The organism is Seohaeicola saemankumensis, from assembly GCF_021021435.1.
In the GTDB taxonomy this organism is placed as follows: domain Bacteria; phylum Pseudomonadota; class Alphaproteobacteria; order Rhodobacterales; family Rhodobacteraceae; genus Seohaeicola.
Window position 1 is genome coordinate 113,689 of record NZ_JAINWI010000005.1, and the last position, 56,643, is coordinate 170,331.

Annotated in this window: 55 protein-coding genes (2 of these 55 cut by a window edge); 36 read left to right on the plus strand and 19 right to left on the minus strand. The window is 60.8% G+C overall.

What is annotated here, in order from left to right:
• The 8 genes from K7H22_RS04110 to K7H22_RS04145 all read left to right on the plus strand — a co-directional run.
• On the plus strand, nt 1-279 hold the final stretch of the coding sequence (locus tag K7H22_RS04110) for an SDR family oxidoreductase (protein WP_230799472.1). Its footprint begins 465 nt before the window's first position; only the last 279 of its 744 coding nucleotides appear in the window; its start codon lies beyond the left edge, outside the window; it ends in the stop codon at nt 277-279.
• 212 nt (nt 280-491) lie between these two features.
• Entirely contained in the window at nt 492-1,613 is a 1,122-nt protein-coding gene (locus K7H22_RS04115) for a substrate-binding domain-containing protein (RefSeq protein WP_419248147.1), read from the plus strand.
• A 100-nt stretch (nt 1,614-1,713) separates the two neighbouring features.
• The gene (locus tag K7H22_RS04120; RefSeq protein WP_230799474.1) at nt 1,714-2,478 is read left to right on the plus strand and encodes an ABC transporter ATP-binding protein; all 765 of its coding nucleotides are present in this window, start codon (nt 1,714-1,716) and stop codon (nt 2,476-2,478) included.
• Nucleotides 2,471-3,196, plus strand: coding sequence for an ABC transporter ATP-binding protein (locus tag K7H22_RS04125; protein ID WP_230799475.1), 726 nt, complete (start codon nt 2,471-2,473; stop codon nt 3,194-3,196). Before K7H22_RS04120 ends, K7H22_RS04125 begins: the two co-directional genes overlap by 8 nt.
• A 25-nt stretch (nt 3,197-3,221) precedes the next feature.
• Nucleotides 3,222-4,253: a branched-chain amino acid ABC transporter permease gene (locus K7H22_RS04130; protein WP_230799476.1), complete on the plus strand. Its 1,032-nt coding sequence runs from the start codon at nt 3,222-3,224 to the stop codon at nt 4,251-4,253.
• A 1-nt stretch (nt 4,254) separates the two neighbouring features.
• On the plus strand, nt 4,255-5,310 hold the full coding sequence (locus K7H22_RS04135) for a branched-chain amino acid ABC transporter permease (RefSeq protein WP_230799477.1): 1,056 nt from the start codon (nt 4,255-4,257) through the stop codon (nt 5,308-5,310).
• A 94-nt stretch (nt 5,311-5,404) separates the two neighbouring features.
• Nucleotides 5,405-6,583, plus strand: coding sequence for an MFS transporter (locus K7H22_RS04140; protein WP_230799478.1), 1,179 nt, complete (start codon nt 5,405-5,407; stop codon nt 6,581-6,583).
• Nucleotides 6,584-6,665: 82 nt separating this feature from the next.
• Nucleotides 6,666-7,688: an aspartate-semialdehyde dehydrogenase gene (locus K7H22_RS04145; protein ID WP_230799479.1), complete on the plus strand. Its 1,023-nt coding sequence runs from the start codon at nt 6,666-6,668 to the stop codon at nt 7,686-7,688.
• A gap of 45 nt (nt 7,689-7,733) precedes the next feature.
• Here the strand turns inward: K7H22_RS04145 and K7H22_RS04150 are convergent, their stop codons facing one another.
• The 4 genes from K7H22_RS04150 to K7H22_RS04165 form a co-directional block, all read right to left on the minus strand.
• Nucleotides 7,734-8,180, minus strand: coding sequence for a relaxase/mobilization nuclease domain-containing protein (locus tag K7H22_RS04150; protein ID WP_230799480.1), 447 nt, complete (start codon nt 8,178-8,180; stop codon nt 7,734-7,736).
• Nucleotides 8,181-8,220: 40 nt separating this feature from the next.
• Nucleotides 8,221-8,529 (minus strand): P-II family nitrogen regulator, encoded by a 309-nt coding sequence (locus K7H22_RS04155; protein WP_230799481.1) that lies wholly within the window; start codon nt 8,527-8,529, stop codon nt 8,221-8,223.
• A 3-nt stretch (nt 8,530-8,532) separates the two neighbouring features.
• Nucleotides 8,533-9,510, minus strand: coding sequence for a sodium-dependent bicarbonate transport family permease (locus tag K7H22_RS04160; protein ID WP_230799482.1), 978 nt, complete (start codon nt 9,508-9,510; stop codon nt 8,533-8,535).
• Between the two features lie 96 nt (nt 9,511-9,606).
• Entirely contained in the window at nt 9,607-10,257 is a 651-nt protein-coding gene (locus K7H22_RS04165; protein ID WP_230799483.1) for a carbonic anhydrase, read from the minus strand.
• A gap of 181 nt (nt 10,258-10,438) precedes the next feature.
• Between K7H22_RS04165 and K7H22_RS04170 the strand changes: the two genes are divergently transcribed.
• From K7H22_RS04170 to K7H22_RS04180, 3 genes are all read left to right on the plus strand, one after another.
• Nucleotides 10,439-10,819, plus strand: a complete 381-nt coding sequence (locus tag K7H22_RS04170; RefSeq protein WP_230799484.1) for a hypothetical protein — start codon at nt 10,439-10,441, stop codon at nt 10,817-10,819.
• 113 nt (nt 10,820-10,932) lie between these two features.
• On the plus strand, nt 10,933-12,318 hold the full coding sequence (locus K7H22_RS04175; protein ID WP_230799485.1) for a leucyl aminopeptidase family protein: 1,386 nt from the start codon (nt 10,933-10,935) through the stop codon (nt 12,316-12,318).
• Nucleotides 12,315-13,154, plus strand: a complete 840-nt coding sequence (locus K7H22_RS04180) for a C40 family peptidase (protein WP_230799486.1) — start codon at nt 12,315-12,317, stop codon at nt 13,152-13,154. The genes K7H22_RS04175 and K7H22_RS04180 overlap by 4 nt, the downstream gene beginning before the upstream one ends.
• Before the next feature lie 27 nt (nt 13,155-13,181).
• Here K7H22_RS04180 and K7H22_RS04185 read toward each other — a convergent pair whose 3' ends face one another.
• The 3 genes from K7H22_RS04185 to paaZ all read right to left on the minus strand — a co-directional run bounded on the left by K7H22_RS04185 (nt 13,182) and on the right by paaZ (nt 16,501).
• On the minus strand, nt 13,182-13,526 hold the full coding sequence (locus K7H22_RS04185; protein ID WP_230799487.1) for a DUF2794 domain-containing protein: 345 nt from the start codon (nt 13,524-13,526) through the stop codon (nt 13,182-13,184).
• A 37-nt stretch (nt 13,527-13,563) separates the two neighbouring features.
• Nucleotides 13,564-14,373: a PaaX family transcriptional regulator C-terminal domain-containing protein gene (locus tag K7H22_RS04190; protein ID WP_230799488.1), complete on the minus strand. Its 810-nt coding sequence runs from the start codon at nt 14,371-14,373 to the stop codon at nt 13,564-13,566.
• Nucleotides 14,374-14,470: 97 nt separating this feature from the next.
• Nucleotides 14,471-16,501: a phenylacetic acid degradation bifunctional protein PaaZ gene (paaZ, locus tag K7H22_RS04195; protein ID WP_230799489.1), complete on the minus strand. Its 2,031-nt coding sequence runs from the start codon at nt 16,499-16,501 to the stop codon at nt 14,471-14,473.
• 129 nt (nt 16,502-16,630) lie between these two features.
• On the opposite strand from paaZ, the gene paaI reads away from it, so the two are divergent.
• Genes paaI through K7H22_RS04215 form a run of 4 tightly spaced genes read left to right on the plus strand, consistent with a single transcriptional unit; the run spans nt 16,631 to nt 20,136 of the window.
• Complete coding sequence (paaI, locus tag K7H22_RS04200) at nt 16,631-17,065, plus strand: hydroxyphenylacetyl-CoA thioesterase PaaI (RefSeq protein WP_230799490.1); 435 nt, start codon at nt 16,631-16,633, stop codon at nt 17,063-17,065.
• A complete protein-coding gene (pcaF, locus tag K7H22_RS04205) occupies nt 17,062-18,255 on the plus strand; it encodes a 3-oxoadipyl-CoA thiolase (RefSeq protein WP_230799491.1) in 1,194 nt (397 codons plus the stop codon). The genes paaI and pcaF overlap by 4 nt, the downstream gene beginning before the upstream one ends.
• Entirely contained in the window at nt 18,255-19,565 is a 1,311-nt protein-coding gene (paaK, locus tag K7H22_RS04210) for a phenylacetate--CoA ligase PaaK (protein WP_230799492.1), read from the plus strand. Before pcaF ends, paaK begins: the two co-directional genes overlap by 1 nt.
• 1 nt (nt 19,566) lies before the next feature.
• Nucleotides 19,567-20,136, plus strand: coding sequence for a TetR/AcrR family transcriptional regulator (locus K7H22_RS04215; RefSeq protein WP_230799493.1), 570 nt, complete (start codon nt 19,567-19,569; stop codon nt 20,134-20,136).
• A 100-nt stretch (nt 20,137-20,236) separates the two neighbouring features.
• Here the strand turns inward: K7H22_RS04215 and K7H22_RS04220 are convergent, their stop codons facing one another.
• Entirely contained in the window at nt 20,237-21,877 is a 1,641-nt protein-coding gene (locus tag K7H22_RS04220) for a Y-family DNA polymerase (RefSeq protein ID WP_230799494.1), read from the minus strand.
• A gap of 74 nt (nt 21,878-21,951) precedes the next feature.
• Nucleotides 21,952-22,221: an I78 family peptidase inhibitor gene (locus tag K7H22_RS04225; protein WP_230799495.1), complete on the minus strand. Its 270-nt coding sequence runs from the start codon at nt 22,219-22,221 to the stop codon at nt 21,952-21,954.
• Between the two features lie 127 nt (nt 22,222-22,348).
• Between K7H22_RS04225 and K7H22_RS04230 the strand changes: the two genes are divergently transcribed.
• From K7H22_RS04230 to K7H22_RS04240, 3 genes are all read left to right on the plus strand, one after another.
• A complete protein-coding gene (locus K7H22_RS04230) occupies nt 22,349-23,479 on the plus strand; it encodes an S-(hydroxymethyl)glutathione dehydrogenase/class III alcohol dehydrogenase (RefSeq protein WP_230799496.1) in 1,131 nt (376 codons plus the stop codon).
• Between the two features lie 85 nt (nt 23,480-23,564).
• Complete coding sequence (locus K7H22_RS04235; protein WP_230799497.1) at nt 23,565-24,083, plus strand: GNAT family N-acetyltransferase; 519 nt, start codon at nt 23,565-23,567, stop codon at nt 24,081-24,083.
• 16 nt (nt 24,084-24,099) lie between these two features.
• Nucleotides 24,100-24,822: an NYN domain-containing protein gene (locus K7H22_RS04240; RefSeq protein ID WP_230799498.1), complete on the plus strand. Its 723-nt coding sequence runs from the start codon at nt 24,100-24,102 to the stop codon at nt 24,820-24,822.
• Nucleotides 24,823-24,825: 3 nt separating this feature from the next.
• Here K7H22_RS04240 and K7H22_RS04245 read toward each other — a convergent pair whose 3' ends face one another.
• Nucleotides 24,826-25,455, minus strand: a complete 630-nt coding sequence (locus K7H22_RS04245; RefSeq protein WP_230799499.1) for a TetR/AcrR family transcriptional regulator — start codon at nt 25,453-25,455, stop codon at nt 24,826-24,828.
• A gap of 140 nt (nt 25,456-25,595) precedes the next feature.
• Between K7H22_RS04245 and mbfA the strand changes: the two genes are divergently transcribed.
• From mbfA to K7H22_RS04280, 7 genes are all read left to right on the plus strand, one after another.
• The gene (mbfA, locus tag K7H22_RS04250; RefSeq protein WP_230799500.1) at nt 25,596-26,570 is read left to right on the plus strand and encodes an iron exporter MbfA; all 975 of its coding nucleotides are present in this window, start codon (nt 25,596-25,598) and stop codon (nt 26,568-26,570) included.
• 68 nt (nt 26,571-26,638) lie between these two features.
• Nucleotides 26,639-27,568, plus strand: a complete 930-nt coding sequence (locus K7H22_RS04255) for an AEC family transporter (RefSeq protein ID WP_230799501.1) — start codon at nt 26,639-26,641, stop codon at nt 27,566-27,568.
• A 62-nt stretch (nt 27,569-27,630) separates the two neighbouring features.
• Entirely contained in the window at nt 27,631-28,461 is an 831-nt protein-coding gene (fghA, locus tag K7H22_RS04260) for an S-formylglutathione hydrolase (RefSeq protein WP_230799502.1), read from the plus strand.
• Nucleotides 28,458-28,913, plus strand: a complete 456-nt coding sequence (locus K7H22_RS04265; RefSeq protein WP_230799503.1) for a YaiI/YqxD family protein — start codon at nt 28,458-28,460, stop codon at nt 28,911-28,913. The genes fghA and K7H22_RS04265 overlap by 4 nt, the downstream gene beginning before the upstream one ends.
• Before the next feature lie 78 nt (nt 28,914-28,991).
• A complete protein-coding gene (locus tag K7H22_RS04270) occupies nt 28,992-29,612 on the plus strand; it encodes an HAD family hydrolase (protein ID WP_230799504.1) in 621 nt (206 codons plus the stop codon).
• Nucleotides 29,609-30,523: an ornithine cyclodeaminase family protein gene (locus tag K7H22_RS04275; protein WP_230799505.1), complete on the plus strand. Its 915-nt coding sequence runs from the start codon at nt 29,609-29,611 to the stop codon at nt 30,521-30,523. The genes K7H22_RS04270 and K7H22_RS04275 overlap by 4 nt, the downstream gene beginning before the upstream one ends.
• Nucleotides 30,520-31,455: an alpha/beta fold hydrolase gene (locus K7H22_RS04280; protein WP_230799506.1), complete on the plus strand. Its 936-nt coding sequence runs from the start codon at nt 30,520-30,522 to the stop codon at nt 31,453-31,455. Before K7H22_RS04275 ends, K7H22_RS04280 begins: the two co-directional genes overlap by 4 nt.
• Nucleotides 31,456-31,518: 63 nt before the next feature.
• On the opposite strand, the gene K7H22_RS04285 is transcribed toward K7H22_RS04280, so the two are convergent.
• Nucleotides 31,519-32,781 (minus strand): MFS transporter, encoded by a 1,263-nt coding sequence (locus K7H22_RS04285; RefSeq protein ID WP_230799507.1) that lies wholly within the window; start codon nt 32,779-32,781, stop codon nt 31,519-31,521.
• Nucleotides 32,782-32,918: 137 nt separating this feature from the next.
• On the opposite strand from K7H22_RS04285, the gene zapE reads away from it, so the two are divergent.
• Both zapE and K7H22_RS04295 read left to right on the plus strand, forming a co-directional pair.
• The gene (zapE, locus tag K7H22_RS04290) at nt 32,919-33,977 is read left to right on the plus strand and encodes a cell division protein ZapE (RefSeq protein ID WP_230799508.1); all 1,059 of its coding nucleotides are present in this window, start codon (nt 32,919-32,921) and stop codon (nt 33,975-33,977) included.
• A gap of 93 nt (nt 33,978-34,070) precedes the next feature.
• Complete coding sequence (locus K7H22_RS04295; RefSeq protein ID WP_230799509.1) at nt 34,071-34,550, plus strand: lytic transglycosylase domain-containing protein; 480 nt, start codon at nt 34,071-34,073, stop codon at nt 34,548-34,550.
• A 473-nt stretch (nt 34,551-35,023) separates the two neighbouring features.
• On the opposite strand, the gene K7H22_RS04300 is transcribed toward K7H22_RS04295, so the two are convergent.
• From K7H22_RS04300 to K7H22_RS04320, 5 genes are all read right to left on the minus strand, one after another.
• Nucleotides 35,024-36,298: a bifunctional folylpolyglutamate synthase/dihydrofolate synthase gene (locus K7H22_RS04300; RefSeq protein WP_230799510.1), complete on the minus strand. Its 1,275-nt coding sequence runs from the start codon at nt 36,296-36,298 to the stop codon at nt 35,024-35,026.
• A gap of 7 nt (nt 36,299-36,305) precedes the next feature.
• On the minus strand, nt 36,306-37,226 hold the full coding sequence (gene accD / locus K7H22_RS04305; RefSeq protein WP_230799511.1) for an acetyl-CoA carboxylase, carboxyltransferase subunit beta: 921 nt from the start codon (nt 37,224-37,226) through the stop codon (nt 36,306-36,308).
• 82 nt (nt 37,227-37,308) lie between these two features.
• Nucleotides 37,309-38,247, minus strand: a complete 939-nt coding sequence (locus tag K7H22_RS04310) for a CPBP family intramembrane glutamic endopeptidase (protein WP_230799512.1) — start codon at nt 38,245-38,247, stop codon at nt 37,309-37,311.
• Nucleotides 38,247-39,134, minus strand: a complete 888-nt coding sequence (locus tag K7H22_RS04315) for a CPBP family intramembrane glutamic endopeptidase (protein WP_230799513.1) — start codon at nt 39,132-39,134, stop codon at nt 38,247-38,249. The genes K7H22_RS04310 and K7H22_RS04315 overlap by 1 nt, the downstream gene beginning before the upstream one ends.
• Before the next feature lie 78 nt (nt 39,135-39,212).
• Nucleotides 39,213-40,193 carry a fatty acid desaturase family protein gene (locus K7H22_RS04320; protein ID WP_230799514.1) on the minus strand — a complete coding sequence of 327 codons (981 nt, stop codon included), beginning with the start codon at nt 40,191-40,193 and terminating at the stop codon, nt 39,213-39,215.
• Nucleotides 40,194-40,363: 170 nt separating this feature from the next.
• Here K7H22_RS04320 and ilvD point away from each other — a divergent pair, with 170 nt between their 5' ends.
• From ilvD to K7H22_RS04345, 5 genes are all read left to right on the plus strand, one after another.
• The gene (gene ilvD / locus K7H22_RS04325) at nt 40,364-42,100 is read left to right on the plus strand and encodes a dihydroxy-acid dehydratase (protein ID WP_230799515.1); all 1,737 of its coding nucleotides are present in this window, start codon (nt 40,364-40,366) and stop codon (nt 42,098-42,100) included.
• A gap of 55 nt (nt 42,101-42,155) precedes the next feature.
• Entirely contained in the window at nt 42,156-42,722 is a 567-nt protein-coding gene (locus K7H22_RS04330; protein WP_230799516.1) for a hypothetical protein, read from the plus strand.
• Nucleotides 42,723-42,838: 116 nt separating this feature from the next.
• Nucleotides 42,839-43,612, plus strand: coding sequence for a DUF6478 family protein (locus K7H22_RS04335; protein ID WP_230799517.1), 774 nt, complete (start codon nt 42,839-42,841; stop codon nt 43,610-43,612).
• Nucleotides 43,613-43,635: 23 nt separating this feature from the next.
• Entirely contained in the window at nt 43,636-44,010 is a 375-nt protein-coding gene (locus K7H22_RS04340) for a hypothetical protein (RefSeq protein WP_230799518.1), read from the plus strand.
• Between the two features lie 80 nt (nt 44,011-44,090).
• Nucleotides 44,091-46,118: an NADPH-dependent 2,4-dienoyl-CoA reductase gene (locus tag K7H22_RS04345; RefSeq protein ID WP_230799519.1), complete on the plus strand. Its 2,028-nt coding sequence runs from the start codon at nt 44,091-44,093 to the stop codon at nt 46,116-46,118.
• A gap of 66 nt (nt 46,119-46,184) precedes the next feature.
• On the opposite strand, the gene K7H22_RS04350 is transcribed toward K7H22_RS04345, so the two are convergent.
• Nucleotides 46,185-47,582 carry a glutamine synthetase family protein gene (locus K7H22_RS04350; RefSeq protein ID WP_230799520.1) on the minus strand — a complete coding sequence of 466 codons (1,398 nt, stop codon included), beginning with the start codon at nt 47,580-47,582 and terminating at the stop codon, nt 46,185-46,187.
• Between the two features lies 1 nt (nt 47,583).
• Nucleotides 47,584-48,984 (minus strand): aspartate aminotransferase family protein, encoded by a 1,401-nt coding sequence (locus K7H22_RS04355; protein WP_230799521.1) that lies wholly within the window; start codon nt 48,982-48,984, stop codon nt 47,584-47,586.
• A gap of 349 nt (nt 48,985-49,333) precedes the next feature.
• Between K7H22_RS04355 and K7H22_RS04360 the strand changes: the two genes are divergently transcribed.
• Nucleotides 49,334-50,239, plus strand: coding sequence for a LysR family transcriptional regulator (locus K7H22_RS04360; RefSeq protein ID WP_230799522.1), 906 nt, complete (start codon nt 49,334-49,336; stop codon nt 50,237-50,239).
• A gap of 54 nt (nt 50,240-50,293) precedes the next feature.
• Here the strand turns inward: K7H22_RS04360 and K7H22_RS04365 are convergent, their stop codons facing one another.
• Entirely contained in the window at nt 50,294-51,157 is an 864-nt protein-coding gene (locus K7H22_RS04365; protein ID WP_230799523.1) for a LysR family transcriptional regulator, read from the minus strand.
• A 109-nt stretch (nt 51,158-51,266) separates the two neighbouring features.
• On the opposite strand from K7H22_RS04365, the gene K7H22_RS04370 reads away from it, so the two are divergent.
• The 3 genes in view from K7H22_RS04370 to K7H22_RS04380 are tightly spaced (at most 2 nt apart) and all read left to right on the plus strand, a layout consistent with a single transcriptional unit that may run on beyond the window.
• Nucleotides 51,267-53,693, plus strand: a complete 2,427-nt coding sequence (locus K7H22_RS04370; protein WP_230799524.1) for a GcvT family protein — start codon at nt 51,267-51,269, stop codon at nt 53,691-53,693.
• Nucleotides 53,690-54,580, plus strand: a complete 891-nt coding sequence (locus tag K7H22_RS04375) for a homocysteine S-methyltransferase family protein (RefSeq protein WP_230799525.1) — start codon at nt 53,690-53,692, stop codon at nt 54,578-54,580. The genes K7H22_RS04370 and K7H22_RS04375 overlap by 4 nt, the downstream gene beginning before the upstream one ends.
• A gap of 2 nt (nt 54,581-54,582) precedes the next feature.
• Nucleotides 54,583-56,643 carry the 5' portion of a GcvT family protein gene (locus K7H22_RS04380; protein WP_230799526.1) on the plus strand. Its footprint extends 384 nt past the window's final position, so 2,061 of the gene's 2,445 nt are visible here — the first part of the coding sequence; it begins with the start codon at nt 54,583-54,585; the stop codon falls past the right edge of the window.

The following is a 56,643-nucleotide window of genomic DNA, read 5'->3' on the forward strand; positions in this document are numbered from 1 at the left end:
GGTTGGATGATCACAGCGACCAAAACGATGGCGGTTGAACTGGCCCCGTCCAAGCTGCGCGTGAATGCGATCTGCCCGGTGGCGGGCGAGACGCCGTTGCTGGCCTCGTTCATGGGCGAGGATACGCCCGAAATGCGCGCGAAATTCTTGTCGACGATCCCTCTGGGCCGTTTCTCGACGCCCGAAGATATGGGTAACGCCGCCTGTTTCCTGTGCTCCGACGAGGCGCGGATGATCACAGGCGTTGCGATGGAAGTCGATGGCGGGCGTTGCATCTGATCACGAAGACACGGCCCGTGGCTTTCTGCGGGCCGGTTCTTACGCTTGGTCAGCCCAATATCACGTTTCCGTTATTGACATGAAATTGCCCGCCTGCCCAAGATAACCCCATGCGCCGGTGAGCAGCGCCGGTGCCGCAAGGGGAGGAGTTGCTTTTGAAACGCTCATTAATTCTTGGGGTTGTGTCCAGTCTGGCGCTGACCTCGGCCGCGATGGCGGAAATCCGTATCGCCCATATCTACGGCAAGACCGGCGCGCTTGAGGCCTATGCCAAGCAGTCGCATGACGGGCTGATGCTGGGGCTGGAATATGCCACAGACGGCACAATGGAGATCAACGGCGAGAAAATCGTCGTGATCGAGAAAGACACCCAGCTCAAGCCCGAGATCGGCAAGGCGCTGCTCGAGGAGGCTTACGGCGACGACAATGCCGATATCGCGGTCGGGCCTGTCAGTTCAGGTGTCGCACTGGCGATGTTGCCGGTGGCCGAGGAATACGAAAAAATCCTGATCGTCGAACCTGCGGTGGCCGACAGTATTACCGGCGAGAACTATAACCGCTACATCTTCCGCACAGGGCGCAACAGCTCTCAGGATGCCGTATCCAACGCGATTGCGCTGGCAGGACCGGATGTGAAGATCGCGACGCTGGCGCAAGACTATGCCTTTGGTCGCGACGGGATTGCTGCCTTCCGCGAAGCCTTGGACGGGACCGGGGCCGAGATCGTTCACGAGGAATATGCCGCGACCGATGCCACCGATTTCACAGCGGCGGCCGAGCGGATCTTTAATGCGATGAAGGATGTCGAGGGCGACAAGAAGCTGTTTGTGATCTGGGCGGGTGGCAACAACCCGATGAGCAAGATCCAGGCCATGGACCCGTCCCGTTTCGGTATCCAGATGGCGACAGGTGGGAACATCCTTGCGGCGTTGTCGGCCTATAAGGAATTCCCCGGCATGGAGGGGGCGACCTATTACTATTACGAGAACCCAAAAAACGAAGTGAATGACTGGCTGGTCAAGACCCATCAGGAGCGTTTCGGCTCTCCACCCGATTTCTTCACGGCGGGTGGAATGTCGGCAGGGATCGCGGTGGTCGAGGCGATCCGCAAAGCGGGCAGCACCGATACCGAGGCGCTGATTGCCGCAATGGAAGGCATGGAATGGATGACGCCCAAGGGCAAGATGATGTTCCGCGCCGAGGACCATCAGGCGCTTCAGTCGATGTACCACTTCCGTATCAAGGTTGAAGACGGCGTCGAATGGGCGATCCCCGAACTGGTGCGGGAACTGACGATCGACGATCTGCCCATCCCGATCCGTAACGGCGGGTAAACCAAGCCCGCTGCAATGCCACGATACCTGATACCAGACAATCCCGTCCCCGGCTGCCAGCTTGGGGCGGGCCTGCCAACCCGCTGCGGAAGGAACAGAAATGAGCAGGGTGCTGCTTGAAACCCGCGATCTGACTGTACGGTTTGGTGGTCATGTCGCCGTCGACAGCGTGAGTTGTGCCTTTCGCAGTGGCGAATTGACGGCCATTGTCGGTCCGAACGGCGCAGGCAAGACAACCTATTTCAACCTGATCTCGGGCCAGATTCCCGCCGCATCCGGTCGCGTCGCGCTTGACGGGCGCGATATCACCCGCGCGTCGGTTTCGCAGCGCACGGCATTGGGCATCGGGCGCGCGTTCCAGTTAACCAATCTGTTCCCGAACCTCTCCGTGCTGGAAAACGTGCGTCTTGTGATGCAGGCACGCAGCAAAACCGGATTTCGCCTGCTGACAATGGCCGCATCCCTGCATGATCTGACCGAACAGGCCGAGGCGGTTCTGGCGCGCGTGCGTCTGCTGGACCGCGCCGGTCAGACCGTGTCGGCGCTCAGCCACGGGGATCAGCGCAAGCTGGAAGTGGCGCTACTGATCGCGCTTGATCCGCTGGTCTACATGTTTGACGAACCCACCGCAGGCATGAGCGTGGATGAAGCGCCCGTCGTGCTGGACCTGATTGCCGACCTCAAGGCGCAGACCGATCGCACGATCCTGCTGGTCGAGCACAAGATGGATGTGATCCGCAGTCTGGCTGACCGCATCATTGTATTGCATAACGGGGCGCTGGCCGCAGACGGTCCACCCGCCGAGGTGATGGCATCGGCCGTGGTGCAAGAGGCCTATATGGGCAAGGATCTGGCCGATGTCTGATCCGATTCTGACGCTGGCTGGCGTCCACACCAATATCGCGCAGTACCATATCCTGCAGGGTGTCGATCTGGTCGTGCCGCGCGCGCAGGTCACCATGCTTTTGGGGCGCAACGGGGTGGGCAAGACCACGACTTTGCGAACTGTCATGGGGCACTGGCGGGCCTCTGGCGGGACAATCACCTTGGACGGCATGGACATCACACAGTTGCCCACCTCGGCAATTGCACGGATGGGCGTGGGCTATGTGCCCGAGAATATGGGGATATTCTCGGATTTGACGGTGGAGGAGAACATGGTGCTCGCCGCTTGTAGAGGCAAGCCCGATCCGGCAAGGCTGGACTGGTTGTTTACCGTCTTTCCCCCACTCAAAACCTTTTGGAGAGGGCAGGCCGGAACGCTGTCGGGCGGGCAGAAACAGATGTTGAGCATCGCACGTGCCATGATCGAAGAGCGGCGTTTGTACCTGATCGACGAGCCGACAAAGGGCCTTGCCCCTGCGATCATCGCCACGATGGCGCGGGCTCTGCGAGAGTTGAAGGACCAAGGGTCCAGCCTTTTATTGGTCGAACAGAATTTCGCCGTGGCCCGCGCCTTGGGTGACGCCGCCGTGGTCATGGATGATGGCCGCGTGATCTGGGCTGGCGAGATGGCCGAACTGGCACGGGACGCCGGTTTGCAAGAGCGGTTGATGGGCCTGAACGTCCAAGCCGAGGGTTAAGAATGCCGGACTGGAAGGGAAACTGATGACACATGCCCCCGAACATGCACCGCGTATGGCGCAAGCCGCGCTGCGCGACAGGCTGGCCCCGCTGATCCCTTTCGCACTGGTTCCGCTTCTGGTCGTTGCGGGGCTGATCGCGATTCCGTCCACCTCAAGCTGGCTGACACTGACAGTCAGCGGGCTGGCGATGGGGATGATGATCTTTATCATGGCGTCCGGCATGACGCTGGTATTCGGTCTGATGGATGTCATCAATTTCGGGCATGGCGTCTTCATTTCGGTTGGTGCCTTTATCGGCATCACGGTGCTTTTGATGCTGGGTCACATGACGCAGGCCCCATCACTGCTGCTCAATCTGACCGCCATGCTCGTCGCTGTAATCGCCGCGATGCTGGCTACGGGCGCCTTGGGTTGGGCCTTCGAGCGGGTGATCGTCAAACCGGTCTACGGCGCGCATCTCAAGCAGATTCTGGTCACGATGGGCGGCCTGATCGTTGTCGAGCAACTGATTATCGTCCTTTGGGGACCGGAAGAGATTTTCCTGACACGTCCAGAGGCACTCAAAGGCGCTGTCACCTTCTGGGGGGCTGCGGTCGAGAAATACAGGCTTGTCGCGGTAGGACTGGGTTTAGTGCTGTTTCTGGCGATGCGGCATGTCCTGCGCCATACCAAAGTGGGTCTGATCGTGCGCGCGGGCGTCGAGAATGGCGAGATGGTCGAGGCGCTGGGCTATCGTCTGCGGCTGGTCTTTGTGGGCGTTTTCATTGCCGGATCGGCGCTTGCGGGTCTGGGTGGTGTGCTCTGGGGCCTCTATCAAGAGGTCATCACCGCCCATATGGGCCAGCAGATCATGGTGCTGATCTTTATCGTCGTCATCATAGGCGGGTTGGGCAGCGTCGAGGGATGTTTCATCGGTGCGCTGCTGGTGGGGCTGATGCAGAATTATGTGGCTTTTCTGGAACCCAAACTAGCGCTGATTTCGAATATCGGACTGATGGTCGCGATCCTGATGTGGCGCCCCCAAGGCATGATACCTGTTGTGAAGGCGAAATAGGATGATCGTGAAGCTGCTTTCCGGCGATCTGCCCCGTAGCACTGTTCTGGCGGTGATCCTCGGGCTGGTCTTTATCGCGCTGGCTTTTGCCCCGTTCCTGTTTCCAGGTGTCCGTTCTGTCGATACTGCGGCGCGGATTTGCGTCTTTATCGTGCTGGTCGCCTCATATGATCTGATGCTGGGCTATGGCGGGATCGTCAGTTTCGCTCATACGATGTTTTTCGGGATGGGCGCATATGGCGTGGCGCTGTCCAGCACAAATATGGGGCGCGGCTGGGATGCGATGCTGACCGGATCACTGACCGGCGCGCTTGCCGCAGCAGCCTTGGCGTTCCTCATCGGTCTGTTCAGCTTGCGGGTCCGCGCGATCTTTTTCGCGATGATCACCCTGGCAGTCGCCTCGGCTGTGGCTGTTCTGGTCAGCCAGTTGTCGTCGATCACAGGCGGAGAGGACGGTCTGACCTATCTGATCCCGCGCGAGTTGACCCCCGCCTTCCGTTTTGGCGACAGTTTTCTGGGCGCAAACCTGAACGGGCGCTTGCTGGCATACTATCTGGTTTTCAGTGGCGCGTTGCTGCTTTTCCTGATCCTTTTGCGGGTTGTGAACTCGCCTTTCGGACGCGTGTTGCAGGCGATCCGCGAGAATGATTTCCGCGCCGAGGCCGTGGGCTTTCGGGTTGTCGCCTACCGCACCGGAGCAACCTGCATTTCGGCTGCGGTGGCGGCCTTGGCCGGTTCGCTCTACGCGATCTGGCTGCGCTATGTCGGACCGGATACGGTACTAAGCTTTGATATCATGATTGATATTCTTCTGATGGTTGTGATTGGCGGCATGGGCACGATGTACGGCGCAGTGATCGGGGCCACGCTTCTGGTTCTGGCGCAGAACTATTTGCAAGGTATCATGGGCACGGCTTCCCGCGCGGTCGAAGGTCTGCCGATCCTGCCGGATCTGCTTGATCCGGATCGCTGGCTTCTATGGCTGGGGGTGCTTTTCGTGCTCAGCATCTATTTCTTTCCGACCGGCGTTGTCGGGCGTCTGCGGATGCAACGCTAAGGCCTTGCGCCAGAATATCTGCAGCACTTTTCACATCTTGCACATTTCTTGGGCACATGTCACGCAGGGCGGGTTTTCGGGAGAGGGAACTCACATGCGCCTCGGGTTGGTTCTGCTCTGTGCAGGCTATATTCTCAGTCAGTTTTTCAGGGCCTTTCTGGCGGTTCTGACACGGGTGCTGGAACGCGACATCGGGGCAGGCCCCGAGGATCTGGCTTTTGCCTCGGGCCTGTGGTTTTTGACTTTCGCTGCGGCGCAGATTCCGGTGGGTATTGCGCTGGACAGGGCCGGTCCGCGCCGCACTGCGGCTGTGCTACTGGCCATTGGTGGCGGTGGCGGGGCCGCCCTTTTCGCCATGGCAGCAACACCGTTGCACATATCCCTTGCGATGGCACTGATCGGGATTGGCTGCTCGCCTGTCCTGATGGCCTCCTATTTCATCTTCGCACGGATGTACCCGCCCGCGATGTTCGCCACTTTGGGCGCTGTGATGATCGGCGTCGGTTCTCTTGGCAACCTTGCAGGAACCGCGCCGTTGGCTTGGGCTGTCGTGAATCTGGGTTGGCGCGAGACGATTGGCGGGCTTGCGGTGCTGTCTGTCATCCTGTCCGCTGGCATCTGGCTGACGGTCCAGGACCCGCCCCGCATCGACGGAGCGCAAAAGGGATCGCTTCTGGATCTGCTCAAAATGCCCGCCCTTTGGCTGATCTTTCCGCTGTTGATGGTCAATTACGCCCCAGCCGCGGGATTGCGCGGTCTGTGGGTGGGACCCTACCTGGCGGATGTCCACGGCGCAACCGAGGCACTGATCGGAACCGCCACACTGGTCATGGGGCTGGCGATGGTGCTGGGAGCTTTTGCCTATGGCCCGCTGGACCGCATCCTTGGAACCCGAAAATGGGTGATTTTCGGTGGCAATGCGCTTTGTGCGCTCGCACTGGCGGGGCTGGCATTATGGCCGCAGTCGGGAATTGTCGCGGCGGTGGTCCTGTTCGCGGTGATCGGCTTCTTCGGCATGTCCTTTCCTCTGATCATGGCGCATGGCCGCAGTTTCGTGCCGCCGTATCTGGCGGGGCGCGGGATCACCTTCATGAACCTGGTCAGTATCGGCGGGGTTGGCGTAATGCAGGTGGCGACTGGTCCCCTATACCGGTCGGTCGTAGGCCCCGATGTGGCGGTGGCGCAACCCTATTCCCTGCTATTCGGTTTTTTTGCCCTGCTATTGCTGATCGGACTGGCGGTCTATGTCTTTTGCCGTGACAGGCTGGACTAGGCGGGTCACGCCGCGAATTCGCTTTAATCCAAGGCGAAGCTGCGATATGAGCGCGTCGTTCTGAATAAAGGAGTTGTCCCAGATGGGCTACAAGGTTGCCGTCGTTGGTGCCACGGGGAACGTGGGCCGTGAAATGCTGAACATACTGGACGAGCGCCAGTTTCCGGTGGATGAGATCGTGGCTCTGGCGAGCCGCAAATCGCTTGGCACCGAAATCAGCTTTGGCGACAAGACCCTCAAGACCAAGGACCTGGACGCTTTCGATTTCACGGGCTGGGATATCGCCCTGTTCGCTGTCGGCTCCGAGGCGACAAAGATCTATGCGCCCAAGGCTGCCGCCGCGGGATGCGTGGTGATCGATAACTCGTCGCTCTATCGCTACGACCCCGATGTGCCGCTGATCGTGCCGGAAGTGAACGCGGATGCGATCCACGGCTATTCCAAGAAGAACATCATCGCCAACCCCAACTGCTCGACCGCGCAGATGGTTGTGGCGCTCAAGCCCCTGCACGACCGCGCCCGTATCAAGCGGGTGGTTGTCAGCACCTATCAATCCGTGTCCGGTGCAGGCAAGGAAGGCATCGACGAGCTTTGGGACCAGACGAAAAGTATCTACAATCCCACAGACGACAAGCCAGCCAAGAAGTTCACCAAACAGATTGCCTTCAACGTGATTCCGCATATCGATGTGTTCCTCGAAGACGGGTCGACGAAAGAAGAATGGAAGATGGTCGCCGAGACTAAGAAAATCCTTGATGCCAAGATCAAGGTCACCGCAACCTGCGTACGCGTACCGGTTTTTGTGGGCCATGCCGAATCGATCAACATAGAGTTCGAAGATCATCTGGACGAGGCAGAGGCCCGCGATATCCTGCGGGAGTCGCCGGGGATCATGGTGATCGACAAGCGCGAGGATGGTGGTTATGTCACTCCGATCGAATGTGTCGGTGACTATGCGACCTTCATCAGCCGTATCCGTCAGGACAGCACGATCGACAATGGGATCAACCTGTGGTGTGTGTCCGACAACCTGCGCAAGGGTGCGGCATTGAACGCAGTGCAGATCGCCGAAGTGCTTGGTCAGAAAGTCCTCAAGAAAGGCTGATAGCCGACGGACGCAGCCTAAGAACAAAGACAGGCCCCCTTGCCGTCAAAGCGGCGAGGGGGCTTTTTGATGCAGCACGCGCTGTTCCAGCCATGTCTGCGGATGCCCCGGAAAAGGTTTGCCGAAACGACGCATCAGGCTTGCATAGGCATGGCCGAGTTCGGATGCCTTGCACAGCCGTGTGCCGTCAGGATGTGCGTACAGGGCGAGCCCCGCGCCAGCCTCGCGTAGCTGGAAGCCCTTTGTGGCGAGCCGTGATTGTAGTTCCGACCAGTTGCGCGCCTCGCCGAAATCGACAGCGAGCAGAGCCCGCAAGGGATCGACGAGCCGCTCATCCGCCCTGTTGGGCGTCTTCGACGGCAGATTGGCGCGCCTTATCTCGGCGCTGAGGGCCGCGCGGACAAGCATGCCAAGACTGATGTCGCGCGCCTTCGCCAGTTCTTCCGCTGCCCGTAGCAGCGGGTCGGGCAATCCGAATGTGACAGGTTGCATCTCCATCCCTGCAAATTGTCACAGCAAACTTGAGAAAGGGTTAAAACCGTTCCGCCCGCAACACGTCGCAATCCGTCACGCAGACCACACCGATATGCCGCTCGACCACCGTGAAAGCGGCGTCCAGCAAACTGTCCAGTCGCTCGGGCCGGATAATGCAGACGACCTGCACCATACCTGCACGGCCGACTTGCCCCTCTCGCGTCCAGTCACCCGAACGCCCCGATCCTCCCAGAACCGGCAGGATGGTATAGCCTGTCACGCCTGCTCCTTGCAGCGCATCGGTCAGCCGGTTTTGCATGACAGCCTCGATGGTGATCTCTACGCGTTTGGCTTGGTGCGTCTGCATGTCTCAGCCTCCGGTGAGGGCCTGGGCCGCCGCCATGTAAAGCGGGATGCCGAGGGTCAGATTGAAAGGAAAGGTCACGCCGAGCGACAGCGTCAGATAGATCGACGGGTTCGCTTCGGGCAGGGCCACACGCATCGCGGCAGGCACGGCGATATAGCTTGCCGAAGCGCTGAGAACCGCCAACAGGGTCACGCCACCCGTGGACAGGCCCAGCGCCAGCCCGACAACAAGGCCGATACCGGCACCGATGACAGGCATGATGACGCCAAAGGCCAACGCCCCCGCGCCCAGCACATGCCGCCCGCCACGCAGCCCGCGCCCTGCGACCAAGCCCATATCCAGCAGGAACAGGCACAACACGCCCTTGAACGGCGCAACGATGAAACTGTCGATCTGTGCAAGGCCCGCCGGTCCGGTGATCCACCCGATCAGAAACGATCCCAGAAGCAATACGATCGACCCGTTCAGCAAAATTTCGTGCCAGAGGCCGGCATCCATCTTCTTTCCGCCCGATCCGCGAGCCACAAGCCATAGAGCAGACAGGATCGCCGGTGCTTCCATCGCCGCGGCGACGGCGACCATATAACCCTCATAGGCGATACCGCGTCCTTCCAGCACCGATGATGCCGCGACGAAAGTGACGATCGAGATCGAGCCGTAATGCGCGGCAACGGCCGCTGCATCCGTTGCTGACAGGTTCGAGATCGCGCGCAGCAGCGCATAGGCGATCAGGGGCAGCATGGCAGACAGAATAACACCCGCCAGCAGCGACAGACCCAAGGTTGCGTCAATCCCGTGCGAGGCGACAGCGACACCGCCCTTGAAGCCGATAGCGAAGAGCAGGTAGATCGACATGCCCTTGGCCACGGCTTCCGGCACAGTCAGGTCTGATCTGGCGAGTGCCGCGAAAAGCCCCAAAGCGAAGCTGAGCACAATCGGTGAGATCAGGTTTGCACCTGCCAGAGTAAGAATGCCGTCCATACTGTCCCCTGTTGTTCTTTAGCGCCCATAGTTCCGGACGGCTCGTTCCTGCGCCGAAGTGGGAAGGATTTCTGCCGCTTCAACCCTGACGATGGATCATACGACGCAAAAACTGCCCTTGGCCGGATCGAAATATTCCAAAGAACCTTCACCGATATCTGTCCAAAGGCCATGCAGCGACATGCGCCCGTCTTTCACTTCGTCTGCCACGAAGGGAAAGGTCATCAGGTTGTTGAGCGAGACCAGAACAGATTCTTTTTCCAGTGCGCGTTGTTGGTCCGCTGGGTCGGCAATGTCTTTGATTCGTTCAAACCCTGGACGCAGGATATCCATCCAGCGACCGACAAAACTGCTTTTTTCCTCAAGTTGCGGGGCTTTGCCGCTGCACATGTCCAGACATCCCTGAACGCCACCGCAGGACGAATGCCCCAGCACGATCACATGTGCCACTTTCAGAACGGTGACGGCATATTCCACTGCCGCGGATGTGCCGTGCTGCGCGCCATCGGGATCATAGGTCGGTACAAGATTGGCGATGTTGCGATGAATGAAGAACTCGCCCTGATCCGCGCCAAAGATCGAGGTGACATGCACGCGGCTGTCACAGCAGGAAATCACCATCGCGCGCGGATGCTGTCCCATTTCCGCAAGACGCCGATACCAGCTCTGGTTTTCGGCGTAGGCGGTTGCCTTCCAGCCTTGGTAGCGTTGGATGAGATAGCTGGGCAGGGCTTTGGCATGGTCCATAATATATTCTCTGGTTTCGTCTCAGGTGCCGTTTGAGCAGGGCACAGCCCCGCTGGTCTGCCCTAGTAGTCCCTATTCGCATAGAATTCGAGCGAAAATCACGAAGAGCTTCAACCTTTTGGGAACGACTGCCACGGCATTGTCCTTGCTGCCGTGGGGGCGTGTTGATCGGGGTGAAGCAGTGGAAAAAGTAACAGTGTTGGTACAGAACGAGGTTGTGCGCCTTGATCCTGAGCGTTTGGGTACGCTTTATGCCCAACTGGACGAGGCCGGCGCCGAGGACATTCTTGGCAGGGCTATGGAAGAACTGGCTGTTCGGCTGACCTGTGGCGAGCGTTATTTTAGGCAGGGCAGGTTTGATGATCTGCGCAAAGTCGCGCGATCCGTTGCAGCGATTGCGGACCAGATCGGGATGCACATGCTGGCCCGCGTGGCCCGTGATGTTGCAATCTGCATCGAAAGGCTGGACGATAACGGATTGGCCGCCACATTCGCGCGTTTGCTGCGGATTGGCGAGCGGTCGCTGACAGCGGTCTGGGATATCAGGGACCTGTCGGTTTGAAGCCCGTCGCAAGACTGACGCCACTTGCAGCGGCAGACAGGATAGCTAGGCTGGCAGTTCAAAACTGCGGGCTTGCGCTGCCCTGCGGATACCAGTGACGAAAAGGTCTGCTCATGCCCATGACATTTGCCCCTGCCGGTGCCAGTTCGGTGCCCTTACATGTGATCGAAACCCAGATGCTGGACAGTTTTCTGGCGGATCAACCGGCAAGAGTGGGGCATTGGGTCAAGGCCAGCGGGTTTACCGGAAGTTTGGGCAAATACCTGATGATTCCGGACGAAAACGGCCACCCTGTCATGGTCTTGGCTGGATACGGAAACCCAGCACAGCGCGCGCGTGGCCGTTTCCATCTGGCGACGGTGGCCAGCAATCTGCCGCAAGGTATCTATCAATTAGCGTCCGGTTTGCCCGCGAATCGCGCCACGGAAGAGGCGCTTGGCTGGCTTCTGGCGGGATATACCTTCGAGCGGTATCGCGACGCGCAACGCGGCGCGGCGCAACTCGTGGCCCCTGAGGGTGTCGACGCGACAAGGATCGAGATCATAGCCGCTGGCGAGGAGTTGACGCGCAACCTGATCAATACGCCTGCAAATGACATGGGCCCCGACGCGCTGGAAGCTGCCTGTCTGGAACTGGCAGATCAACACGGTGCAAAGACGCAGGTGATCAAGGGAAAAGCGCTGCTTGAGCAGAATTTCCCTATGATCCATGCGGTCGGCCGAGCCGCGGCGCAAGAGCCGCGCCTGATCGACATGCGCTGGGGCGATAGTGGGCCGCTGCTGACATTGGTAGGCAAAGGCGTGTGCTTCGATACAGGCGGTCTGAACCTCAAGCCTGCCTCGGAGATGGGCCTGATGAAGAAAGACATGGGTGGTGCAGCTACCGTGCTGGGGCTTGCCCATATGATCATGGCTTTGGGTCTGAAGCTGCGATTGCGTGTCCTGATCCCTGCCGTGGAAAACGCGGTCAGTGCCTCGGCCATGCGGCCCGGTGATATCCTGACCTCGCGCAAGGGTCTGACGGTCGAGATCAACAATACCGACGCCGAGGGGCGTCTTGTTCTGGCCGACGCACTTGCCTTGGGCGCCGAGGAAGGCCCTGACCTGATGGTGTCGATGGCCACGCTGACCGGTGCGGCGCGGGTGGCTGTGGGGCCGGACCTGGCGCCTTTCTTTAGCGATGATCCGAAGGTTGCCACTGCATTGCAGGATGCGGCATCCCGTGTGGCCGATCCGGTCTGGCGTTTGCCGTTCTGGACGCCCTACGAGGCCGATATCGAACCGGGGATCGCTGATCTGGACAATGCACCGAAATCCGGCTTTGCGGGTGCGATCACAGCCGCATTGTTCCTGCGCCGCTTCGCGGGAGAAGGCCAGCGATACACCCATTTCGACATCTATGGCTGGCAACCCGCTGCCGCACCAGCGCGACCAAAAGGCGGTGTCGGCATGGGCGCGCGCGCCTTGTTGGACGCGCTGCCCGACATGCTGGACCTATGACAGCCGATCCGCGGATCACCCCCGCCAACGCGCGCGTGGCGGCATTGTCTCTTAAGGGGCAGGTCACGGCGGCGTCCTATGTCGCGGGCTGGACCCGCTTTGTTGCGGCTCCTCTCGCCTCTTTGTGCGAGCGGCCTGACGGCCCCCGCATGCGCGAGCTGTTGTGCGGCGCCGAGGTGACGGTGTTCGAGGACCATGAGGGATGGAGTTTTGTACAGGCCGCGCGTGACGGCTATGTCGGGTATATCCGGACGGATATGCTGCATGACGGGCCGGTGCCCGACAGTTTTGTCAACGTGCGCGCGACCCATGCCTATACTGCGGCGGATATGAAAACGCGCGAGGTACTGAGCCTTGGTTTTGGCAGCCGCGTCAAAGCCTTGCAGTCGGACGGCCGGTTTACCCGAACTGATGTGGGTTATATTCCAAGTTGTCATCTTGCACCACTTGGGACATTGGCAAAGGATCTCGTGACGGTGGCCACGCTGTTGCTGGGCACGCCCTACCTCTGGGGGGGGAACAGTGCCTTCGGCATAGATTGCTCCGGTCTGGTGCAGGCAGCTTGTCATGCCTGCGGTATTGACTGCCCCGGCGACAGTGACATGCAGGCGTCGGATCTGGGGCAGCGAGTGACCGATGGCAGCATCCCACGGCGGGGTGATCTGCTGTTTTGGAAGGGGCACGTGGCTCTTGTGTCAGGGCCTGACACCATCCTGCACGCCAATGCGCATCATATGGCTGTCGCCTATGAAGGTCTGGCCGCGGCGGTGCTGCGGATTGACGCGCAGGGGGGCGGGCCTGTCACGGTCCATCGGCGGCTGGATCTGAATAGTTAAGGCAAAAAGAAACGCCAAAACAGCGGATCAATCCACCGCGCGGATCAGCTTGCGTTCAAGCACCCGCAAGACGCTGCGCAGGTCATGGCCGCGTTTAAGAACCTGACCGTCCATACTGATTACCGCATAAAGCCCCTGCTTGTTGCGCAGTTTAGGACGTTTTTCGATCCGGTAGAGCGGGTTCTCTGCGGTCCGGCGGAAAATCGAGAATACCGCGACCTCGCGCAGATGCGATATCCCGTAGTCCCGCCATTCGCCCAAAGCGACCATGCGGCCATAGAGTGTCAGGATTTGTCCCAATTCGAGCCGGTCAAACGCGACCTGTTCGGGCGCATCATGCGGGGCCAGCGGAGTGGGTGGCGGTGTGGACATGCGCCAGAGTTGCGCTGTTATGCGCCGAAATCAAGCCCTATGCCGGAAGTTGCTGCCCGAAACGACGCCCGAGGCTGTCGTCCGGCGCGGGCATTGGCAACATCTCTCCATCGGCCATGTCCAGCCAGTCTTCGGCGGCAGGGGTCAGGTGACGGTAGACTTCGGCAACGCGGGATCGCGGGTCGCGCATTGCCAGACTTTCGGGCAAAAGGTTTTGTGGCAAGTCCGGAAAGCGCAGCACAATCCGCCGCCAGCGATGAACCAGTAGGATGCGCGCTGCGGCATGGCTGAGCGGGTCGGCAGTGATCAGGGCCAGTTTGTCCAGATCCGCATGCAGAAGCTGTAGCGCACTGGCATGATCGGGATGGATCAGGCTGGCCCTTAGTTCCGCTGAAAGATCGGTGATTTGCCCTTCGATACGGAATGCCGGTTTTGTGCCCACTACCATTTCCGATGGCGTCAGCCACAGGCCGCCCAAAGGCACCGCGCTTTGGATTGTGCCTTCGGTGGACAAGGCCCATGCGGTCACGGGGCGGTGACGCGGTGCGGCATAGATACGGCTGGTGGCTTCCGAGAATCGGGCAACGCCTTGCGGGCTAAGCCGGTAGTGGCTGAGCCGCCCCTTGCGCGCGCTTTCGACCCAGCCGTCGCGACCCAGTCGCGAGAGCGCTGTTCGCAGCGCTCCGGGTTCGACCCCGATGCGACCCAGAAGCCGTCCCAGCCGCGCGGTCGAAATGGCCCCGCCACGATGCTGGACGCAATCACCGAAAACGGTGATGACCAGCGACCAGACGCGCAGGCGGGATTCGGCATGCAGCGCCGTTATGACGGGATCTAGCGGGTCCATGCCTGTCTGTTACACGCAATCCCCGCGCAACTGAACCGTTTGTCTGCAGCGGCGAGGGACGCCGGATATGTGTGGCAAGAAGAAGCATGCCGCAGTCTCAGGCGCGCTCAAAGGCCACCATTGTCAGCAACTCGTATTGCGCAACCTGTTCGTCATCCTGATTGGTCAGGGTCGCGTTCCATGCCACCTCGCCATAGCTGTCGGTCCGGCGGGTCTTGCGTTTGCAGGTCAGCGCCACGCGGATACTGTCGCCCGGACTGACCGGTTTCTGGAAGCTGAGGGCATTGAGGCCGGTATTGGCCAGTACCGGACCGGGATCGGGTTGTACGAACAGACCTGCAGCAAAACTGAGCAGAAGATAGCCATGCGCGACGCGTCCCGGAAAGAACGGATTGGCGCGGGCGGCGTCCTCGTCCATATGGGCGTAGAACGTGTCGCCGGTGAAACGGGCAAAATGCTCGATGTCTTCCAGCGTGACTGTGCGGGCATCGGTGTGGATAGTCTCGCCGATCCGGATTTCAGTGAATGTGCGCTGGAACGGATGCGCGGGGCTTGTGCTTTGTGCGCTGCCATGCACCCATGTGTCGGTGATGGCGGACAGCATGTCAGGGCTGCCCTGAATGGCGCTGCGCTGCATGTAGTGCAGGACTGCGCGGACACCGCCCAATTCCTCGCCGCCTCCCGCACGGCCCGGCCCGCCGTGGATCATATGCGGCAAGGGAGAGCCATGGCCGGTCGATTCGCTCGCTGACACAGCGTTGTTGATATAGATGCGGCCATGCCATGCAGCGCTGTCCAGCACGATCTGGCGCGCGACGTCCGGATCGGCAGTGAACAGCGACGACACCAGCGAGCCACCGCCGCGATTGGCAAGCGCCGCGGCATGGGCCGTATCGCGATAGGGCATCAGGGTGGAAAGCGGGCCGAAAGCCTCGATCTCGTGCACGATGCGGGCGGCGTCGGGATCGTCACAGGCCAACAACATCGGCGGCAGAAAGGCCTGTTCAGGGTCTGCATCCACCAGGGTCATGGATGCGGGATCGCCAAAGATCAACCGCGCCTCGGTCCTGAGTTGCGTCAGCCTTGCCAGCACATCCGCCTTTTGCGCGTGCGAGGCCAGGGCCCCCATCCGCACGCCGTCGGCGGCAGGATTTCCGGTGGAGACAGCCGAGAGTTTGGCACCAAGCGCATCGCCGACAGCCTCCATCCATTCGGCCGGCACGATCAGGCGGCGGGTCGCGGTGCATTTCTGGCCAGCTTTAGTGGTGATCTCGGCTACGGCTTCCTTGATGAACAGGGCAAACTCCGCACTTTCCGGTCCCGCATCGGGACCAAGAATCGAGGCGTTCAGGCTGTCCTGTTCCGCCATAAACCGCGTGGAATGCCGCGTCAGAGATGGATTGCCGCGCAACATCAGGGCGGTTTCGGCAGAACCGGTGAAAGCCACCACATCCTGCGCGCCCAATCGGTCCAGAAGATCACCCGTTCGCCCGATCACCAGTTGCAGCGCCCCTTCTGGCAGGATGTCGCTGTCGATGATCATGCGCACGCAAGCCTCGGTCAGATAGCAGGTCTGCGTCGCGGGCTTCACGATCGAGGGCACACCCGCCAGCAGGGCCGGTGCCAGCTTTTCGAGCATGCCCCAGACCGGAAAGTTGAAAGCGTTGATCTGCACGGCCACACCCTGCAACGGCACCGCGATATGCTGACCAAGGAACGTGCCTTTGCGGCTGAGCATTTCCACATCGCCTTCGATATAGATCTGACCGTCGGGCATCTCGCGCCGTCCTTTGGACGCGAAGAGACCCATCGTGTTGATCCCGCCGTCGATATCGACCCAGCCATCTCGCCGCGTGGCCCCTGTCAGGGTGTTCAGCGCGTAAAGCTGTTCCTTGCGTTCGTCCAGATATCCGGCCAGCGCCTTGAGCATGCGGGCGCGGTCGTGAAAGCCCAATGCGCGCAGCGCAGGGCCGCCTGTACCTCTCGCATGATCCAGCATGGCCTGCATATCAAGGGCTGCACCTCCGGCCTTGGCGATCACTTGACCTGTAACCGGCCCCGTGATGTCCGTAGCGGTATCACCCGGTGCGATCCATCGCCCGCAGGCATAGCTATGGGGTCTGAGCATCGGATATCCCTCCCTTGAGATCACGGCGTCTGTTGTCCAGCATGGCGCAGGATTTGCGTGAAAGCAATACTCTTGACCGCACGGTCGGCTTTGTGCAGGCTGCCGCAACAGTCACGGGGAGGAGAAACCATGACGCTTCAAGAACGCGCCGAACGCTCGGCTGCTGCGATGTGGTCCACTGATGTGACCTCGCAATCACTGGAACTGGTGCTGGTCAGTATTGCCCCCGGACAGGCGAGGATGACAATGACGGTCCGCCCTGATCATCTGAACGGACACGGTATCTGCCATGGCGGGTATATTTTCACGCTGGCGGACACAGCCTTTGCCTATGCCTGCAACAGCCATAACAAGTTGGTTGTCGCGCAGGAAAATACTATCACATACCTGAGCCCCGGCAAAAAGGGCGAGGTCCTGACCGCCCTTGCACAAGAAGTGCATTTGGCGGGGCGCTCGGGTGTCTATGACGTGACTGTCACAGGCGAGGACGGGCGCAAAGTGGCGCTGTTCCGTGGTCTGTCGCGGCAGATTTCTGGCGAGCATTTCAAGGAGGACAACACATGAGAGAAGCGTTTTTATGCGAGGGGCTTCGCACCCCGATCGGGCGCTATGGCGGGGCACTGTCCGCGGTGCGACCCGATGATCTGCTAGCGGGTGTGATCCGTGCGGTTATGGCGCAATTCCCTGACATGACCGTGGATGAATGTATCATGGGTTGCGCCAATCAGGCAGGCGAGGACAACCGTAACGTTGCCCGAATGGCAGTGCTGCTGGCAGGTCTGGGCGAAGGCGTGCCGGGTGTTACGGTGAACCGGCTTTGCGGCTCGGGACTGGACGCCGTGGGGCAGGCGGCCCGCGCGGTGAAAACCGGCGAGGCCGAGGTTGTGCTGGCTGGCGGTGTCGAATCGATGTCGCGCGCGCCTTTGGTGATGCCCAAGGCTGACAGCGCCTTTTCCCGGCGTGCGGAAATCTATGACACGACCATTGGCTGGCGCTTTGTGAACCGCGCCATGCACAAGGCCTACGGCACAGACTCGATGCCTGAAACGGCCGAGAATGTCGCGGCGGACTTCGGAATCTCCCGCGCAGATCAGGATGCTTTCGCCCTGCGCTCGCAGACCCGTGCCATCGCCGCCATAGAAAACGGGCGACTGGCGCGCGAGATCGCGCCCGTCACGATCCCGCAGCGCAAGGGCGATGCCATTGTCGTGTCGCAGGATGAACATCCGCGCGCGACCACGCTTGAGAAACTGGCAGCCCTACCCGCGCCTTTCCGCGAGGGTGGATCTGTGACCGCGGGCAATGCCTCTGGCGTCAATGATGGTGCGGCGGCGCTGATCATCGCATCGGCCGATGCGGTCAAGAAATACGGTCTGACGCCGCGCGCGCGCATCGTGTCGATGGCAACCGTGGGTGTTGCCCCGCGCATCATGGGGATTGGACCTGCGCCCGCGACACAGGCCCTGCTTGACCGGCACGGGTTGAAAATAGACGACGTGGATTTTGTCGAACTGAACGAGGCTTTTGCCGCACAGGGTCTGGCCACGATGCGCCAGTTGGGTTTGCCGGATGATGCGGACCATGTGAACCCGCATGGCGGGGCCATCGCGCTGGGCCATCCTTTGGGCATGTCCGGCGCACGACTGGCGCTGACGGCGGCAATCAACCTGTCAGATGCGGGTGCCAAACGTGCGATCTGCACCATGTGCATCGGCGTGGGACAGGGTATCGCGCTGATGCTTGAGTCTGTCTGATGGAAGACCTCTCGCCCAAACCCGGTGATCTTGAACTGATCGAGACCGCCAGCCGGGACGAGTTGTCGGCGTTGCAGCTGACGCGCATGCAATGGTCCTTGCGTCATGCCTATGACAACGTGCCCCATTACCGCGCCAGCTTCGATACGGCGGGGGTGCATCCCGACGACCTCAGGTCCCTGTCCGATCTGGCGAAGTTTCCCTTTACGGCCAAGGCGGATTTGCGGGCGAATTACCCCTTCGGCATGTTCGCCGTGCCGCGCGCGCAGGTGGCGCGGGTGCATGCGTCATCGGGCACGACGGGTCAGCCGACGGTTGTTGGTTATACAAAGGCCGATCTTGCGGTCTGGGGTAGCGTCGTGGCGCGGTCCTTGCGGGCCGCGGGGCTGCGCGCTGGGGACATCCTGCATAACGCCTATGGCTACGGGCTGTTCACCGGCGGTCTGGGCATCCACCTTGGCGCGGATGCGCTGGGTTTGACCACGGTGCCGGTCTCGGGCGGGATGACCCCGCGACAGGTCCGCCTGATCGAGGATTTCCGCGCCGACGGGATCACGGTCACGCCCTCCTATGCGCTGTCGATCCTTGACGAATACGCCAAACAGGGGCTGGATCCGCGCAACTCGCCGCTCAAGGTCGGCATCTTCGGGGCCGAACCCTGGACCAACGCGATGCGCCGCGAGATCGAGGATGCTTTCGATATGCACGCCGTCGATATCTACGGCCTGTCCGAGGTGATGGGGCCAGGGGTTGCTAATGAATGTGTGGAAACCAAGGATGGCCTGCATATATGGGAGGATCATTTCTATCCCGAGGTGATCAATCCCGAAACCGGCGAGGTGCTGCCGGATGGTGAACTGGGCGAACTGGTCTTCACATCTCTGACCAAGGAAGCCTTTCCGATTGTTCGCTACCGCACGCGCGACCTGACGCGCCTGATGCCGGGCACTGCGCGCAGCATGCGCCGGATGGAAAAGATCACCGGACGCAGCGATGACATGATCATCCTGCGCGGCGTCAATGTCTTTCCAACCCAGATCGAGGAAGTGCTGATGCAAGTCCGCGATCTGGCGCCGCATTTCCAGATCGAATTGCACCGCAAGGGCCGGATGGATGCGATGCGCGTGCTTTGCGAGGCCTGCGAGGGTGTCGGCCCGTCAGGACGCGAAGCCGCTGCGCGCGATATGGGCCATCTTATCAAGCAGATGGTCGGCCTGTCGGTGGAAATCCACGTTTTCGATCCGGGCGGCGTTGCGCGCAGCGAGGGCAAGGCTGTCCGTATCATCGACAATCGCCCCAAGGTCAGTTGAGATGGCGCGCGGACTGGCTCGTGACCATGACGAGAAACGCGCTTCCCTGCGTAAGGGAGCGGCGGATTATTTCGCACGGCATGGCTATGACCGCGCTTCAATGACAGGTGCGGCGCAACATTGCGGCGTATCCAAGGCATTGATCTATCATTATTATTCCAGCAAGGAAGACTTGCTGTTCGACATTCTGGATGATCACCTTGGCGCTTTGGTCGATGTGGTCGAAGCGGCAAGGGGGGACGGCATTCGCGGCGTGATCCTCGCGGTGCTGTCAGCCTATGAAGACGCGGACGCCGAGCATAAACTGCAACTGGATGCGCTGGCAACTTTGCCACCCGAACGGCAAGCCCCATTGGTCGCCGCGCAACGCCGTCTGGTCGCCGTGATGGCCGAGGCGGTCGCGGTCGAACGTCCCGGTCTTGACGCGGACCGCTTGCGGGCGCTGACCATGTCGGTTTTTGGTATCCTGAACTGGTTCTATATGTGGCACCGCCCCGGCAAGGGCCTGAGCCGGTCTGCCTATGCCGATCTGGCCGCAGATTTCGTGATGGGCGGATTGCGCGCCGTCTGAGATGTGGCGCTGTCAGCACGGTCGTAGTCGGGTATTTCAAGCAAAATGAAGGCAGGGTCTGCGCGGCTTCATCTTGCCCGAAATACTCGGTTCAGGTCTGTCAGGCAAAGCTGCCATGGCAGAACCAGCCGCGCGACATGGCTGCACCATGCGCAAAGAACAGCCATAGCCTTGCGCCGCATGTGGTTGTGGCAATCCAGTAGTCGCGGGTACCGCTGCGCCAGTCAGGCTCGTCCAGCCACCATTCGGGCGCGATACGTTCCGGTCCCTGCGCACAACTCAGGGCCAGATCGCGGCGACGCCAGCGGAAGCGGGCGGGCGGTTGCGGTGTGTCAGGGGCGATCACAGCTTCGGGCCGCCACAGCAGCAGGGGACGTGGGGCGGCAGGTCTGGACCAGCAGGGGGCGGGCTCTGACCATGCGGCCGCCAGCTCCTGTGCGGCTTTCTCGGGGATATGGCTGTTGCCGGGGTGGTGGCGGGTGATCGCCTCCATCCCGATGCGCGCCCCGATCCGGCTGATCAGATCCTCCAGCGCAGTATCGCGCGTGATACGGCCTGCGGCGGCATGGGCCGCGTCCAGATGGCCGCTGCTTTGCTTGTCATGCAACGGCTCGGTCCGGAGCGCCTCGATCCGGAACATATCGATCCCGAAACCGGCGTCAATCCGGTCCAGTCGCATCGCCAGCAAGGGCCTGATGCGGGCCGCGTCATGGGTGGCCCGCGCGAGGGTCAGGGTGATCTCCTGCCGCTGGCCATCGCTGCGCCATGCTTCAAGCCGCAACATGCGGACGCCTTGCCTTTTCGCATGGAGCATCTCGCACAGGCGCGGTAGCAGCCGGTCGATGGCGGCCAGTATATCCGTCTCCAAACCGACAGGTTCTGGCAGGCTGATCCGTGTTGCAAAGGCGGTGTCGGGTTTTGCGGGGCTGATCGGTTCGGGGGCGCTGCCCAGCGCCTGATCCAGTCGCAAGACCAGACCCTTGCCAAAGCGCCGTGCCAGCGCCGCGCGCGGCTGGCCGGTCAGATCGCCGATATGGCGCAGGCCCAACCGCGTGAGTTCCGCCACGGTGGCAGGGTCCAGCCGCAAGGCCGCGACAGGCAGATGGGCCAGTGCCGAACGGGTCTGCCCTGCCTGGGCAATAGCGGGGACAAAGGTTGTGCCGGTTTGCGCCACACCCCTGATCTGCGGCCGTTTTGCCGCCCGCGAACGGGTGGCGCGCGCCTCTTGCTGGATGGCGTCACCGCTGCGGTCGGATCGCGCGTCGCGTCCGGCATGGCGCGCCAGCGCCCATGCCGCGCCCGGTGTGTCCGCCAGCCCCGCCTGCACCGACAGCCCCACGCGGGCCAGCGCCTCTCCGATCCGGTCGACCATCGCGGCCTCGCCGCCGAACAAATGGGCGCAGCCTGTGATATCAAGTGCCAGCGCATCGGGCGGTTGCTCGGCCACCAGCGGTGACCATTGTACCGCCCAGCGGCGCAGCCTTGTCAGAAAGGCCGCCCCGGCAGCCGGGTCATGGCGTCGGGTCACCAGTTCGGGGCAAAGTGCCAGTGCATCGCGCAGCGACTGGCCGGGATAGAGGCCTGCGCGCTGCGCCAGCACCGAGGCCGAGGCAAGGCGCTGCATCTGGCCGGCCTGTTCGATCACGGCAAAGGGGGCATCCGGCAGGCCGCGCATCGCGCGCAGCAGCCTTTCCGCGCCAAGGCGGGGAAACCAGAGCGATAGAATTCGTTTCGGGGCCATGGACAGCTTTACGGCAGAATGTTCACTTAATGTTCTTATTTAGAGCCGCCAGTACACAGAGTCGAGTCCCCGCCCTAGCCGCACCAGATACGTGTGATCCGGCCACGGCTGTCATAGGTCACGTTCAGCCGGTCAGCGCGGTAATCCATCGTCATAGCGCTGCCATTCGCCATGATACGCTGCACATCGCCGATGCCGGTGAAATCCTGCTGTGCCACCGGCTGCCCCACCAGACCCTGAAGGCCTACTGCACCGCAAGCATCCTCGGCGGGCAGCGAAACCGGAGATTCCTGTGGCATGCAAGCTGCGAGAAACAGGATGGCGGTAGGGGCAATGTAGCGCATGAATGTCGGCCTTTGCTGCTATTGATCCGCTTGTAGCCTAGACCGGAACGTTGCCGACCGGTAGGAGAAGCTTGAACACCGGCGCAGTTTCGCAAAAGGTAGCGCCGGACAATAGGAGGACGCGACAATGCGCACACGTGCCGCAGTGGCCCTAGAGGCCGGTAAACCGCTGGAAGTGATGGAAGTGAACCTTGAAGGCCCCAAGGCGGGCGAGGTTCTGATCGAGGTCAAGGCAACCGGCATCTGCCACACGGATGAATTCACCCGCTCCGGCGCGGACCCCGAGGGGTTGTTCCCCTGCATTCTGGGACATGAGGGCGCAGGCATCGTGATCGAAGTCGGCGAGGGCGTCACCACGCTGAAACCCGGCGATCACGTGATCCCGCTTTATACGCCGGAATGCCGGCAGTGCTATTCCTGCCTGTCGGGGAAGACCAACCTGTGCACCGCGATCCGGAACACCCAAGGTCAGGGGCTTATGCCCGATGGCACGACGCGCTTTTCCATGCTGGATGGCACCCCGATCTATCACTATATGGGTTGCTCGACCTTCGCCAACCACACGGTCATGCCCGAAATTGCACTAGCCAAAGTCCGTGACGACGCGCCTTTCGACAAGATATGCTATATCGGCTGTGGTGTGACCACGGGCATCGGCGCTGTGATCAATACGGCAGGTGTCGAAATCGGATCGACAGCGGCGGTTTTCGGTCTGGGCGGGATTGGCCTGAACGTCATTCAGGGCCTGCGGCTGGCGGGCGCGGATATGATCATCGGTGTCGATCTGAACGACGACAAGGAAGGGATGGCGCGCAAGTTCGGGATGACGCATTTCATCAACCCGTCCAAGATCGAAGGGTCGGTCGTGCAGGAGATCGTCAAGCTGACCCAGCGCGGAAATGATCATATTGGCGGCGTGGACTACTCGTTCGATGCGACCGGTAATGTCAAGGTGATGCGCGACGCGCTGGAATGCTCGCATCGCGGCTGGGGCGTATCGGTCATCATCGGCGTGGCACCTGCGGGGGCGGAAATCGGTACGCGACCCTTCCAGTTGGTCACTGGCCGCGTCTGGAAAGGCACAGCTTTCGGTGGCGCGAAGGGACGCACGGACGTGCCGAAATTCGTGGACTGGTACATGGATGGCAAGATCGAGATCGACCCGATGATCACCCACACCCTGAGCCTTGACGAGATCAACCACGGTTTCGATCTGATGCATGAAGGTAAGTCGATCCGCGCGGTCGTGACCTATTGATCCTGTCCTGACGGGAGGCGTCCGGCCGCAAGGCCGGATGCGCTTCGCGCGAGAGTATTCACAACAAGATGAAGCGGGTTGCGCGATGAGTGACATGACGATGCGCGCAGCGACAGCAGCGGACCAAGGGGCGGTCTGGGATATCCTGCATCCGGTTTTTCGTGCGGGTGAGACCTATGCCATTGACCCCGCGATTTCCCAAGCTGACGCACTGGCCTATTGGTTCGGGCCCGGGCGCGAGGTGCGGGTGGCCGTCGATGGCGGACAAGTGCTGGGCAGCTACTATATACGTCCCAATGCCGAAGGCGGCGGCGCGCATGTATGCAATTGCGGTTTCGTTACAGCCGCAGCGGCGCAGGGGCGCGGGGTGGCGCGCGCCATGCTGGCCGAGGCGCTGGACCGTGCCGCGCAATCGGGCTACCGTGCGATGCAGTTCAATTTCGTGATCAGCACCAATACCCGCGCTGTCGATCTATGGAAGACCGCCGGATTCGAGATTGCAGGCCGCCTGCCCGGTGCCTATCTGCATCCTGTCCAAGGCTATGTGGACGCTTTGGTGATGTATCGCAGCCTGGTGGCAGACAAGGCTACAGAATTACTCTGACAAACTGGACCGACCGATGGACAATCCCAACCGCCCGCCGTTACTGGCCGTCCTGATCGACGCCGACAATACATCGCCCAGATGGACTCGCGCCATTTTCGAAGAGATCGCGGGTATGGGCGAGGCGAGTGTGCGGCGCGTCTACGGTGATTTCTCGAGCCCGCAAATGAATGGCTGGAACAAGGTGCAGGCGGAATTCGGTCTGGTCCCGCATCACCAGCCAGCCAACACGGTGGGCAAGAATGCCTCGGACATCGCTTTGGTAATCGACGCGATGGACCTGATGCATTCAGGCCGTTTCGACGGTTTCGTGCTGATCTCCTCCGACAGCGATTTCACGCGGCTGGCCAGCCGTATCCGCGAACAGGGGCTGGATGTCTTCGGCATCGGCGCTCAAAAAACGCCCGAGGCGTTCCGCAAAGCCTGCAAGCGCTTTATCTTTCTGGAAAACCTTGAAGGGGCAGACCCGACGGACAAGCCTACCGCAAAGGTCACATCGCTTTCGTCAAGCAACCTGCTTGAAGCGCGGGATCTGATCCTGAAAGCGATGGACAGCATTGATCAGGAAGACGATTGGTATGCGCTGGGCCCCTTGGGTCAGTTCATCACAGCAGCCAATCCCGATTTCGACACCCGCAGTTATGGTAAGAAGAAGCTGAGCGATCTGGTCGCCGATCTGAAGATATTCGAGACCAAGCGCGGGTCGGGCAACCAGCTTCTGGTGCGGCGCATCGACTGATCCCTAGGGTGCGCAGGCATAGCGCGCCAAGAAGGTCGAGACTGCACCATCCACAACGCGGTCGATATCCTTGTCGGTGAAACGGGCCTGAATGCCAAAGACGGCACGAGTCCACAGATCGGCCTTGCACAATTCGGCAAACTGGTCGGCGGCCAGTTCGAAATCGGTGATATCGACCTCGCCGCGCGCGTGGGCCTGCCGCAAATAGTCCATGATCCTTGCGCGGCCCAATGCCGGCCCGCTTTCGTAAAAGGCACGACCCAGTTCGGGAAAGCGGTCGGCCTCGGCCACGCAGACGCGGAAAATGCGTTGCGAGAAGTCGGAGAGCAGAACTTGCATCAGTCGTTGCGCGGCCAGCCTGAGAACCTGCGCGGGCGGGGCGGTCATGTCGATGACCTGCAGCGCTGCCGCTGCCTGACGGGAACACTCCCGCTCGGCCATTTCCATGAACATGAACCGCTTGTCCGGAAAGTAACTGTAGAGCGTTGCCTTGGACACGCCAGCCGCGCGCGCGATATCGTCAACCGAGGCGCCTTCAAATCCGGCCATCAGGAAGACTGTACGTGCACCATCCAGAACCTGATCGTATTTCCGCCCCTTATGCGGTCTTGCGCGGTCCTGAACGGCGCTCATGCCCATAATGCTATCCCCTGTTCCCCAGATCAGCTTAAACTGATTGGTTCAGTTTCAGCAAGCTGTCTGCTGCCCTCTTGCCCTGACAGGGCGACAGGATTAGATTAGAATTATTCTAAAATAATCGAGGTAACCCGCACATGAGGTTTATGTTTTCACGTCGCCGTTTCCGCGATCTGTCCGAGCGCGAGGTGCTCGCGCTGGCCATCTCGTCCGAAGAGGATGATGCAAGGATCTATCGCAGTTATGCCGAGCGGTTGCGCACCGATTATCCCGACACTGCCGCTGTTTTTGACGGAATGGCCGCCGAGGAGGATAGCCACCGTCATCGGCTGATTGATCTGCATGCGGCAAGGTTCGGCCCCGTGATCCCCCTGATCCGGCGCGAACATGTCGCGGGTTACTATGCGCGCCGTCCGGTCTGGCTGGTCGAGAACCTTGGCATTGACCGCATCCGTGCCGAGGCCGAGGCGATGGAGCGCGAGGCCGAAGCGTTCTACCTCAAAGCCGCGCAAAACAGCACCGACACTGCGACCCGCAAATTGCTGGGTGATCTGGCCGCCGCCGAGGCGGGGCACATGGCCTTGGCTGATGAACTTCAATCCAGCCACCTTCCCGATGATGCTCGAGAGGCTGAGGGGCGCAAGGCGCATCGGCAATTCGTGCTGACATGGGTGCAACCCGGTCTTGCTGGATTGATGGACGGCTCTGTCTCGACACTCGCGCCGATCTTTGCCACGGCTTTCGCCACGCAGGACACATGGACAACCTTTCAGGTCGGCTTGGCCGCATCTATCGGGGCAGGCATCTCGATGGGTTTTACCGAGGCCGCATCTGATGACGGTGAACTGTCGGGGCGCGGATCGCCTGTCAAACGCGGTTTTGCATCGGGGATCATGACTACAGTGGGCGGTCTGGGGCATGCGCTGCCCTATCTGATCACCGATTTCTGGACCGCGACCACCATCGCCATCATCGTCGTTTTTGTCGAGCTTTGGGCCATAGCGTGGATTCAGAACAAATACATGGAAACGCCTTTTTTCCGCGCAGCCTTGCAGGTTGTTCTTGGGGGTGCATTGGTGCTGGCGGCTGGCGTGTTGATCGGAAGCGGCTGACCAACAGCAAGGCGGCAGCACGCGCCATCGGTGATTGACGCGGCCAACTGCCATGCTACCAACAGCGGATGTTCGAGATATTCTTGAAGACCTTGCCTTTCTTCATGGTGATCGGCGTCGGTTACGGCGCAGGCCGCACCGGCTTTTTTACCGAAGCGGCGACGGCGTGGCTGACCAAATTCGTCTTCTACTTCGCATTGTCCGCCATGTTGTTCCGTTTTTCGGCCAACCTGTCGCTGGCCGATGTCTTTGATCTAACCTTTGTCAAAGCCTATCTGTCCGCCACCATCGTCGTTTATGTGCTGGCAACAGCGGTGGCTTTCATGCGGCGTATTCCAATGCAGGAAGCCGCGATCGAGGCGCAATGCGCCACGATCGGCAATGTCGGGTTTCTGGGGATTCCGATGCTCGCCCTGTTGCTGGGAGAGCCTGCAATCGCCCCTGTCATGCTGGTGCTGGCCGTTGATCTGATTGTCTTTGGTAGCCTTATCGTGATCCTGATCACCGGCGCGCGCGACGGGCGGGTTTCCTTGGGGATTTTCCGCAGTATCGGGCTGGGGCTGATCAAGAACCCGATGATTGTGTCGATCGTGTTGGGGCTGGCATGGTCAGGGCTGGAAATTCCTATTCCCGGACCCCTCAACGAATTTGTGATCCTGCTGGGCAATGCCGCGACACCCGGTGCCCTGTTCGCAATCGGCGCTTCGCTGGCGTCAAAATCGGCGGAACGCGTGTCTGTTGCGGGCTGGCTATCGTTCTGCAAACTTGTCCTGCATCCCGCCGCCGTGGCGGTAGCCGCCTTAATCATCTTTCCGGTCGAGCCCTATGCCGCAGGTGTGATGATCGCGGCCGCAGCCCTGCCGGTGGCGGGCAATGTCTATATGCTGGCGCAGCATTACGGCGTGGCGCCGCATCGGGTATCCTCGTCGATCCTGATCTCGACCGCGTTCAGTATCGTGACAGTGTCACTGGTGATCGGCTGGATCTCGATGCTGTAACCTTGTGGCTAGGGCCCATGTAGTCTAGCCATGCGTCCAACCCCGTGAATGGAGGAGCGATCATGAAAACCGTTTCAGAGAATGCCTGCTTCGGCGGCGTGCAAGCTGTCTATGTTCATGCATCCAAGGCCACAGGCACTGATATGACCTTTGGTCTGTTCCTGCCCGCCGAGGCAAAAGACGGCCCAGTGCCTGTGCTGTGGTATCTGTCAGGCCTGACCTGCACACACGAGAATGCGATGGTCAAGGCGGGCGCACAGGGCTGGGCGGCCGAGCAGGGGATCGCGCTTGTGTTCCCCGATACCAGCCCGCGCGGCGAGGCTGTAGCCGATGACGCCGCCTATGATCTGGGGCAAGGCGCAGGGTTCTATGTGAACGCGACGCAAGACCCTTGGGTGCCGCATTTCCGGATGTGGGATTACATCGCCGAGGATCTGCCGGATCTGCTGTTCTCGGAATTCGCGCTGGATCCCGAGAGGCAGGCAATCACGGGTCATTCTATGGGCGGGCATGGCGCGCTGACGCTGGCCATGGGTCTGTCGGGGCGGTTCCGGTCGGTGTCGGCTTTTGCGCCAATCTGCAACCCCACCGGTGCGGATTGGGGTCGCAAGCAATTGACGGCCTATCTGGGGACGAATGAAGCCGACTGGTCGCGCCATGACGCAAGCCTGGTGATGCGCGAGGTGGGTCTGGATATCCCACTGCTCTGCGACACCGGCACCAAGGACCAGTTTCTGGACAATCTGCGCCCCGAAACACTGGCCGAGGCGGTGATGGCAAGGCGCGCGCAAGCGGTGCTGCGCCTGCAACCGGGCTATGATCACAGCTATTTCTTTGTCTCGACATTCATGGAGGATCACGTCGCCTTCCATGCCGAGGCGCTTTACGCATGACAGTGATCTATGTCGATGCGGATGCCTGCCCCGTCAAAGACGAGGCGGAACGCGTGGCAACCCGTCACGCTTTGCGGCTCTGTATCGTCAGCAACGGGGGGCTGCGCCCTTCGGCCAATCCGCTGGTCGAGACTGTCATCGTCGATGCCGGTCCCGATGTGGCGGATATGTGGATCGCCGATCGTGCGGGAACCGGTGATATCGTTATCACCGGAGATATCCCGCTGGCTGCGAAATGCGTGGCAAACGGCGCGCGGGTGCTCAAGCATAATGGCGAGGCGCTGACGCAGGCCAATATCGGCAATGTCCTTGCGACCCGCGATCTGATGGCCGACCTGCGGGCGGCTGATCCATTCCGGCAAGGTGGCGGCAAAGGCTTTACAAAGACGGATCGGTCGCGCTTTCTGGAAGCATTGGACCGCGAGATCCGCGCGGCACAGAAAAACAGGTGACCGGCCAAAGCTCTGACAGCACGAATTGTCAGGACTTGGGGGCAACAGCCCTTGGCGACACCAGCGGCGGAGAGTGCGATGGGTATCAAAGCGGTGATCTTTGACATCGGCAACGTGCTGATCGAATGGCAGCCCGAACGGTTCTATGATGCGACCATCGGCCCCGACCGTCGCCGTGCGATGTTCTCGGACGTTGATCTTCATGCCATGAATGACCGCGTTGACAGTGGCGGTGTTTTTGCAGTCGAGATCGAGCGCACAGCGCAGGATTGGCCGGACCACGCGGATGCGATCCGCCTCTGGCACAGCCACTGGATTGAAATGGCCCGCCCCGAAATTCCCCGTTCCGTGCGATTGCTGCGGGCCTTGCGCGCGCGGGGTGTCCCTGTCTTTGCCTTGTCGAATTTCGGGCTCGAACCTTTCGCACTGGCGCGCGGCATTTATCCCTTTCTGGACGAGTTCGACCGGCTGTTCCTGTCCGGCGAGATGGGTGTCACGAAACCCGCCCCGCGTATCTACGAGATGCTGGAAGACAGAAGCGGCCTGCCCCCGGCCTCCTTGCTATTCACCGACGACCGCGCCGAGAACATCGCCGCCGCCGCTGCGCGCGGTTGGCAAACCCACCTTTTCGACGGACCCGACGAATGGGCGCAGCGCCTTGTCGCCGAGGGTCTATTGCAGCAAAGCGAGGCAATATGAGCATTCCGATCATCCCCTTTGAGGCCGAGAAACATCTGGATTGGCGTGCGCTGACCCATGCGTTGACGCATGGCCATACCCTGCGACGCGCTGAAATCGCCGATACATTCCTCTACCGCAGTCCCGACACCTTGCTGAACCGCGCCGCATGGATCGACGGCTTGGGGCTGGCGGTCAAATCGGCCACGATCTTTCCGGGCAATGCACAGGCGGACAAGCCTGTCGTGAATGGCGGTGTTACGCTTTATTCTGATCGTGACGGGATGCTGGAGGCGATTGTCGATTTCCATCTGGTGACAAAGTGGAAGACAGCGGGCGACAGCCTTTGCGCTGCGCTGCGACTGGCGCGCCCTGACAGCCGGCGCATCCTGATTGTCGGGGCTGGCACGGTCGGACGCTCGCTGCGCGAGGCTTATGGCGCCGGTTACCCCGACGCGGCATTCACCATTTGGAACCGCAGCAGGGCAGGGGCCGAAGCGATGGCCGCCGACTGGCCCGGCATGCAAATGGCCGATGATCTGGCGCAAGCCGTGTCAGAGGCCGATATCATCACCTGCGCCACGATGAGCACCGAGCCGGTGATCAAAGGGGAATGGCTGCGCGCCGGTCACCATCTGGACCTGATTGGCGCATACCGCCCTGACATGCGCGAAGCCGATGATACGGCGCTGCAACGGGCGCGGATCTTTGTGGATAGTTTCGACACAACCATCGGGCATATCGGAGAGATCAAAGACCCGCTGTCGCGTGGCGTGATCGCGCGGTCGGATGTGCTGGCGGATTACTATGATCCGGAAGCCTTTGTCCGAGGCTCTGACGATGATATCACCCTGTTCAAGAACGGCGGCGGCGCGCATCTGGACCTGATGACCAGCCGCTATATTCTGGACGCCTGGAGAGAAGCACAATGAACTGGCAAACCGCACTGGTTCTTTTGGCTATTCTGGTGATTATCGCCGTTTGGCCCTTTGTGCGCGAAGCGATGCGCGCGCCGATGAACACTTCAGCGCGTGGCGACGCTCCCGGCGCGTTTGTGGAACTGTCGCAGGGGATCACACATTACCGCTGGATCGGTCCGACACGCGGACCGATTGCCGTGTGTATCCACGGGCTGACGACGCCCTCGATGGTATGGGATGCGATCGCGCAGGGTCTGGCGCGGATGGGGTTTCGAGTTCTGGTCTATGACCTGTACGGACGCGGCTATTCCGACCGAGCGCCCGGGCTGCAGGATCAGGATTTCTTTGTCAGGCAGTTGGATGATCTACTGGCCTCGCAGGGGGTGCGTGACGATATCACCTTGCTGGGCTATTCGATGGGCGGTGCAATCGCGACCGTTTTCACGGCGCGCAATCCGGGTCGGGTGCGGCGGATGATTCTTCTGGCTCCGGCTGGGATGGGGCATGATCTAGGGCGACTGGCAGCCTTTACCCGCGACACGCCTGTTCTGGGGGATTGGCTGATGCTGCTGCGCTATCCGCGCGCGCATATGCAGGCAACCGAGGCAGAGCGGAGCCTTCATTCCGAGGTCGAGGGGATTGTTGATTACCAGCAATCCGAACTTGGCAAGCGCGGCTTTGTTCCGGCTGTCTTGTCCTCGCTGCGCGGGATATTACCCCGCCCGCTGGAAGAGGCGCATCGCGCTATAGGTCGCGCCGATATTCCGGTTCTGGCGATCTGGGGGCATGATGACACGATCATCCCGCTACGTGCGATGGGCCAGCTGGCGCAGTGGAACCTGACAGCCCGCCACGAGGTGATCGAGGGCGCAGGCCACGGACTGACCTACACCCATGCAAGCGCCGTTCTTGAGGCTTTACAGACGGATGTTGCCGCAGATTGATCCTTTCGTCAGCGCATGAACGGTGGCGACTTCCCCTTTCAGCGGTGCAAAAGCTGATATTTCTCAGGCCGCTTTGGCAGCCAACCCCATTGGCTTTTCCCGCACCGGCAGATGCACGATTGCGCTGAATGCGCCCACTCCGATACCGATCCACCAGACCAGCGTGTAATCGCCGGTCAGATCATACATCTTGCCGCCCAACCAGACGCCCATGAAGCTACCCAACTGGTGGCTGAAGAATACGATCCCATAAAGCGTACCCATATAGCGCAGCCCGTAGATATGCGCGATCAGACCCGATGTCAGCGGCACGGTCGCCAGCCACAGCGCACCCATGCCGGCCGAGAACAGCAGCACGGTCGCGGGGGTGATGGGCGTCAGGATAAAGGCTGCAGCGATCAGCGTCCGCCCTGTATAGATACCCGCCAGCAGATATTTCTTGGCATAGCGCTTGCCCGCCCAGCCTGCCGCCAGCGTGCCGGCGATATTGGCCAGACCGATCAGCGAAATCGCGACCGCCCCCAGCGCCGAGGTTGTGGTGATCCCGATGTTATGCAGGATATCGCCCGGCATGATCGGCCCGCACATTTCCGTCACGAAGGCTGGAAAATGCGCGGTGATGAAGCCCAACTGATAGCCACAGCTAAAGAAGCCGAGGAAGATCAGCGTATATGACGGATCGCGGAACGCCTTGGTCAGGATCGCGCCCATGCTCTCTTCCAACTGTGCGCGGCTGGCAGGGGGCGTGGGGGCGCGCATCAACGGCAGAAAGGCCAGCATCCCGAGAATGGCAGCGGCAAAGACCAGAAACACGCTTTGCCAACTCATCATCGTCAGCAGCCATTCCGCCAGCGGTGCGCCGAAGACCTGCCCCGCCGATCCCGCAGCGGTGGCGATCGCAAGGCTCATCGAACGGTTGTCATCCGAGGAGGCGCGCCCGACAATCGCAAGGATCACGCCAAAGCCGGTGCCCGCCACGCCGAAACCTACCAAGATCTCATATATCTGATGCTCGGTCGGCGTTACGGCAAATGAGGACAGCACGAGCCCCGCAGCATAGACCAACGCGCCAAGGATGATTGCCTTGCGACTGCCCAGCTTGTCCGCCATCGCGCCGAAGACCGGCTGCCCGATGCCCCATGCAAGGTTTTGGATCGCAATGGCAAGGCTGAATTCCGCGCGCAGCCAGCCGAATTCCTCTGCGATGGGGATCTGGAAGACACCAAAACTTGCTCGCACGGCGAAGGACACCATAATGATGATGCACCCCACGACCAGAACGGACGTAAAGATCGACGCGGGTGGTAGCGGAGATGCGCGGTCCATGATGGGCTCCGATGAGATTGACGCAAACCCTAATCGCTTCGGGGTCGGCGTCAATTGACGAAATGTGTTGATCATCCGCATATTTGATGATGGCGAGCTGTCTTTTCACAACGCCTGCAGCGGGGTAAGGAGAAGCGATGAAAACACTGCCCCAGATATATGATGCGCGCGTGCAGCAAGGCAGCCTGACGGCTGACGATGCCCAATTGGAAGCCCTGCCCGAGTTGGAGCGCATTCGCGCAGCTGTGGCCGAGCCGCCCAAGCGCGGCCTGTTCCGCAAGGCACCGCCGCCGCCCAAGGGGTTGTATCTCTGGGGCGGGGTCGGGCGCGGCAAGTCGATGCTGATGGACCTTTTTGTCGACAGTCTGGACGTGCCGGTGCGCCGCGTGCATTTCCACGCTTTCATGCAGGAAATTCACGCAGGCATGCACAAGGCCCGTCAGCGCGGAGTCGAGGATGCAATCGCACCTGTCGCCGAGGCTGTCGCAGCCGAGGTCAAGGTGCTGGCCTTCGACGAGATGCAGATTACCGATATTACCGATGCGATGATTGTCGGTCGCCTTTTCGAATTTCTATTCAAGGCAGGGGTCGTGATCGTGACCACCTCGAATCGGGTGCCAGACGATCTCTACAAGCACGGGCTGAACCGGCAGTTGTTTCTGCCTTTCATTGCCCTGCTCAAGGATCAGATGGTCGTGCATGAACTGGTCAGCCATCGTGACTATCGCCAAGACCGGCTGGAAGGCTCGCCTGTCTATTTCACGCCCGTGAATGATGCGGCACGGCGGGCCATTTCCGCCGTCTGGCAGGATCTGACCGGCGGCGATTCAACCCCTTTGACCCTGCATGTCAAAGGCCGCGAGGTCGCGATACCGGCCTTCCGCAACGGCGTTGCGCGCGCCTCATTCTATGACCTGTGCGGCAAGCCCTTGGGTGCTGCCGACTATCTGGCTTTGGCCGAAGCCGCCCGCGTGCTGGTGCTCGAAAATATCCCGACCCTTGGACGGACCAATTTCAACGAGGCCAAGCGCTTCGTGACGCTGGTCGACGCGCTTTATGAGGCAAAGGTCCGTCTGATCTGTTCTGCCGCTGCCGAACCCGAATATCTTTACATGGAAGGCGAGGGCACCTTTGAGTTCGAACGCACGGCCAGTCGACTGCGCGAGATGCAATCAGCCGACTGGGCGCGGGAATAGGCGTCCCGTTGCCGATGTGAACGATCCCTCTTTCTGCGGGTCGCGTGAACAGGCTATCAAAAGTCTTCTGCAAATAGAGGACGGGCTTCGGTGATGGTGACTGGTTCAAGACGGCATTTTCTGATTATTTCGGCCGCATTGGCGCTGTCTGCCTGTGGACAGGCCAGCAGGGCGCCCGAGGAGACTGTCTCAAGCTCGACGCTGCTCTATCCCAATGAAACGCCCGAGTTGCGCCGCCTGATCGAGGCTGCGGCCCGCGAGAACGATGTGCCCGTTGATCTTGTGCAGCGCGTGGTGATCCGTGAAAGCAATCATCGCCCCGGTGCGCGTAATGGCCCCTATTACGGTCTGATGCAGATATTGCCTGCAACCGCGCGCACGATGGGGTTCCGCGGGCAGCCATCCGACCTGCTGGATGCGGAAACCAACCTGCGCTACGCCGTGCGCTATCTGCGCGGGGCGTGGCTCTTGTCGGATGGAAGCCATGACCGCGCGGTCATGTGGTATGCGCGTGGCTACTACTACGAGGCCAAGCGTCGCGGGATGCTGCAGGAAACCGGCTTGCGCTCGTAGCAGCGGAACGGAACACCGGATATGCCCGGAAAATGAAAGGGGGCCGTTGGTTCGGCCCCTCTTTCGTCTCCTGCCTGCCTTGACTCGTCACATCGTCTGGATCACCGGCCATTGCTTGTTATGCAGATGGTCCGGCTTGGCGGAAGGCATATGTGCCAAAACCGCTTTTGCTAGTCTCAATTTGTCCGGCCATCAGGGTGGCGCTGTACGACGTGGTCGGCGTTGTCGCGACCTCCTGCGTGATCCCTGCGGGAACAGGCAGAGCGACGGAAACAGAGGAAACAATACCAAGGCCCACGCGGCACAACATCTCGAAAATCCCCCTCAGGATCGGCAGACCTATAGCAACCTGTAGGTGGTCTTGCCCGGACGCTTTGGGAAGGTATAGGCGAATCGGTTCGAATCAGTCAACACAAAGTGATTCGCAAAGGTGATGATTCGTAGCGCCGCGTAAAATTCGCCCGAATCGTGGCCTATCCGTTGTCCTGCAGGATTGTTCCGGCCAGGTAAAGCGATCCGCAGATCAATACGCGGGCTTGCGGGTCTTTGTCTGCGATCTGGGCGAGCGCCTCTGATACGGATTCTGCGATGACCGAATCTATTCCGGCCCTCTGCGCGGCCTGTGCCGTGTCTTCTGCTGGCAAGGTCGCCAAAGTATCGGGAATGCTGACCGCATGCAGGCTGGAGACCTGACCGGACAGGGGGCGCAGATAGCCGTCGATATCCTTCGTGTTCAGCATCCCGCAGATCAGATGCGTGGGACGCGCCGGCAAGGTCGCCAGATGCGCGCCGATGGCCTGACCGGCGGCAGGGTTGTGCCCGCCATCCAGCCACAGCTCGATTCCGGGGGCTTGATCCACCAGCGGGCCGTGGCGCAAGCGTTGCATCCGTGCAGGCCAGTAGGCGCGCGTCACTGCGGCCTCATGGGTGGTATCTGGTTGCTGCAAATGGCGCAGGGCCGCCAAGGCCGCGCCTGCGTTCTGGATCTGATGCGCGCCGGGCAGGTTGGGCAAGGGCAGATCCAGCAGGCCGTTTTCATCCTGGAATATCAGCCGGTCCCGTTCCCGCGTCACATGCCAGTGCTGGCCGTGGATCAGCAAAGGTGCACCAATTCGCGCAGCCGCCTGTTCGATCGCATCCAGCCCTTCATCGGATTGCGGACCGACGACACAAGGCACGCCGCGCTTGAGGATACCAGCTTTCTCGCCTGCAATCTTGGCGACCGTGTCGCCCAGATATTGCTCATGATCCAAGGAAACTGGCGTGATGATGCATAATTCAGGCTTTGCGATCACATTTGTTGCGTCCAACCGCCCGCCAAGGCCGACCTCCAGCAAGGTAAAATCGGCAGGAGTTCTGGCAAAGGCAAGCAGGGCCGCGCAGGTCGTGATCTCGAAATAGGTGATATTCTCACCCTGATTGGCGTCATAGCATTCAGCCAACATATCGGTCAGATGCTGCTCCGAGATCAACGCGCCCGCCAGCCTGATCCTTTCGTGAAATCGCGCCAGATGCGGCGAGGTATAGGCATGTACAGAATGACCGGCCGCTTCCAGCCCCGCACGGATCATCGCTTGCGTGCTGCCCTTGCCATTGGTGCCTGCAATATGGATCACGGGCGGCAATTTGTCCTGCGGGTTGTCCAACGCCGCCAGCAATCGCCAGACACGATCCAGCGTCAGGTCGATAATCTTCGGGTGAAGCGCCATCATCCTCTCGAGGATGAGGTCCGAGCCGCGCGCTGTCATGGACGGATCAGGTCTTGGTGTCGGGGGTGGTGGTTGCGGCTTCCGCGACAGGGGCGGGCAGATCGCCACGCACAGCGGGACTTTGGCGCATCAACATCCGGATGATGGTAATCAACTCCTCGCGCAGCTTGGTACGCGGGGTAACGCGGTCCAGCATGCCGTGATCAAGCAAATACTCGGCCCGCTGGAATCCTTCGGGGAGTTTCTCGCGGATGGTCTGTTCGATCACGCGCGGACCGGCAAAGCAGATCAGCGCGCCGGGTTCGGCGATTTGGACGTCCCCCAGCATTGCATAGGACGCGGTCACGCCGCCCGTGGTCGGATGGGTCAGCACCACGATATAGGGCAGCCCTGCCTCTTTCAGCATCTGGATCGCCACGGTCGAGCGGGGCATCTGCATCAGTGACAGGATACCCTCCTGCATGCGCGCACCGCCAGCCGCCGAAAACAGGACCAACGGCCGCTTCAGTTTCACGGCTTCCTCGGCAGCAGCGATGATCGCGTTGCCGACATACATGCCCATGGAGCCGCCCATAAAGCTGAAATCCTGTGCGGCAGCGACGATGGGCGTGCGCCCGATCTCGCCAGAGGCCACAAGCATCGCATCGCGTTCGCCTGTGGCCTTCTGCGCGGCTTTCATGCGTTCGGGATATTTTTTCTGGTCGCGGAATTGCAGCGGATCGGGCAAGGTTTCCGGAACGGCGATCTCGGCAAAAATGCCGCCGTCGAACAGAGCCGCAAAGCGGGCGCGCGGTGTGATCGACATATGATGACCACAGGATGTGCAGACATTCTGGTTGTCGCTGAGTTCACGGTGAAACAGCATCGTCCCGCAGGCTTCGCATTTCGTCCAGAGGTTTTCAGGCACCTCACGGCGCGAGAAGATCGAGTTGATCCGCGGGCGGACGTAATTGGTGATCCAGTTCATGGGCTGCGGGCCTTTTCCGGGGTCGTGTGTCTGTCAGGACAATTTCTGAAGTCGAGTTAAGCCTTCGGGCGGCAAATTGCAATCAGCGGCGCATGGCGATCCGTGCCCCGACCCAAAGAATGCCTATACCGACCAGTTCCAGCAGGAAAGAGCTGTGAATCAGATCGCCGGGATAGAAACTGTCCGGCTCTGACAGGTAGTCGGGCGGCAATAGATGATCCAATGTCTGATCTGTGGGAAACAGGAACAGCGACAGGCCCGAATCCAGACCGCCTGCATCTCCGTAAAGCAGAAACGCCAAGGCGTTATTCACCAGATGAAAGGCAATTGCGGGGCCTAGTGTTCCGCTGCGCGCTGTCAGATCGGCTGCGGCCAATCCGAACAGAAAGGACCAGATCACATATTGCGCTGCCTCGGTCGGCGGGCTGGATGGTGAATAATGGGCCAGAGCGAACAGCAGGCTGGGCACCACCATCCACACCCATGTCTGGTTGAACCGCGCGGCGAGTTGTTGCTGGATATAGCCGCGATAGAACAGCTCTTCCGCGCCGGTCTGGATCAGCAACGCCCCCAGCGCCAAGGGCAAAAGGGCAAGCCATTGCGACCATGGCCGCATATCGGCTTGTTCGAGCATCTCCAGATCGGGGGGTAGAAACTCAATCACCAGAACCAGTGCGCCAAGAAGCAGGCTAACGCGCAGTAATTGGCGCAGGGTCAGGTCTGGTGGGCCGATCAGGCTGGCAAAACCGCGCCCGTGCAAGCGGCGGCTGACTATCACGACCGCAAGACCCAGAATGGCGAAACTGCTCAATTGGATCAGCAGCCCGCGCGGCGTTGTTCCGCCAAGTACCTCATCAGGGGGGGCAAGCGGGACCAGCATCAGGAACGGCTCCATCAGATGGACCGAGGCCTGAAAGACAGCTTCGATCACCAATGTGCCGATCAGCAGCAGCCGCAGATCCGACACCGCGCGGGCCGGTTCGACAAAGCGCGCATGTGCGGCATAGGCTGGGCGCGCCATCAGCGTCGGATCGCAAGACGGGCTGCAAGCCAGCCGACAAAAATGACCATCGCATCAATCAGCAAATAGGGGCGCATCGCTTGCGGGTCGGCCATATCCACTTGCAGACGAAAAAGCGCAAGCCCGGACAGGCTGCCATCTGCCGACAGGATCAGCAGCGCGCTTGTGTTGGACATGAAATGCAGCGCAATCGCGGGGCCAAGCGTACCCGCCCGCGCCGTGAGGTCAGCAGCGATCAGGGCAAACCCTCCGGCCCAGAGCATGATAAGAACGCCATTCGCACCCGTTTCGGGGCGATAGTGCAACAGCCCGAAAAGGACCGATGGCGCAATCAACCAGATCAGCGGGCTGCGAAAACGTGCGGCGAGTTGTTGCTGGATATAGCCGCGAAACAGAATTTCCTCGGCAGATGTTTGCACCAGCACCGCCCCCAGAGAGATCGGCAGCAGCAAAATCCATGTCAGCGGCGCGACGCCGCCCACGACAGGATCTGTATATCCCCAAGGGGGCAGGATGATGATTGCGGCACCGAGTGCTATCAGCACAGCTAGTGTCGCACCGAACTGGCGCAACAACTCAGGGATCGGGCCCAGCAGGGTTAACGGGCTGCGCTTGTGTAATTGCGCGGTGACCATCGCCACCGCCAGTATAATGATCCCAAAACTGTAGAGTAGCACAAGAACGCCGGCCTGTGTGCTGCCCGCGCCCTCCAGCCGCGTGATGTCACGATGGACGGCATTTCCTGCCAGCGACACGACAGCAGACCGCAGCAACGCGGTCAGACCAAGGATGATCACGCCAATCAGGACAAGCCCCGCCAGCAATCGCCAGACCTGCGCGGTGGCGCGGGCCGGTGCGATAAACGCGGCATGGGCGTCATAGGGCATAGAGCGGACCTGCATCACGGGATACGTGCAGGAACCTAGCGCGCGTCATGCCGGTAGAACAGGGGCAATGCAGCGGTCTCAGGCTGGACGGGACGAGGCGATCCGCAAAACATCCAGATAATTCCGCCCGATCTGCATCTTCTGCGTATGCCCGCGGTCGACCAAAAGCGCATGCAGCTTGGGCAGGTTGCGGGCTGGAACATGCATCACCAGATGATGTTCGAGGTGGTAATTCACCCAATAGGGGGCCACCAGAAGGCGCATCAGTGGCCCTGCATAGGTGGTGCGGGTGTTGCGCAACGGATCATCCACCGCTTCGACAGCGCCGTGTTCCGCGATGTTGCGGATACGCAGCACAAGCTGGAACCATGTCAGCAAGGGCAACACCCAGAAGGCCAGCCACCACCACCACGCACCCACCGCCCACATCAGCGCGAAAAGCACAGCGTTGGCAATCAGCGCGCGGCCGATAACGGGGCCGGAAAACGCCTGCGCCAGTTCCTGCGCCCCAGGTTGCCCCTCAACCTCGCCCGCCATCTTGAGGGCGAACATGATCTGTTGACTGCGCTGTTTGATCCCCGTGCGTCCTGTGACGTCGCGCCACAGCTTTCGCCGCAAGGAGGCGCGGGTGGTGGGAAAGGGTTTGGACAGGACCAGATCAGGGTCCTCATCGGTCTGCGTGTGGCGGTGGTGTTTCAGATGATAGCGGCGGTATTCGGCCAGATCGGCCAGAATGGGCCGCCCGCACAGCCATTCGCCCGCAAACTCGTTCAACCTGCGCGATTTGAACAAAGCGTTATGTGCCGCCTCATGCATCAGGATCGCCAGACCCAACTGGCGCGACCCGATAATGACAACCGCCAGCACAAAGGTCAGGGGATTGGGCCAGAGCGCGAACAGCACCAATGCCAGCGCAATCGTGCCCCAGCAATGTGCGACCAGCCACCAGCCCCAAAGATCGGAGCGTTCGGCCAAGGCACGGATTTCTGCAGTGCTGAAAAACGCCCGCCCCAGCGCCTGATGGCTCTGGTTGGCATCCGTCATGGTAGTGTCGGTCATCATCTCGTCCTCCCCTCCGCGATGCTTTGCCTAATTGTTCGTCCGCATGACCTTCCTGTCAACGCTGGCAACAGGCGCAAGCCTTGGTGACGCTGCGTGCTTCAATCGCACTTGTGCCGTGGCAGAGGCTTCTTTATTCCGAACCGGACAAAGTTACCGGGGAGGCCGCCATGTCCAACACACCGCGCATCGACAAATCCAAACTGCCCAGCCGCTATGTGACCGAGGGGCCAGCGCGCGCGCCGCACCGCTCGTATCTGTATGCGATGGGTCTGAACGAAGAAGAAATCCATCAGCCGCTGGTCGGCGTGGCGACCTGCTGGAACGAGGCTGCACCTTGCAACATCGCGCTGAACCGTCAGGCACAGGCCGTGAAGATGGGCGTCAAGCAAGCCTTCGGCACCCCGCGCGAATTTACCACGATCACCGTGACCGACGGCATCGCTATGGGGCATGAGGGCATGCGCTCGTCGCTGGCCAGCCGCGAGGCGATTGCTGATACCGTCGAACTGACCATGCGCGGCCATTGCTATGACGCGATCGTGGGGCTTGCCGGTTGCGACAAATCCCTTCCCGGCATGATGATGGCAATGGTGCGTCTGAACACGCCGTCCGTTTTCATCTATGGTGGGTCGATCCTGCCGGGCCGGTTGAACGGCAAGGACGTCACGGTGCAGGATGTGTTCGAAGCTGTGGGTCAGCATCAGGCCGGCAACATGTCGGATGCGGAGCTTGAGATATTGGAGCGCGTTGCTTGCCCCACATCAGGGGCCTGCGGCGGCCAGTTCACCGCCAATACCATGGCCTGTGTGTCGGAAGCCATCGGTCTGGCGCTGATGAACTCATCGGGCATGCCCGCGCCTTACGAAAGCCGCGACCAGTATGGCGAGGCGTCGGGCCGCGCTGTCATGAACCTGATCGAGAAAAACATCCGGGCCCGCGATGTTGTCACGCTAAAATCGCTGGAAAACGCGGCCCGCGTTGTGGCCTGTACGGGTGGTTCCACCAATGCCGGCTTGCACCTGCCGGCCATCGCGCATGAGGCAGGGATCGACTTTTTTCTTGATGATGTCTGCGAGATCTTCCGCGACACGCCCTATTTCGTGAATCTCAAGCCCGGCGGCGATTATGTTGCCAAGGATCTCTACGAAGCGGGCGGCGTGCCGGTTGTGATGAAGGAACTGCGCAAGGCCGGTCTGATCCACGAGGATTGCATCACCGCCAGCGGCAAAAGCATCGGCGAAGAACTGGATATGATCACCCGCGAGGCGGATGGCAAGGTCATTCACACAGTCGCCAACCCCATCACCAAGACGGGCGGTGTTGTTGGTCTCAAGGGCAATCTGGCCCCCACCGGTGCTATCGTGAAAGTCGCTGGCATGTCCGAGGACCAGCAGGTCTTCACCGGTCCCGCCCGCGTGTTTGAATGTGAGGAAGACGCCTTCGCGGCTGTGCAGAAGCGCGAATACAAAGAAGGCGAGGTTCTCGTCATCCGCAACGAAGGCCCTGCAGGTGGCCCCGGTATGCGCGAGATGCTGGCAACCACGGCAGCCCTCTCCGGTCAGGGTATGGGCAAAAAAGTGGCCTTGATCACCGATGGCCGTTTCTCGGGCGCGACACGCGGCTTTTGCGTGGGTCACGTCGGCCCCGAGGCTGCACATGGCGGCCCGATAGCCTTGCTGAAAGACGGCGACATGATCACGCTCAACGCCATCAAGGGCGAGATCAGCGTGGCGCTGACAGATGCCGAGCTTGAGGCGCGCAAAGCCGACTGGAAAGGTCCGCGCAACACGATCTATGCCAGCGGCGCGCTGTGGAAATACGCCCAGCAGGTTGGCGAGACCTATAAGGGCGCTGTCACCCATCCGGGCGGCAAGGCCGAAAAACATATTTACATGGATCTGTGATATAGTCGCGCGATTGCCCATAAGGGCGGGTCTCGCCCTTTGCGTAGTTTTTGTCTTGTCGGGGTGTCTTGCCCCGACAGGCGGGCCATCGGGCACGCCTGCGCTGCGTCAGGCGGTATTGGCGGACGGCGCTGTCGTGGTCAGGCCACCTGCGGGCTATTGCATCGACCCGAACAGCCTGAGCAACCAGTCCGGCGGCGGTTTTGCCCTGATCGGCAGTTGTGCCAGCCTGACGGGCGATACCTCCGGTGTTTTTGTGGAGCCTGCTATCATCACACTATCGGTCTCGCTTGCGGAGGACGGTGCAACCAGCATGGATAGCGCGGCGTTCCAGACCGCGCTGGGCCGTGGCCGGATCCTGAACGCCATCAGCCGCGATGACCTGAACCTGTTACAGGTAGAAGGCGGCGCACGAGTGCCACCAAGTGCCGATAAAAGGCATTGGCGCGGCCTGATGCCTCTGAACGGGCATGTGCTGGGTCTTGCACTTTATGGCGCGAAAGACAGCGCAATGGTGGCGGATCAGGGCATGCAATTGATGATCACGCTGGCTGAAACGATCAAACGCGACAGTCCGGCGGCTGGAGCGGTTGCAACCCCCGCGGCGAATGCGTCAGAGTAGGTGCACGAGGAGGGTTTCCAGAATTGCATCAATGTGCTGCCGTGTTAAGTATTGTTTTTCGAGCATATGGTAGCGATACCTCCAGCCGCAGTCTCTAGGATAGGCAGATCAGGTTAATGACCGGACTTGGCAGCAAGTTTTTTCAGTCCTTGTTTTTTGCGCGCAATCGCAAGCGCTGGGCGAATGCTGCGCGTGTCGCCGATCAAACCGATCTGGCCGAACTGCGCCAGCAACGACTGCGCGCGCGGCAGTTACGGCGGCATCTTGATGATCTGATCCACGTCGCGGAAAGCCGGCTGGCGCTGCCGATGATCGGGTCTACCGCTTTTCGCAGGCCACATGGTTCGGATTGGGGTTGGCGGCCCGAATTGTGGCGCGGTCCCCTGCCGATGCCGGGGCTTGCCTCGGTCCAGAATAAAAGCATGCTGGGCGACGAGGTCACGCTGTTCCACGATTGCGAGCGGTCCGAACTGACCCTGCGCCAGTTGCGCAACCGGCGCGAACAGGATCTGGCACCATTCGGATTGCGGATGGATGTGTTCCGTTTCGATGGCTCTTTCCTGTCGCTGGTGGTCGATTTGCCGCCTGAAGCCGTGGCAGGGCTCAAGCGTCGGCATCTGATCCGGATGAACACGATCGTCGAAATGGAAAAGCCGCTCGAGATTTTCGCGCGTCTGAATATCCGCCACGGCCCCAACACCGAACAGATCGTGCGCGAATTGCCTCTCCATGAAGAAGATATCATGGTGGAATTCGATCTGGCCTATTCCAACATGAACGAAAAGCGGGTTGAAAAAGCCTGGGTCGATCTGATTTTCGAAGGACCGGAAATGAATCAGGTGATCCTGCGCGACGTGACCTTCAGCCGCCGCCCGCGTGCCGAAATCTAGAACTTGCAGCCAAGGATATCCCCGTGAGCGATCTGACCGTCACGAAAACCCGTCTGTTTCAAGGTGTCTGGGAAGGCATCGTCACCGGCACGGCGGCAGGTGTACGCCCGGCAATTGCCGTCACGCATCTTGAACAGTCGGTGCAGGGCGCGGAACTGGTCGAAACCCCGCAAAGCGCCGGTTGGCTGTTGCGCATCCCTGTCCCGCGCGAAGCGTTGAGCGACGGTTTGCACACCTTCCTCATTCGTGATGCCGAGGACGGCGAAACTCTGGGCAGCTTTGCAATCCTCGCCGGCGAGGTGCTGTCAGACGACATCCGCGCCGAGATGGATCTGCTGCGCGAGGAGTTGGACCTGCTCAAGCGTGCGTTTCGCCGCCATTGTCTGGATACGATGTAAACCACTGGGGGTGCTGACGCGGGGTTTTGGATGACAAACCCGTTTCCTTTCGCTCAGATACGCGAAAAGGGAGGCAAAGCATGACCGATTATCCCCATCTTCTGGCCCCGCTCGATCTGGGCCATACCACGTTGAAGAACCGCATCCTCATGGGCTCCATGCATACGGGGCTGGAAGAAACCAAGGATTGGGACCGCGTGGCGGAATTTTATGCCGCCCGTGCGCGTGGCGGGGTTGGTCTTATGGTCACAGGGGGCATGGCCCCGAACCGCGAAGGCGGCGTTTTCCCCGGTGCGGCGGGTCTTTTCACCGATCAGGATATCGCCAACCACCGGATCGTCACCGACCGCGTGCATGAGGCGGGCGGCAAGATTGCCATGCAGATTCTCCATGCGGGGCGATATGCCTACGGTCCCGAATGTGTATCGGCCAGCCCGATCAAGTCCCCGATCTCGCCTTTCTCGCCCAAGGAACTGGACGAGGACGGAATTCAGAAACAGATCAGCGATATCGCGACGGCCGCCGCCCGCGCGCGTGACGCGGGATATGACGGGGTCGAGGTGATGGGCTCGGAAGGGTATTTCATCAACCAGTTTCTGGTGACCCATACCAACAAACGCACGGATCGCTGGGGCGGCTCCTACGAGAACCGAATGCGCCTGCCGATCGAGGTCGTCAAACGCGCCCGCGCCGCTGCGGGCGATGATTTCATCATCATCTATCGCCTGTCGATGATTGATCTTGTGCCCAACGGCTCGACCTTCGATGAAGTTGTCACCTTGGCCAGGGAAATCGAAAAAGCCGGGGCAAGCATCATCAACACCGGTATCGGCTGGCATGAGGCGCGGGTGCCCACGATTGCCACCTCGGTCCCTCGCGCGGCCTTCGCATGGGTCACCAAGAAACTGATGGGCCATGTCGGAATCCCCGTTGTCACCTCGAACCGGATCAATACACCCGAGGTCGCCGAGGATGTGCTGGCCACTGGTTGCGCCGATATGGTCTCGATGGCGCGGCCCTTGCTGGCCGATCCCGATTTCGCGCTCAAGGCGATGGCGGGCCGGTCGGATCGTATCGCCCCCTGCATTGCCTGTAATCAGGCCTGTCTGGACCATACTTTCAGCGGCAAGATCTCAAGCTGTCTGGTCAATCCGCGCGCCTGCTTTGAGACCAAGCTGGTGATCGAACCCGCGAGCAATCCGAAATCCGTGGCGGTTGTCGGCGCCGGGCCCGCAGGTCTGTCTGCCGCTTTGACGGCGGCAGATCGCGGCCACCAAGTGACGCTTTTCGACCGCGCGGCGCGGATCGGCGGGCAGTTGAACCTCGCCCGCCAGATCCCCGGCAAGGAGGAGTTTCACGGGCTGGTTGACTGGTACGAGGTTATGGTTGCCGATGCGGGTATTGATCTGCGCTTGAACACCGAGGTCAGCGCTGATGGTCTGGCCGGCTTTGACGAGGTGGTGATCGCCACCGGCGTGATCCCCCGCGATCCGGGCATTCCCGGACAGAACCGTGCCAATGTAGTCAGCTATATTGATGTGCTGACAGGTAAAGCCAAAGCGGGCAAGACCGTCGCCGTGATCGGCGCAGGCGGTATCGGCTTCGATGTGTCGGAGTTCCTTGTCCACGAGGGTCATAGCCCGACAACGGATATTCCCCATTGGATGCGCGAATGGGGCGTGGCCGACCCCGCCGATATACGCGGCGGACTAGCTGCCGAGGGGCCGCGCCCCGATGCGCCCGCGCGTCAGGTCACCCTGTTGCAGCGCAAGGCCGAACGGCCTGGCAAGCGGCTGGGCAAAACGACAGGCTGGATTCACCGCGCGGCTTTGAAGATGAAAAACGTCAAGATGATCGGGGGCGTCAATTACGAGCGTATCGACGACGCGGGCCTGCATATCAGCTTTGGCGAGGGGCGCGAGAACCCGGTCGTGATCCCTGCGGAAACGGTCGTGCTTTGCGCGGGGCAACTGTCCGAACGCAGCCTGGCAGATGCGCTGGCTGATCGCGGCGTCAGCGTGCATGTGATCGGCGGTGCCGATGTCGCAGCAGAGCTTGACGCAAAGCGCGCCATTGATCAGGGCACGAGGCTTGCCGCCGCGCTTTAATCCGCGCTTTGTGGCATAAATTGTCTAGGGTTCCGGGGCAGCGCCCCAGTATACCAGAGCAACAATTCACACCCTGTGAAGGTAAAGATCGTAATCCACATCCGGTATGGTCCGCGCCACGCGGGCATATTCCGCAGCTTTGACCGCCACAAAGGTGCGGTGCATATCCTTGCCCAAGGCCGATTGCAAAAACGCAGAATCGCGAGCCGCCACTATTGCCGCGCCCCAGTCACGCGGAATGCTGTCATCCTCCCGAGCAGCGTCATAGCCGTTTCCGGTGGTCTGCGGACCGGGATCAAGCCGTGCCTCCAGCCCGTGACGTAGCCCTGCCAGCACGGTTGCGGCCACCAGATAGGGGTTGGCATCCACACCAGCCGGCCGGTGTTCGATCCGGCGCGCGGCTTTGTCGCCTTCCGGTATCCGCAGCGCGACCGATCGGTTGTTGACACCCCAACTTGTAGAAACTGGCGCATAGCTCCGATTGGCAAAGCGCCGCCACGAATTGGCATGTGGCGCGAAAACCAGCATCGACTCACCCATCGTGGCGCGCATCCCTCCCAAGGCCTGCAGGATCGCAGGGGACCATGTGCCGTCTGTCTCCTCGGCAAACAGGTTGCGTCCCTGCGAATCTTGAAGCGATACGTGAAAATGCATGCCCGATCCGGCATGATCCTCGAACGGTTTGGCCATGAAGCAGGCGGTCACACCATGGGACCGCGCCTGCGCCCGCACAATCCGCTTGAGGCGCATCAGATCATCTGCCGCCTGCATCACATTTTTGCGGTAATGCAGTGTCAATTCGTATTGTCCCGGTGCATATTCCGAGATCATGGTTTCCGCTTTGATCCCTGCCTTCTCCGCACCTGCATAGATATCCGACATCAGTGGCAGCATGCCATGCAACTGGTCGACGGAATACACTTCGGTCCTGTAGTTGGGGCGACCGTCCAGCACGTCTGCGGCAGGTCGCAAGCGGCCATCGCCGTCGCGGTCGTTGGCTAGCAGGAAAAACTCAAGTTCGAATGCACCTGCCGGAAACAGCCCCTCGGCGGCCATGGCATCGACCTGCGCTTGCAAGGCGTGGCGCGGATCCGATGTCATCGGGGCACCTTTGAGCGTATAGAGCGACATCAGCACCTCGCCACGAGGCGGCATCGTGCCATGCAGCGCGCTCAGCGTGCCGGGAACAGGCCATGCGCGTAGGTCGCCGTCGCCCTGATCCCAGATCAGTCCGGTCTCATGCACATCCTCGCCGCAGATATCGAGACCCAGAATCGAGATCGGCAAATGGCGTCCCGATTGGTAGAACGCTAGCAATTCATGCCGCCGGATGATCTTGCCCCGTCCGATCCCGTTTGAATCGTGCAGCACGATATCGAAAGCCTCGATTTCGGGATGGGCTTGCAGAAAGGCCTCGGCCTCGGCGATGGTCGCGCCTGACGGGCTTGCGGTGCTGTTTGTCATATCAGTCCTCGTCTGGCCCGAAGAGCAGGGCAAGCGTGTCGTCAAAGGCAGCAATCAGCCTGTCTATCTGTTTCGGAGTGGTGACAGGGCTGACTAGCATCATGTTGTGAAAGGGCGCGATCAGGCAACCGCGGTTCAGCAGGCAGGTATGGATCACTCCTTCCAGCACAGGCTGATGCGCGGCTTCGGCTTCGGTTCCGTTCCTTAAGGGGCCGGGGGCGCAGATGAACTCGACTCGTGCACCAACGCGCACCACATGCCAAGGGGCTTCGTGCCGCGCGATGGCGGCGGATAGCCCTGCTTCAAGCCGCGCGGCACCTGTTTCCATATGGGCATAGGCATCGGGTGTCATGACCTCGGCCAAGGTTGCGCGCAGGCAGGCGAATTGCATCGGATTGGCGGACAGGGTTGTGCCCATGCCGGAATGGCCCGCCGCTCTTGTGGTATTATAAGCGGCAAAGCGGTCCGCCACGTCTATGCGCAGCCCCCAGATCGCCGTGGGCATCCCGCCTGCAACGCATTTGCCCGCAACAAAGATATCGGGGTCAAGCCCGTGAACCGCCATGTAGCCGCCCAGCCCGCTGGAAATCGTATGTGTCTCGTCGATGATCAACAACGCGCCGTAATCGCGCGACAAGGCGCGCAACCCGTCGTGAAAACCGGCAACGGGCATGACCATGCAGGAATTGGTCATGACAGGTTCCGTCAGTATCGCCGCGATTTCGCCCGTGGCTAAGGCGGCCTTGACGCCAGCCAGATCGTTGAACTCGACGGCGACGGCGGTTTGCGTCAGGTCTGCGACCTGTCCGGTCAGGCCGGGGCGCGGGACAGTCCGGCCGTCATGCAGGGCCACCATCGCCTCGTCCACGGTGCCGTGATAGCAGCCGTTGAACACAAGCACCTTGGGTCGGCCTGTGACAGCACGCGCTACACGCAGGGCGAAACGGTTGGCATCGGTGGCGGTGGTGGCAATTTGCCAGCGGAAATCGCCGAAACGCTCTGTCAACAGATGGCCTGCTTCCAATGCGGTCTCGGTCGGCAGCATATAGGTTAGCCCCTGGTGGGCCTGTTTGCGGATCGCCTTGGCAACGGGGGCAGGCGAATGGCCGAACATCGACCCTGTATCGCCAAGACAGAAATCGTCGATACGGTGTCCGTCCAGATCGGTCAGCAGCGCCTTGCGAGCCTTGGCCACAAGCATCGGAAAGGGCATTGGCCAGTCTTTCATCCAGTGCATCGGCACACCGTCCAGCCAAGACTGCGCACCGTGCGACAAGGCCGCACGCGTGGCAGGGCGCACATCGGCAAACCTTGCGCCTTCGCGCAAGGCAAGCGCCCGCAGCCTTTGACTGGATACGCCTGCAATCACGTCCGTGTCGCGGGTCACATCACTGTCCTTCATAGCCGTTCCCCGTTTTGGGACTGTTTCATCCGCTATCCATATATTTTCATCCGCTCAAATGGGAACACAATTGCACCTGGCACGTTGATATCCCCCAAGCACATCAATATTTTTTAAGATAGTACGTTTTAATTCAACGCTTTAAGAGGGTCTGCGGCTTTCGGGCAGGCGGCAGGAAGCTGGCGGGAACTGCGGATTTGTCCCGCGAATTGCAGCTCTGACAGCCTCAAACCCTGTTTCCATGCCATTAACGATCCCCGACAATACCCCGATATTGTCCGTAGCCTGCCCCAGTCGTGCCCGATTTCGCCGCGATATCGGAAACAACGCAATGAGAAGGGTGTCACGCATGGACCGTCTGACTGAAATGGAGGCTTTTGCCACTGTCGTGGACCAGGGTGGCTTCACCGATGCCGCCAAGAAAATGGGTATCTCCAAGTCCGCTGTGTCAAAGCATGTCTCAAGCCTTGAGGCCCGCCTTGGGGCGCGGCTTCTGAACCGGACAACACGGCGTGTCAGCCCGACCGAGATCGGTCTGGCCTATTACGATCGGGCCCGCCGCGTCTTGAATGATGCCGGTGAAGCGGATGCCTTGGTGACTTCGATGCAATCGGCCCCGTCCGGCCTGTTGCGGATCTCGGTTGCGACGGATTTCGGGGTTAACCACCTGTCTCCGGTGCTAGGGGATTTCCTGTCGGAATTTCCGGATATTACCGTCAACATGGTGCTGAACAACCGCTACGTGGAACTGATCAGCGAAGGTTTCGATATGGCCGTGCGGATCGGCGAACTGGAAGACAGCACGCTGCGCGCCCGCAAACTGACCGAAACCACCAAGCGCATGATCGCGAGCCCGGCCTATTTCGAGAAATACGGTCGTCCGCAGAAGATCGACGATCTGAATGATCACAAGCTGCTGCACTATTCCAACCAGTCAAACGGAAATGTTTGGAAACTGACCGCGCCTTCGGGCGAAAAGCGGCAGGTCCGTACCGCCGGCTGGCTCAGCGTGAATGACGGACAATCCCTGCTTAACGCCTGTGTAGCTGGGCTTGGTATCGCCTATCTGCCCAGCTTTCTTTATGCCGATGTCATGGCCAAGGGTCTGGTCGAGGATGCGATCCCCGATCTGCCGGTGGAAACCCAAGGCATCTATGCGGTCTATCCGCCGGGCCGGTTCACCCAGCCCAAGGTCCGCGCTTTCATTGACTTTCTGGTCCACGCATTTGCCGATAAAGGCCCGACTGAATGGTAGAGGTATGACACCCGCATCGTGACAAACCCGCCCGTGCCCTCGGTGCGGGTTTTGTTACTTGTAGGGGGCAATTGCCATGAAATGGGCGCGCAGCAACGTGACAAGCCGCCGTTGCAACGGGCGGTGGCGCTGGCGCAGGGGTAATGCGGCGAAGACGGATTGCTGGATACGCGGTGCACCTGTGACAGCATGGGCTTGTCCTGCCTCGATCAAGGACTGCGCCGTATCCTCCAGAACATACCCCGCCCCGTCGAGGGTCAGGATCAGGCCTGTGACGGTCGCGTTCTGCCCGCTTGAGACCGGGGCCGCTGTCAGATGCGGCAGAAGACCTGAATGGGCAGCGCTGAATGCGGGCGAGATGTTGGCGCGGACATAGCGATCAGGTTTTAACTGGGCAAGCGAGGTCGCAGAGGTTGCAACCATGCGGTAGCCCAGTTCTCCTATTGTCTCGAAATGGATGTCGGGTTGCGGCTTGGGCGTGAACAATAAAGCCAGATCCAGTGCCCCGCTGACAAGATCGGCGCACATCTGGGCTGAATAATCGGCTTCGATATAAAATGCCGCCTCAGGCAGGGCGGCGCGAAACTGGCGCATCCAGCCACCGATATGGTGATCGGTCAGGTCACGCTGCAATCCGATCCTGAGAGTCATCGCACTGTTGCCAGATCCTGCGGTATCTTGCAGCGCCTCGGCCCAGCCCTGACGCAAGGCGCGGGCATGCGGTTCGAACCTGAGGCCCTCGGTTGTCAGGCCGGTCCCTGCACGCGAGCGGTGGAACAGTCGACAGCCCAAGGCGCCTTCAAGGGCGCGCACGCGCCCCGACACGGTGGATTGGGTCACGCCAAGCCGGTCTGCTGTGCGGTTGAAGCTGCGTGTCTCGCAAAGGTCGAGAAAGGTTTCCAGAAGTTCGGTTTGCATCGCATCACCTAATCGATTTTTCCGATTAATAAACCCGATTAATCTGCATTGATAGAGCACTCGACCCGTCGGATAGTCGGCTCAGTTGCGACAGAGTGCAGGAAGTGGCATGGCAGAGTTTCCGACACAGGCAAGGGTGGTCATTATCGGTGGCGGCGTGGTCGGGGCTTCGGCGCTTTATCATCTGGCATTGGCCGGATGGACCGACTGTCTGTTATTGGAACGCAACGAGTTGACGGCAGGCTCGACCTGGCATGCGGCGGGCAATGTGCCGACCTTTTCCTCAAGCTGGTCTATCATGAACATGCAGCGCTATTCGGCAGACCTTTACAGGCGCCTGGCGGCCGAGGTCGATTATCCGATGAACTACCATGTTAGCGGATCGCTGCGCCTTGGCCATTCCCGAGAACGGATGCAGGAATTCGCCCGCGTCGTCGGCATGGGCCGCTATCAGGGGATGGATCTGGAACTACTGGGACCGGACGAGATGCGCGGGCGCTATCCCTTCCTTGAAACCCATGATCTGCAAGGTGCTTTGTATGATCCTAATGATGGCGACATCGACCCCGCCCAACTGACTCAGGCGCTGGCGAAAGGCGCGCGGCAGATGGGCGCGCGGATCGAACGTTTCTGCCCTGTCACCGCCGTGCGGCGCGAGGGCGACGAATGGGTAATCGTGACGCCAAAAGGCGAGGTGCGCTGCGAAAAGGTTGTGAACGCCGCCGGTTACTATGCCCGCGAGGTGGGCGCGATGTTCGGCCGCGAGGTGCCGATGATGGTGATGAGCCATCAATATCTGCTTTTCGATACCATACCCGAACTGGCCGAATGGTCCGCCACGACAGGGGGCAAACTGCCCCTGCTACGCGATGTCGACAGCAGCTACTACCTGCGTCAGGAAAAGCACGGCTTCAACCTTGGCCCCTACGAGGCCAACTGCCGCGCCCATTGGATCACTCCCGATGATCCTATGCCGGACGATTTCAGCTTCCAGCTTTTCCCCGACGATCTGGAGCGGCTAGAATGGCACATCGGCGACGCCATGGCCCGTGTGCCCCTGCTGGAAAAGGCCAATCTGCAAAAAGGCATCAATGGCCCGATCCCCTATACTCCTGATGGCAACCCGCTGATCGGCCCTATGCCCGGCCTGCCCAACGCGTTCGAGGCTTGCGTGTTCACCTTCGGCATCTGTCAGGGTGGCGGTGCGGGCAAGGTGCTGGCCGAATGGGTCACGGAAGGCGGCACAGAATGGGATATGTGGTCCTGTGACCCACGCCGTTTTACCGGCTTCGAGGATCGTGATTACTGCATCGCCAAGGGGATGGAGGTTTACGGCCACGAATACGGTATGCACTTCCCGCATGCACGCTGGCCCGCTGGCGCTGATCAAAAGCTGTCGGCGCTGCATTCCCGTCTGAAAGACGCAGGCGCGCAATTCGGTGCCTATAATGGCTGGGAGCGCGCGAACTGGTTCGCGCAGGCGGGCGACGATACAAGCTGGAAAGGCAGCCAGACTTGGGACCGCGCTGGCCCTTGGGCTATACGCGTCGCCGAGGAATGTGCCGCAGTGCGCGATAGCTGCGGCGTGATCGCGATTTCAGGCTTCACTCGTCTTTCTGTCGAAGGCAGCGGCGCGCAAGCCTTTGTGGACAGCCTCACAGCCTCGCGTATTCCGAATCAAGGGCGGATCGGGCTGGCCTATTTCGCGGATGCCGAAGGCCGGATCGTCACGGAAATGTCGGTGATTCCGCGTGGCCCTGATTGCACATGGTTGATTACCGCAGGTGTGGCGCAACGGCATGATGGTGAATTGCTGTCGCGGCAGGTCCCGCAGGGAATCACAGTGCATGACCGGTCTGACAAATACGATTGCCTGCTGGTCACTGGTCCGCAGGCGCGCAGTATCCTGCAACCGCTGACCAACGCCGACCTTTCATTGCCGTGGTTGTCGGTGCAATCCGCGAAGGTTTGCGGGGCGGACTGCATCCTGATCCGCGTATCTTTCGCGGGCGAGCTGGGTTGGGAGGTGCACTGCACGCCGCAAGATGCGCCTGCAATCTGGGATGCGTTAACGGGTGCTGGGGCTAAACCCTTCGGCATGTTCGCGCTGAACGCGCTCAGGATCGAAAAGGGCTATCGCGCTTGGAAGGGGGACCTTTCGACCGACTACACCCTGCTGCAAGGCGGGCTGGAGCGGTTTATCGACTGGACCAAGGAATTCCCAGGCAAGGCCGCTTTGATGGCGGAAAAGCAGGCAGGCGTGAGCAAGCGATTCGTCACCCTGACGGTCGCTGCCGGCGATCAGGACGCGCCCTACATGTCGACGCTCTGGCATGACGGGCAGATCGTGGGTGAGACCACGAGCAGCGCATGGGGCACCCGCGTGGGCGCATCTGTCGCCCTTGGAATGGTGCGATCTGATCTGGCACAAGCAGGAACGACGCTGGAGGTCGAGATTTTCGGTCAGCGTTTTGTTGCAACAGTGCAGCCGAACGGCCCGCTTTGGGATCCGGCGAATGAAAGGATCACGGCGTGAGCAGGATCACCCTACTGGATGGTGGCATGGGGCAAGAGTTGGTGCATCGCGCCGGTGACAGGCCAACGCCTTTGTGGTCGACGCAAGTCATGGTGGATCATCCCGGTCTGGTGCGCGCGGTCCATGACGATTATTTCGCAGCCGGTGCCACCATCGCCACGGTCAACAGCTACGCGCTCCACCTTGACCGGTTGTTGGGCACGCCGCTGGAAGGGCAGCAGGCATCATTGATCGCCCTGTCTCTGGCCGAGGCGCAGGCCGCGCGGGAAGCCCATGGCGCAGGGCGGATCGCGGGTAGCATCGGCCCGCTGATCGCCAGCTACCGCCCCGATATCCACCCTGCCCATGATATTGCCGTGCCGCTTTACGCAGAACTGGCGCGGGGTTTGGCAACAGGTTGCCAGTTGTTGATCTGCGAGACTGTGGCATCGGTTGACCATGCACGCGCGGCACTGGCAGGGGCGATACTGACCGGTCTGCCCGTCTGGCTGGCGCTGACGGTGGACGATGGCAACGGCACGCGTTTACGCTCGGGAGAGGCGATTGCCGACGTGATCGAGGTGGCCCAGCAAGCCGAGGCGGTTCTGGTCAACTGCTCCACACCCGAAGCGATACCGGCGGCGCTGGATATACTGGCAAAGACCGATAAACCTTTCGGGGCCTATGCCAACGGGTTCACGCGCATCACCGAGGGGTTTCTGCAAGACAAACCCACCGTCGATACCTTGTCCGCCCGTCAGGATCTGGGGCCCGCGGCCTATGCCGCGCATGCGATGGCTTGGATCGCCCAAGGCGCAACAATCGTCGGCGGCTGCTGCGAGGTTGGCCCCGCCCATATCTTGGAACTCGCGCACCAACTCCGCGCCGCAGGGCATGAGGTTGTCTGACAATGGTTGATCTTCCCGTCCGCGCGCAGGCTGTGATTATCGGGGGCGGGGTGTCGGGCTGCTCGGTGGCTTATCATCTGGCACGCGCTGGCTGGACCGACATCATACTGCTTGAACGCAAGCAGCTCACCTCTGGCACCACATGGCATGCCGCTGGTCTGATCGGCCAGTTGCGCGGCAGCCAGAACATGACGCGGCTTGCGAAATATTCCGCCGATCTCTACGTCAAGCTTGAGGCGGAAACCGGCGTCGCTACGGGGATGAAACAAACGGGTTCAATCTCAGTTGCGCTGACTCAACACCGGCTCGAGGAGTTGCGCCGCCAAGCTACACTTGCGCGCGCTTTCGACGTGGATGTGGCAGAAATCTCGCCTGCCGAGATCAAGGCGATGTATCCCCATCTTGAAGTGGGCGATGTGCTGGGCGGCGTGCATCTGCCGCTGGATGGCCAATGTGACCCTGCCAATATCGCCATGGCACTGGCCAAAGGCGCACGGATGCGCGGCGCACGCATTGTAGAAGGCGTCAAAGTCACGCGCGTCACCGATGATGGCCCGCGCGTGACGGGCGTGGATTGGGAAACCGCAGACGGCAAAGGCCATATCGCCGCCGACGTTGTGATCAACTGCGGCGGCATGTGGGGCCGCGATCTGGCGGCGGCATCTGGTGTGACCCTGCCGCTGCATGCCTGCGAACATTTCTACCTGCTGACCGAACCAGTCGACGGTCTGGGCCGCCTGCCGGTGCTGCGCGTCCCCGATGAATGCGCCTATTACAAGGAAGACGCCGGCAAGATGATGCTGGGTGCGTTTGAGCCACGCGCGAAACCCTGGGGCATGCAGGGAATATCCGAGGATTTCTGCTTCGACAGCTTGCCCGAGGATTTCGATCATTTCCAGCCGATCCTCGAACATGCCATGCACCGCGTGCCCCTGTTCCAGACCGCAGGCATTCACACCTTCTTCAACGGTCCCGAAAGTTTCACCCCTGATGACCGCTACTATCTGGGCGAGGCCCCTGAGAAGCGTGGCTACTGGATCGCGGCGGGGTATAACTCCATCGGGATCGTGTCGTCAGGAGGGGCTGGCATGGCGCTCGCCCATTGGATCACGGAAGGCGCGCCGCCCTTCGATCTGTGGGAAGTAGACATTCGCCGCGCCCAACCGTTTCAGCGCAACCGCAGCTACTTGCATGCACGCGTGACCGAAACGCTGGGCCTGCTCTATGCCGATCACTACCCCTACCGCCAAGCGGAAACTGCCCGCGGGGTGCGCCGCTCGCCGTTGCATCAACATCTGGCCGATCGTGGCGCTGTTTTTGGGGAGGTGGCAGGCTGGGAACGCGCCAACTGGTTCGCCAAGCCGGGGCAGGAGCGGGAATATCGCTACGACTGGCACCGCCAGAACTGGTTCGACAACCAGCGCACCGAACATATGGCCATCCGCAACGGCGTGGGCTTGTTTGACATGAGCAGCTTCGGCAAGATCCGCGTTGAGGGGCCAGCCGCTTTGCCTTTCCTGCAACGCCTCTGTGCCAACCAGATGGACGTGGAGCAGGGCCGCATCGTTTATACCCAGATGCTCAACGATCGGGGCGGTATCGAATCCGATTTGACCGTCACGCGGCTGTCTGAAACCGCCTTCCTACTGGTCGTGCCAGCGGCGACGCTGCAACGCGATCTGGCATGGCTGCGCCGCCATCTGGGCGACGGTTTTGCCGTCATCACCGATGTAACCGCCGCCGAAGCCGTGCTCTGCCTGATGGGCCCGCAATCCCGTGCCCTGATGGCCCGCGTCAGCCCCGATGATTTGGGCAACACCGCCCATCCGTTCGGCACTGCCCGCGAGATCGAGGTGGGCATGGGCCTCGCCCGCGCGCATCGCGTGTCTTACGTCGGCGAATTGGGGTGGGAGCTCTACGTGAGCACCGACCAAGCCGCCCATGTGTTCGAAGCGCTGGAGGAAGCAGGCACCGACATGGATCTTGCCCTTTGCGGTCTGCACACGCTCGACAGTTGCCGGATCGAGAAAGCCTATCGTCACTGGGGCCATGACATCACGGAC

Coding starts and splice junctions, on each gene's coding strand:
- K7H22_RS04115 (WP_419248147.1), top strand. CDS start 492: ATGGCGGAAATCCGTATCGCCCATATCTACGGCAAGACCGGCGCGCTT.
- K7H22_RS04120 (WP_230799474.1), top strand. CDS start 1,714: ATGAGCAGGGTGCTGCTTGAAACCCGCGATCTGACTGTACGGTTTGGT.
- K7H22_RS04125 (WP_230799475.1), top strand. CDS start 2,471: ATGTCTGATCCGATTCTGACGCTGGCTGGCGTCCACACCAATATCGCG.
- K7H22_RS04130 (WP_230799476.1), top strand. CDS start 3,222: ATGACACATGCCCCCGAACATGCACCGCGTATGGCGCAAGCCGCGCTG.
- K7H22_RS04135 (WP_230799477.1), top strand. CDS start 4,255: ATGATCGTGAAGCTGCTTTCCGGCGATCTGCCCCGTAGCACTGTTCTG.
- K7H22_RS04140 (WP_230799478.1), top strand. CDS start 5,405: ATGCGCCTCGGGTTGGTTCTGCTCTGTGCAGGCTATATTCTCAGTCAG.
- K7H22_RS04145 (WP_230799479.1), top strand. CDS start 6,666: ATGGGCTACAAGGTTGCCGTCGTTGGTGCCACGGGGAACGTGGGCCGT.
- K7H22_RS04150 (WP_230799480.1), bottom strand. CDS start 8,180: ATGCAACCTGTCACATTCGGATTGCCCGACCCGCTGCTACGGGCAGCG.
- K7H22_RS04155 (WP_230799481.1), bottom strand. CDS start 8,529: ATGCAGACGCACCAAGCCAAACGCGTAGAGATCACCATCGAGGCTGTC.
- K7H22_RS04160 (WP_230799482.1), bottom strand. CDS start 9,510: ATGGACGGCATTCTTACTCTGGCAGGTGCAAACCTGATCTCACCGATT.
- K7H22_RS04165 (WP_230799483.1), bottom strand. CDS start 10,257: ATGGACCATGCCAAAGCCCTGCCCAGCTATCTCATCCAACGCTACCAA.
- K7H22_RS04175 (WP_230799485.1), top strand. CDS start 10,933: ATGCCCATGACATTTGCCCCTGCCGGTGCCAGTTCGGTGCCCTTACAT.
- K7H22_RS04180 (WP_230799486.1), top strand. CDS start 12,315: ATGACAGCCGATCCGCGGATCACCCCCGCCAACGCGCGCGTGGCGGCA.
- K7H22_RS04185 (WP_230799487.1), bottom strand. CDS start 13,526: ATGTCCACACCGCCACCCACTCCGCTGGCCCCGCATGATGCGCCCGAA.
- K7H22_RS04190 (WP_230799488.1), bottom strand. CDS start 14,373: ATGGACCCGCTAGATCCCGTCATAACGGCGCTGCATGCCGAATCCCGC.
- paaZ (WP_230799489.1), bottom strand. CDS start 16,501: ATGCTCAGACCCCATAGCTATGCCTGCGGGCGATGGATCGCACCGGGT.
- paaI (WP_230799490.1), top strand. CDS start 16,631: ATGACGCTTCAAGAACGCGCCGAACGCTCGGCTGCTGCGATGTGGTCC.
- pcaF (WP_230799491.1), top strand. CDS start 17,062: ATGAGAGAAGCGTTTTTATGCGAGGGGCTTCGCACCCCGATCGGGCGC.
- paaK (WP_230799492.1), top strand. CDS start 18,255: ATGGAAGACCTCTCGCCCAAACCCGGTGATCTTGAACTGATCGAGACC.
- K7H22_RS04215 (WP_230799493.1), top strand. CDS start 19,567: ATGGCGCGCGGACTGGCTCGTGACCATGACGAGAAACGCGCTTCCCTG.
- K7H22_RS04220 (WP_230799494.1), bottom strand. CDS start 21,877: ATGGCCCCGAAACGAATTCTATCGCTCTGGTTTCCCCGCCTTGGCGCG.
- K7H22_RS04225 (WP_230799495.1), bottom strand. CDS start 22,221: ATGCGCTACATTGCCCCTACCGCCATCCTGTTTCTCGCAGCTTGCATG.
- K7H22_RS04230 (WP_230799496.1), top strand. CDS start 22,349: ATGCGCACACGTGCCGCAGTGGCCCTAGAGGCCGGTAAACCGCTGGAA.
- K7H22_RS04235 (WP_230799497.1), top strand. CDS start 23,565: ATGAGTGACATGACGATGCGCGCAGCGACAGCAGCGGACCAAGGGGCG.
- K7H22_RS04240 (WP_230799498.1), top strand. CDS start 24,100: ATGGACAATCCCAACCGCCCGCCGTTACTGGCCGTCCTGATCGACGCC.
- K7H22_RS04245 (WP_230799499.1), bottom strand. CDS start 25,455: ATGAGCGCCGTTCAGGACCGCGCAAGACCGCATAAGGGGCGGAAATAC.
- mbfA (WP_230799500.1), top strand. CDS start 25,596: ATGAGGTTTATGTTTTCACGTCGCCGTTTCCGCGATCTGTCCGAGCGC.
- K7H22_RS04255 (WP_230799501.1), top strand. CDS start 26,639: ATGTTCGAGATATTCTTGAAGACCTTGCCTTTCTTCATGGTGATCGGC.
- fghA (WP_230799502.1), top strand. CDS start 27,631: ATGAAAACCGTTTCAGAGAATGCCTGCTTCGGCGGCGTGCAAGCTGTC.
- K7H22_RS04265 (WP_230799503.1), top strand. CDS start 28,458: ATGACAGTGATCTATGTCGATGCGGATGCCTGCCCCGTCAAAGACGAG.
- K7H22_RS04270 (WP_230799504.1), top strand. CDS start 28,992: ATGGGTATCAAAGCGGTGATCTTTGACATCGGCAACGTGCTGATCGAA.
- K7H22_RS04275 (WP_230799505.1), top strand. CDS start 29,609: ATGAGCATTCCGATCATCCCCTTTGAGGCCGAGAAACATCTGGATTGG.
- K7H22_RS04280 (WP_230799506.1), top strand. CDS start 30,520: ATGAACTGGCAAACCGCACTGGTTCTTTTGGCTATTCTGGTGATTATC.
- K7H22_RS04285 (WP_230799507.1), bottom strand. CDS start 32,781: ATGGACCGCGCATCTCCGCTACCACCCGCGTCGATCTTTACGTCCGTT.
- zapE (WP_230799508.1), top strand. CDS start 32,919: ATGAAAACACTGCCCCAGATATATGATGCGCGCGTGCAGCAAGGCAGC.
- K7H22_RS04295 (WP_230799509.1), top strand. CDS start 34,071: ATGGTGACTGGTTCAAGACGGCATTTTCTGATTATTTCGGCCGCATTG.
- K7H22_RS04300 (WP_230799510.1), bottom strand. CDS start 36,298: ATGACAGCGCGCGGCTCGGACCTCATCCTCGAGAGGATGATGGCGCTT.
- accD (WP_230799511.1), bottom strand. CDS start 37,226: ATGAACTGGATCACCAATTACGTCCGCCCGCGGATCAACTCGATCTTC.
- K7H22_RS04310 (WP_230799512.1), bottom strand. CDS start 38,247: ATGGCGCGCCCAGCCTATGCCGCACATGCGCGCTTTGTCGAACCGGCC.
- K7H22_RS04315 (WP_230799513.1), bottom strand. CDS start 39,134: ATGCCCTATGACGCCCATGCCGCGTTTATCGCACCGGCCCGCGCCACC.
- K7H22_RS04320 (WP_230799514.1), bottom strand. CDS start 40,193: ATGACCGACACTACCATGACGGATGCCAACCAGAGCCATCAGGCGCTG.
- ilvD (WP_230799515.1), top strand. CDS start 40,364: ATGTCCAACACACCGCGCATCGACAAATCCAAACTGCCCAGCCGCTAT.
- K7H22_RS04335 (WP_230799517.1), top strand. CDS start 42,839: ATGACCGGACTTGGCAGCAAGTTTTTTCAGTCCTTGTTTTTTGCGCGC.
- K7H22_RS04345 (WP_230799519.1), top strand. CDS start 44,091: ATGACCGATTATCCCCATCTTCTGGCCCCGCTCGATCTGGGCCATACC.
- K7H22_RS04350 (WP_230799520.1), bottom strand. CDS start 47,582: ATGACAAACAGCACCGCAAGCCCGTCAGGCGCGACCATCGCCGAGGCC.
- K7H22_RS04355 (WP_230799521.1), bottom strand. CDS start 48,984: ATGAAGGACAGTGATGTGACCCGCGACACGGACGTGATTGCAGGCGTA.
- K7H22_RS04360 (WP_230799522.1), top strand. CDS start 49,334: ATGGACCGTCTGACTGAAATGGAGGCTTTTGCCACTGTCGTGGACCAG.
- K7H22_RS04365 (WP_230799523.1), bottom strand. CDS start 51,157: ATGCAAACCGAACTTCTGGAAACCTTTCTCGACCTTTGCGAGACACGC.
- K7H22_RS04370 (WP_230799524.1), top strand. CDS start 51,267: ATGGCAGAGTTTCCGACACAGGCAAGGGTGGTCATTATCGGTGGCGGC.